Here is a 55,094-nt window from a genome sequence, read left to right as displayed (position 1 = left end):
GCGGCAGGGTGAGCTTGCCGCCCTGCTGCAGGTCCTTCGGGTCCTTGGCGTTGATGCTGATGAGCTTGGACAGGTCGCTGCCCGAGTCCTGGCCCTTGGCGGCTTCCGGGCCCTTCGACCCGCCCCCGCCACCGCCGCAGGCGGTCAGCGCGAGAGCTGCCACGACGGCGGTGACGCCGCCGATCTTGGTGAGATTCTTCATTTTTCCCCTCATTTTTATCTGTTGCACTGCTGCGCCTGACGGGTAGGTCAGGTGGTTTCGTGGACTACGAGCATGTCCGCGTCCAGGTCGCCGTCCGGGTAGAAGCAGGCGAATTGCTGGTCTGTGGGGGCCGACGGCGGACCGCCGGCCGGGCGGCCCGGGGCCGCGTCGGGATGTGCCGCGTTTTCGAGCACGGGTTCGATGGTCAGGCACTTCTCCTGCTTGGCGGGAGGAAGCGCGGCGAAGACCGGGCAGCGGGTCGCGAAGTTGCAGCCCTGCGGCGCATCCAGCGGCGAGGGCAGGTCACCCTGCAGGATGATCCGTTCCCGGGTGCGTTCGAGCCGCGGGTCCGGTACCGGGATCGCGGAGAGCAGCGCCCGGGTGTAGGGGTGGCGGGGGCGGTCGAAGACCTCGTCGACGTCGCCGATTTCCACGATCTTGCCCAGGTACATGACGGCCACCCGGTTGGAGATGTGCCGCACCACGGACAGGTCGTGGGCCACCATCAGGTAGCTCAGGCCCAGTTCGGCGCGGAGCTGGTCCAGCAGGTTGATGACGCCGGCCTGGACCGAGACGTCCAGGGCGGAGACCGGCTCGTCCAGGACCACCAGTTTGGGATTGACCGCCAGCGCCCGGGCGATGCCGATGCGCTGCCGCTGGCCGCCGGAGAACTGGTTGGGGAAGCGGTTGACGTGGTCCGGCTGCAGGCCCACCAGCTCCATCAGCTCCATGATCCGCTTCCGGATCGCGGGCTTGGCCATGCCGGAGTTCTCCAGCGGTTCGGCCAGCACCTCGAAGACGGTGAAGCGCGGGTCCAGCGCGCCGGTGGGGTCCTGGAAGACCATCTGCAGTTCCCGGCGCATGGCGGCCTTGGTCTTCGCATCCGAGGCGGCCTTGTTGCTCAGGCCGCCGATGGTGACCTCGCCGTCCTGGTCCCGGTGGAACTCCATGATTTCCAGCAGCGTGGTGGTCTTGCCGCAGCCGGATTCGCCCACGATCGAGAAGCACTCGCCCTCGCGGATGTCGAAGCTGAGGCCGTCCACGGCCTTGACCGTGCCGATTTTGCGCTTGATCAGGGAGCCCTTGAGCAGCGGGAAGTGCTTGCGCACGTCGTTGAGTTCCAGCACGGCCTTGCGGTCGGCGCGCGGGACGGCGTCGAACCGGGAGACAGGTACCTCGGGGGCGGAGAAGATCCGGTGCACGTCCACCCCGGCGCCCAGCTCTTCGCTCTTGATGCAGGCGGCGCGGTGCTCGAGCGTGCCGTCCCCTGCGCCGCCGACGGCCAGCAGCGCGGGCTCGCCGTCGAGGCATTCCTCCGTGGCCAGCGGGCAGCGGGGCGCGAAGGAGCAGCCGGTGGGGGCGTTGATCAGGTTCGGCGGGATGCCCTCGATCGGCACCAGGGAGGTCTTCTCGGCGGTGTCCACGCGGGGCACGGCGCCGAGCAGGCCCATGGTGTAGGGCATCCGCGGGTTGTAGTAGATGTCGTCGACGCTGCCGGTTTCCACCGGCCGGCCCGCGTACATCACCATGATGTCGTCCGCCATGCCGGCCACGACGCCCAGGTCGTGGGTGATCATGACGACGGCGGCCCCGGTCTCCTCCTGCGCGGTGTGCAGCACCTCCAGCACCTGCGCCTGGATGGTGACGTCCAGCGCCGTCGTCGGCTCGTCCGCGATCAGCACCCGGGGGTTGTTGGCGATCGCGATGGCGATCATCACCCGCTGCCGCATGCCGCCGGAGAACTCGTGGGGGAAGGCCTTGAGCCGGTCCTTCGGGCTGGGGATGCCCACCATGGCGAGGAGTTCGACGGCGCGCGCCTCCTTGGCCTGCTTGCTCATCCCGGGGTTGTGCACGGTGAGCGCCTCGATGATCTGGGCGCCCACGGTGTAGACCGGGGTCAGCGAGGACAGCGGGTCCTGGAAGACCATGGCCATCTCGTTGCCCCGGTGGCGGCACATGGCCTTGTCGCTCAGGCCCAGCAGCTCGGTGCCGTGCAGTCGGACCGAGCCGGTGATGTCGGCGGTTTCCGGCAGCAGGCCCATGATGGCCATGGAGGTCACGGACTTGCCGGAGCCGGATTCGCCCACGATGCCGAGGGTCTTGCCGGGCATCAGGTCGAAGTCGATTCCGCGGACGGCGTGGACCACGCCGTTCTCGGTGTTGAACCGGACGTTCAGGTCCCGGACGGAGAGGACTGCGCCCGCGGGCGCGCTGTCGGCGCTATGCAGTCCGGCGGCGTGCAGGCGTTCGGCGGTATCGAGGCGTTCGGCGGTGCCGAGGCCGGTGGAGTCGCTGCTCATGCGGTGGCCTTCTTCCTTTTCTTGGCGCTGCCAATCGAGCTGGAGCTGGGGTCGAACGCGTCCCGGAGGCCGTCGTTCATCATTGCCAGGGACCCGGTGAGCAGGAACATCACGGTCAGCGGCACCCAGAACATCCACGGGAAGGTGGAGACCTGGGAGGTGGCCTGGCCGATCAGCACGCCCAGGCTCACGTCCGGGACCTTGATGCCGATGCCGATGAAGGAGAAGGCGACCTCGGAGAGGATGGCGCCGGTGACGCCGCGGGTGATGTCCAGCACCAGCAGCGATCCGATGTTCGGGACCAGGTGCCGCCAGACGATGCGCCGGGCGGGAACGCCCATGTACTGGGCGGCCTTGACGAAGTCGCGCTGCATCAGGGACATCGAGAGGGACCGGATGAGGCGGGCGGTGCCCATCCAGCTGAAGACCAGCAGCACGATGATCAGCAGCAGCCAGCTGGGGAGGCTCTTCTTGAGCCCGTCCCCGCCGCCGCTGGTGGCCACGGCCACCACCAGCAGCGCCGGCATCATGATCAGCGCTTCGAGGATGAAGAGCATGACCTTGTCGACCTTGCCGCCGAAGTAGGCCATGGTGCAGCCGTACACGGCCGCGATCAGGACCGAGACCAGGCCCACCACCAGGCCGATGAGGATGGAGACCCGGGTCCCCTCCACGGTGAGCGCATAGAGGTCGATGCCGGCCTGCGAGGTGCCCAGCAGGTGCTCGGAGGAGGGTTCGGTGCCGATGTTGAACGGGTCGATGGTCTCCTTGTCCCAGCTGGAGAGTGCCCCGCCGAAGAAGGAGAGCAGAGTCAGGAGGATGAAGATGACGAGGCCGGCGACGGCGGTCTTGTTGCGCAGGAAGCGGCGGAGGATGATCCGCGACTTGGCGATGACGACGTCGCCGTCCTCGATCTTTGCTTCCTCGGCGACCGCGGCCGGGTCGATGGCGTTGAGGTTAGTCATGGCTACTGCACCCGCACTCTCGGGTCGACAAGGGTGGTGGCGAAGTCGGCGAGGATCGCGCCGATCGCGAAGATCACGGAGCCGTAGGCCAGGGTGGCCGTCGCCGCGTTCACGTCCTGGAGGGCGATCGCGTCGATGCTCCACGAGCCCACGCCGTGCCAGGCGAAGATCTTCTCCGCGAAGAAGCCGCCGGCGAAGATCGCCGGGATGGTGAAGGCGATGCTCTGGGCCACCGGGATGAAGGAGACGCGCAGGGCGTGCCGGGTGATGGCTTGGTTGCGGGTCAGGCCCTTGGCGCGGGCGGTGCGGACGAAGTCGGCGTTGACGTTGTCCAGCAGGTACTGCCGCTGCGCGATCTGGTAGGCGCCCCAGCCCACAATCGTGATGGCGAAGGTGGGCACGGCGTAGTGGGCCAGCATGTCCAGGAACTGAACCCAGCCGTCGCCCTCCAGCCCGGGGGTGGAAATGCCGGTGACGAAGAGGATCCGGTCACCCACGGTCTCATTGATGTTGATGGCCCACAGCTGCACCAGGAAGTACGCGATCGGCGCGGGCACGATGTACACCAGGTAGCTGTAGGAAGTGATGGCGCGGTCGGAGAACTTGTACTGCCGGGCCGCGGTGTAGACACCGAGGGCGACGCCGATGATCAGGGTCAGGATGATCGAGGCGAGGAAGAGCCGGGTGGAGATCCAGACCCGGTCGCCGAACTCTGCGTTGATGTAGGCGCCGTTGGGGCTGCGGCCCCAGTCCCAGCGGGTCACGATGCCGGTGAGCCAGTCCACGTAGCGTTCCCAGGGGCTCAGCGCGGGGTCCAGGCCCTTAAGCCGGAAGGAGTTGGCGACCTGCTCGGGGGTGGGGCGCGGGATGCGTTCCTGTTCCAGCAGCGCCGGCTGGAGGCTGGTGACCGCCAGGAAGTATCCGGCACTGGTGGTCAGGAAGATCATGACGACGTAGGTGACGGCCCGTTTGGCCAGGTAGCGGAGCATGCGGCTACGTCAGGCTGGCCGTCGGCTGTGCTGCGGAAAAGGGCGCCGCCGGGCGGGGCAGGCGCGCCCGTCCTGGTGCCGGGTTAATGAGTTCGTTCACAGCGCGAATCCTTCCGTAGTCCCCGCGTGACGGGGGGTCTCCGCCGTCGGTCCGGGATCAAGGCCAGCAGGTGCGTGGCCACCCGCAGGCCCTTCGGCCAGCCTCGTAAGGCAGTATGTTGCGGGTCACATTCCAGAGGAAACTACCACATAGAAATCGCGCCGCCGGGCGGGAAATGCGCCAATCCGGGACCGTCACTACCAGATCGTTATGAATAATTCCCTTGAATTGATTTGACTTGGCGGACGGCCGGAACAGGGCGTACCCTACGCGGCGCCGACTACCCGGACGGCCAGCTCCCGCCAGGACTCCGCCAACCGTTCCGGGGACACCTGGTGCACCCGGACGGCGTAGAGGATGCGCTCCGGCTCGAGCGTCACGCTGAGCGATCCGGCCATCAGCCAGGGGTCAGCCGTGAAGCCCGCCTCACGCAGCAGCATCTCCAGGTGGCGCTGCCAGAGGACGGCGGCCGGGACGTCGAACCGGTTGTAGGGGGATTCATCCGCAGCTCGGGCCAGGTCGCCGAATTCCAGCACCCAGCGGATCCGGGCGGCGCCCACGGCCACCAGCCGGTCCAGGGGCGGGGCACCGGGGCCCAGGGGCGGCGGACCGAACATGAACCGGCCCTGAAACTCCGCCTCGGCGTCGCTGAGCAGGCTCATCATCAGCCCGGCGCGGCTGCCGAAGCGGCGGAACACCGTGCCCTTGCCCACGCCGGCCCGTGCGGCGAGGGAATCCATGGTGAGGGCCTCCGCACCGCCCTCGGCGATCAATTCCCGGGCGGCGGCCAGCAGGAGCTCGCGGTTGCGCGCGGCATCCCGGCGCTCGGACGGCCTGCCGGCGGCAGCGGGCAGGGCGGCGTTGGGCGCGGACCCCGGCATGCCGGGGCGGAGGGGGATGTGGCTCACGCTCCACATCCTAGCCGCCGGGAATAATAAACGGACCACAGTCCGTTTACCTTCGTGAAGGCCTCCGGGCCGGTTCCATCAGCCACGCGCCGCCCACGGCGCACACGAAGGAGACTCCATGTCCAGCACCACCGTCCTCACCCTCGTCGGCAGCCTCCGCGCCGGCTCCACCAACGCCCAGCTCGCCGAGGCGATCCAGCTCAACGCGCCGGAGCAGGTGGAGGTCGTGATCCACGACAGCCTGGGTGACATCCCGTTCTACAACGAGGACATCGACGTCGAGGGCCAGGTTCCCGCCGCCGCGGCCGCCCTGCGCGCCGCCGCCAGCGAGGCCGACACGCTGCTCCTGGTCACCCCCGAGTACAACGGCACCGTTCCCGCCCCGCTGAAGAACGCCATCGACTGGCTGTCCCGCCCGTTCGGCGCCGGCGCCCTTAACGGCAAGCCCACTGCCGTCGTCGGCACCGCCTTCGGCCAGTACGGCGGCGTCTGGGCCCAGGACGAGGCCCGCAAGGCCGCCGGGATCGCCGGCGCCCGCGTCCTCGAGGACGTCAAGCTCGCCGTCCCGGGCTCCATGGTCCGCTTCGCCGAGGTCCACCCGAAGGACGACGCCGAGGTCGTGGAGCAGATCAAGGTTGTCTTCCAGGCCATCGAAGAGGCCCGCACCGCCGACGCGGCGTAGTCCCCCGCACCGGAAGCCCCCGGCTGGCCCTTGGCCGCCGGGGGCTTTCGCCTGCGCACGTTCTTGTGAACAAAAGTTTTCCCTATAACAACAAGCGCTGTATCCTGAGGGTGTGACCCACGAAACACTTGATGCCGCCGGCGCTGTCCTGCCGGCCGAGGCCATTGACGCAATCGAACGCGCGGCTACGTCCGCCCACCGCCACGAGGAACTCTTCTCGGAGCGCGCAGCAAACATCAAGCAATCGGCCGTGCGGGACGTCTTCGACATCTCCCTGCGGCCCGGGCTGGTCTCCCTCGCCGGGGGCAGCCCGTACCTCCAGTCCCTCCCGCTGGACCGGCTCGCGGAATCGGCGGCCCGGATCATCGCCGAGGAGGGCCTGACCGCCCTCCAGTACGGCGGCGGCCAGGGCACCGAGGAACTCCGCCGCCAGATCTGCGAGGTGATGGCCGCCGAGGGAATCCTCGACGCCGCCCCGGAGAACATCGTCATCACGGCGGGCTCCCAATCCGCCCAGGACGTGGCCACCAAGGTCTTCTGCAACCCCGGCGACGTGGTCCTGGTGGAGGACCCCACCTACGTCGGCGCGCTGAACACCTTCGAGGCCTACCAGGTGGAGGTTGCCACCATTCCGATGGACGGCGACGGCATCGTCCCGGAGCAACTGGAGGCTCGGATCGCCGCCCTGCAGGCCGAGGGCAAGAACATCAAGTTCCTCTACACCATCCCCAGCTTCAACAACCCCTCCGGCATCACCCTGGCTGCCGGGCGCCGGCAGCGGGTCGTGGATATATGCCGTAACGCGAATATCATCATCCTGGAGGACAACCCTTATGGGCTGCTGCGCTTCGACGGCCACCCGCTGACGCCGCTGCGGGCCGGGAACCCGGACGACGTCATCTACATGGGGTCCTTCTCCAAGATCTTCGCCCCGGGCCTGCGGATCGGCTGGGCGCTGGTCCCAGCGCACCTGCAGCGCCGCTACTACCTGGCCTCCGAGGCGGTCACCCTGTGCCCGCCGACGCTGAACCAGATGCTGGTCTCGGCCTACCTCCGCGACTACGACTGGCAGGGCCAGATCGCCACCTACCGCGGCCTCTACCGGGAGCGGTGCGAGGCGATGCTGGCGGCACTGGAGGAGTACATGCCGGAGGGGCTCAGCTGGACCCGTCCCGAGGGCGGCTTCTTCGTCTGGGTCACCCTGCCGGAGGGCATCGACACGTACCCGCTGCTGCAGAAGGCAATCGACGCCGGGGTGGTTTTCATTCCGGGCGCCGCGTTCAGCCCCTCCGACGAGCCCTCGAACAAGCTGCGGCTCGCGTTCAGCGCTGTCCCGGCCGAGGCGATCGAGGAAGGCGTCCGCAGACTGGCGCCGGTCCTGCGGGAAGCCGTCGGGGCGTTGTAGCCTGAACTGATTGTCTGGCCCGCCTGAATTAGAGGAGACCTCATGTCCGGAATCATCGTCGTCGGCGTCGACGGCAGCGAAACTGCCCTGCGCGCCGCGCATACCGCGCGCGACCTGGCCGCCTCCCTCGGTGCCACCCTCCACGTCGTCAGCGCCTTCGACAGCGACCGGACGCAGGTGTTCGGCAGCGGCAGCGACCAGTGGATCGTCTCCGACGCCGGCGACGCCGAGACGGTCGCCAAGGGCGTGGCCGAGAAGCTGCAGTCCGAAGGCACCGCCGTGACCTACTCCGCGGCGCGCGGCAAGCCCGCCGAGGCCCTGATCCAGGAGGCCGAGCGCACCGGCGCCCGGATGATCGTGGTGGGCAACCGGCGGATGCGCGGCCTGGGCCGGGTGCTGGGGAGCGTTGCGAACAGCGTGGCCCACAACGCCCCCTGCGACGTCTACATCGCCAAGACCGACTCGCCGGAATAGCGGCCCCGGGCGCCGCCGAGGCGGCTCAGGGGCTCAGGCCTGCGGCGCCGGGTGCGGATTCTTCAGCACCCGGCGCAGGATCTTGCCCGAGGCCGATTTCGGCACGGCGTCGATGAACTGCACCCGGCGGATTTTCTTGAAGGGGGCAACCTTCGCGGCCACGAAGTCCTCGACGGCGACCTCGTCCAGCGCGTCGCCGTCGGGCCCGGGCTGGCGCACCACGAAGGCCATGGGCACCTCCTGGCCGTCCTCGTCCACGCTGCCGATCACGGCGGCGTCCGCGATGCCCGGGTGCGTCAGCAGCAGCGCCTCGAGCTCGGCCGGGGCGATCTGGTAGCCCTTGTACTTGATCAGTTCCTTGAGCCGGTCAACGATCGTGACCACCCCGTCGGCGCGGACCGTCGCGATGTCCCCGGTGTGCAGGAACCCGTCCGCGTCCATCGTGTCCGCTGTCTCCTCCGGCCGGTTCAGGTACCCGAGCATGACGTTCGGGCCGCGGCACAGCAGGTGTCCGGGTGCGCTGGTGCCTTCGGCGGGAACCTCGATCTCCTCCCCGGTGGCGGGATCCACCAGGCGGCACTCCATGTTGGGGACCGTGAAGCCCACCGAGCTGACCGGGACGTCGTCGGCGTCGACCGGGATCAGGTGCGAGACCGGGCTCATCTCGGTCATGCCGTAGCCCTGGAGCACCCTGCAGCCCAGCCGTTCACCGAGCCGGGTGCCGAGCTCGCCGTCCAGCGGCGCCGCGCCGGACATGGTGGTGCGCACGGATCCGAGGTCGTACTCGGCCACCATGGGGTGCTTGGCCAGGGCCACGGCGACGGGCGGGGCGATGAAGAGGAAGCTGCAGCGCTGCTCCTGGATCAGCCGGAGGAACTCGGCCAGATCCAACCTGGGCATGGTGACCAGCCGGGCGCCTTCGCGCAGGGCCAGGTTCAGTAGCACCGTCAGGCCGTAGATGTGGAAGAACGGCAGGACCGCCAGGACCCGGTCCTCGGCGGTGACCTTGAGCAGGTTCCGGGACTGTTCGACGTTGGCCACCAGGTTGCGGTGGCTGAGCATCACGCCCTTGGGCCGGCCGGTGGTCCCGGAGGAATAGGGCAGCACGGCGATGTGGGTGGCCGGGTCGAAGCTGACCTCGGGGGCGGGCTCCCCGGCGGCCAGCAGGTCCCGCAGCGAGGGGTGGCCCTCGGCGCCGTCGAGCACCACCAGCCGCTCGGCGGGAATGCCCGCCTCCTGTGCCGCGGCGCGTGCCGCCGGCAGCAGCACCGAGACGGTGAAGAGCCAGTCCGCTCCGGCGTCGTCGAGCTGCTTGGCGGTTTCCTCGGCCGTGTACAAGGAGTTGACCGTGGTGACGGTGGCCCCGGCCCGCAGCAGGCCGTGGAAGACGACGGCGAAGGCGGGGGTGTTCGGGCAGAGGATCGCCGCGACGCCGCCGACGCCGAGGCCCCGGGCCGCGACGGCCCCGGCGACGGCGTTGACCCGGTCGCGCAGTTCCCGGTAGCTGGTCTCCGCGCCGCTGCTGCCGTCCACCAGCGCCACCCGGTCCAGGGCGGCGTCGTCGAGGCCGGCAAAAAGGTAGTCGTAGAGGCTGACGTCGGGAATGTCTACGGCGGGGAACGGACTCCGGAACACCACTATCTCCTTTGATCGGTGAGGACCGCACCGCGGCGGCTGGTGCCACTCTAATGCCGCCGGGCGCCGGCGGACAGGAGGGCGGCACTTTGACGGCCGTCACGGTGGCCCGTGGGCAGTCTCACCCGGATCCGGGCCGGGCCGGCGGTGGGCGCGGCGGTAAAATGGGAGGTGCCCCCGACGGTGCGGACAGTCCTATCCGCCCACATTTCCGGGAGAATCTTTTGCCTACTCTGCCTACTTTGCAACGCCGCCAGCTCGTCGGGCACGACATCCTGCTGGCCCGCCACGGCAACCACATCAGCGCCATGCGGGTGGACCGCGCCGCCGGGCGCGTGGTGGCCTACCTCGACGACGGCAGCGTGGACTCGGCGCCGAACCTGATTTCCCCGTCGCTGCAGATGCCGGCGACGGTGCGCAGCGTGCTGCGGGAGGACTGGAAGTTCCTCTCCATCGTCACCGGCGCGAGCTTCGGCGTGGCCGGCACCATGTTTGCCGCGGCCATCGCCGTCGCGAACTGGGGCGGCAGCCGGGTCATCGGCCAGCTCCTCTCGGGTTACTCCGGAGCGTAGAGCCTCCCGAAAGTTCTCTCACTAACGGGAAGGGGCAGGCGCCCAGGCGCCCGCCCCTTCCCGTTGGTTAGACCCGCTTAGTCGCGTCTGATTAGTCGAGCCCCGTTAGTCAAGCAGCAGCGCCGGTTCCTCGAGGATCGAGGCGACGTCCGCCATGAACCGCGCCGAGAGGTCCCCGTCCACCACACGGTGGTCGAAGGAGCCGCCGAGCGTGGTGATCCAGCGCGGAATGACTTCCCCGTCCAGTACCCACGGCTTCTGCTTGATGGTGCCGAAGGCCACGATCGCCACCTCGCCCGGGTTGATGATCGGGGTGCCGGTGTCGATGCCGAGGGCGCCGATGTTGGTGATGGTCAGGCTGCCGCCCTGCATCTGGGCCGGCTGGGTCTTCCCGGCGCGGGCCGTGGTCGCCAGCTCGTTCAGCGCCAGCGCCAGTTCCTTCAGTGAGAGGTCCTGGGCGTTCTTGATGTTCGGCACCATGAGCCCGCGCGGCGTGGCCGCAGCGATGCCCAGGTTCATGAAGTGCTTGACGTGGATCTCCGCGGAGTCGCTGCCATCCTTGGCGTCCACCCAGCTGGCGTTCACGCTGGGGTTACGCGCCGCGGCCCAGATGACGGCCTTGGCCAGGATCAGCAGGGGCGAGACCTTGATGCCCTCGAAGTCGCGTGAGGCCTTCAGCCGTTTGACGAACTCCATGGTGCGGCTGGCGTCCACGTCGACGAAGATGCTCACGTGCGGGGCGGCGAAGGCCGACTCGACCATGGCCCGGGCGGTGGCCTTGCGGACACCCTTGACAGGGACCTTCTCGATCCGCTGTTCCTGCGGCCGGCCGGTCTTGCCCCAGAAGGTGTCCGCCTTGTCCACCTCGGCGTCGCGCTGGGCCTGGTAGCTGACCAGGTCCTCGCGGGTCACCTCGCCGCGGGCGCCGGTGGGGACCACGTCGGCCAGGTCGATGCCGAGGTCACGGGCGATCTTCCGGACCGGCGGCTTGGCCAGGACCTTGGAGACGAGGCCGGTGATGGCTCCTCCGAGGGTGGGGCGAGGGTCGGCCCCGGCAACGGGCGCCTGGGGCCCGCGTCCGGCCTGGGCGACGGAGGCCGGGTCGATCCAGATGTCGTGCGACTCGACCGGCTCGGCGGGAGCGGCTGCCGCGGGGGCTGCGGCCGGGCTGGGCGAGGCGGGGGCTGCGGGCACTGCCGGGGCGGAGGTCCGGCGACGGCGCTTCACGGCGTCGGCCTTGGGGCCGGAGCCGACCAGCGGGCCACCGGCGGGGCGGCCGTCGGGTTCGGCATCGGCGCTCGGGGTGAGCGTGCCGTACATCGGGGCCGGTTCCGGTGCCTCCGGCGCCTGTGTCCGGGCGGCGGCGGGCGCGGCGGAAGCCGCGGGGGCGCCGGCGTCGGCCACGCTGATGATGGGGGTGCCGACGTCGACCGTCACGCCCTCGGCGACCAGCAACTCCGCCACCGTCCCGGCGTACGGCGACGGGAGTTCGACGATCGACTTGGCGGTCTCGATCTCGCAGAGGATGTCGTTGACGGCCACCGTGTCGCCGGCCTTGACCTTCCAGGAGACGATTTCGGCCTCGGTCAGGCCCTCGCCGACGTCCGGGAGGTTGAACTTGTTTACGGTCATGGTGCTCCCCGTCAGTAGGCGAGGGCGCGTTCGAGCGCCTCAAGAATGCGGTCGATGTCCGGCAGGTAATCTTCCTCGACCTTGGCCACCGGGTAGGGCATGTGGAAGCCGCCGACGCGCAGCACCGGGGCCTCCAGGGAGAGGAAGGCCCGCTCGCTGACGCGCGCCGCGATCTCGCCGCCGATGCCGCCGAAGGTGGGGGCCTCGTGTGTGACGATCAGCCTGCCGGTCTTCTTCACGGATGCGGTGACGGTGTCGAAGTCGATCGGTGAGATGGAGCGCAGGTCGATCACCTCGACGCTGTGCCCGTCCTCGGCCGCGGCGTTGGCGGCGGCGAGGGCCACGGGCACCAGCGGGCCGTAGGCAACCACCGTGGCGTCCGTTCCCTCGCGCAGCACATGGGCGGCAAACGGGTCGGCGGAGCGGCCCGGGGCGGCGGTGTCGACGTCGCCCTTGAGCCAGTAGCGGCGCTTCGGCTCGAAGACGATCACCGGGTCCTGGCAGTCGACGGCCTGCTGGATCATCCAGTAGGCGTCGTGAGGGTTGGACGGGGTGATGATCCGGATGCCGGCGGTGTGCGCGAACAGTGCCTCGGGAGACTCGGAGTGGTGCTCGATCGAACCGATGCCGCCGCCGTAGGGGATGCGGATGACCACGGGGACCGTGAGGTTGCCGTTGCTGCGTGAGTGCATTTTGGCCAGCTGGGTGGTGATCTGGTTGAAGCCGGGGAAGACGAAGCCGTCGAACTGGATCTCGCAGACCGGCCGGAAGCCGCTGAGGGCCAGGCCAATCGCGGTGCCGATGATGCCGGATTCGGCCAGCGGGGTGTCGACGACGCGGTCGGCCCCGAATTCGCCGATCAGCCCGTCGGTGACGCGGTAGACGCCGCCCAGGGGTCCGATGTCCTCGCCCATCAGCAGGGTGCGCGGGTTGCCGGCCAGGGTGGCGCGCAGCCCCTCGTTGATGGCCTTGGCAATGGTCATGGTGGTCATCGGCTGGCTGCCCCGTCTGTCGCTGTGCCCTGTGTCCCGGTGTCCTCGGCCTCCGCCGCCTCATCGGCGAAGCCGGCGCTGTAGTCCTCGAACCACGCCAGTTCCTCGGCCACCAGCGGGTGGGCCTCGGCGTAGGTGTTCGCGAAGGCCTGCCGGATGTCCGGGGTCTCCAGGTCGTGGGTGGTCTTTCGGACGTAGGCGGCGAGCTCGTCGCCGTCGGCCTTGACCTGCTCGAAGAAGGCGTCGTCCGCGAGGCCCTCGGCCCGCAGGTACTTCTCGAGCCGCTCCAGCGGATCCTTGGCCCGCCACTGCGCCTCCTCCTCGGAGCCGCGGTACTTCGTGGGGTCATCCGCCGTGGTGTGGGCGCCCACCCGGTAGGTGAAGGCCTCGATCAGCACCGGGCTCTCGCCCCGCCGGGCCCGGTCCAGGGCCCATGCGGTCACGGCGTGCACCGCGATGACGTCGTTGCCGTCCACCCGGATGCCCGGGAAGCCGTAGCCCTTGGCGCGGTTGGAGAGCGGAATCCGGGTCTGCACCGTGGTGGGGACCGAGATGGCCCAGTGGTTGTTCTGGCAGAAGAAGACCACGGGGGCGTTGAACGAGGATGCGAAGACCATCGACTCGTGGACGTCGCCCTCGGAGCTGGCGCCGTCGCCGAAGTAGACCATGACGGCGGCCTTCTCCCCGGTGGGGGCCAGCTTCTGCTCGCGCTGGATGCCCATGGCGTAGCCGACGGCGTGCGGCGTCTGGGCCGCCAGGACCAGCGTGTAGAGGTGGAAGTTGGTGTCCTTCGGGTTCCAGCCGCCGTTGGACACCCCGCGGAACTGCCGCAGCAGCTCGGCCAGGTCCACGTTCCGCGTCAGGGCGACGCCGTGTTCCCGGTAGGTGGGGAAGATGTAGTCCTGCGGCTGGCTGGCCCGGCCCGAGCCGATCTGCGCGGCTTCCTGTCCGGTCAGCGGCACCCAGAGGGCCAGCTGGCCCTGGCGCTGCAGCGCGGTGGCCTCGACGTCGAACCGGCGGATCTTGGCCATGTCCGCGTAGAAACCCTTCAGCTTCCCGGCATCCAGGCGGGCGGCGTACTCGGAGAACACCGGGTCCGTCCCCAGCGTCCCGTCCGGGCGCAGGAGCTGGACCATGGGGACGTCGGGGTCACCCAGGACAGCCTCGGCCTGCGCCTCTTGGCGGTCATCCGTGTCGGTTCCGTCGAACTCGGTGGAGGGCAGTTGTGTACCCATACCGTCTCCTTGCCTGCCGCATCCGGGGCGCTGCACTCGGTGGTGAATATGCCGCTCCGGGAATACATCCTGGTTGTGGCATACATGATGGCTTACTCGTCCCCACAGTACCCTCCACGGGCAGCCGCCGGGGGTGATGCTTACCGCTAGGAACGCTGCGGGGGTTTTGTATAGTTCGCACACAGTTCGAGGAAGCGGGTGTTGGCTTCCGTTTCGCCGATGCTGACCCGCACCCCCTCGTCACCGAAGGCCCGGACGGAGAGCGCCTGCTCCCCCGCCAGTGCGGCGAATTCGCCACTGTTGGCCCCGAGGTTCAGCCAGACGAAGTTGCCCTGGGCCTCCGGAACGAACCAGCCGAGGTCTCGCAGGCCTGCGGTTACCCGGTCCCGTTCGTCGACCAGGCTTTGTACCCTTTCTACAACCTGGTCGTAGTGCTGGAGGGAGGCGACCGCGGCGTCCTCGCCCAGCTGGGAGACGGCGAAGGGTGTGGCGGTGACCCGGAGGTGCTGGGTCAGCTCGGGCTGGGAGACGCTGTAGCCCACCCGGAGGCCGGCCAGGCCGTGGGCCTTGGAGAAGGTCCGGAGCACCACCACGTTGGGGTATTTGCGGTACATCTCGATGCCGTCCACGGCGTCATCGGCCCGGACGAACTCCTGGTAGGCCTCGTCGATCACGACGACGACGTCCGCGGGCACGGCGTTGAGGAACCGTTCCGTCTCTTCGGTGGTGAGGATGGGCCCGGTGGGGTTGTTCGGGGTGCAGAGCAGGATCATCTTCGTCCGGACCGTGACGGCGGCGGCCATGGCGTCCAGGTCGTGGCGTCCGTCCGCGGTGAGCGGGATGCGGACGCTCTCGGCACCGGCGAGGCCGACGCTGATGGGGTAGGCCTCGAAGGAGCGCCAGGCGTAGATGACCTCGTCGGCCTTGCCGTCGTCGTTCTGGCCGGCGAAGGTGGCCAGCAGCTGGTTCAGGGCGCCGAGGCTGCCCGCGCCGGTGACGATGTCCTCGGCCGGGACGTCGAGGAAGTCGGCGAGCGCGCCGCGGAGTTTGCTGCTGAGCGGGTCCGGGTAACGGTTGAAGTCGGTCCGCGCCGCGATGGCCTGCTGCACTGCAGGGATCGGCGGGAGCGGGTTTTCGTTGGAGGAAAGCTTGTAGCTGACCAGCCCCTCGACGGGAGCCGGCGGCTTGCCGGCTGCGTATCGGGGAAGCAGGTCTACCACCGGCCGCGGGCGGATTCCGCCGGCCAGGCTGTCAGAAGAAGTCATGCCCCCTAGCCTACGACGCCACCCTGCCCATGCGTCCGGTGATGTGACAGCATGGGGCCATGCGGTCTCTCTTTGTCCGGGTCATCGTCAATGCCCTGGCCCTCTGGGTGGCCAGCTGGATCCTGCCGGGACTGAATATCTCCACCACGGCCACCACCGGCGCCGTCGCGGACCAAGGGGTCACGCAGGGCACGGAGACCATCGGCATCATCCTGGCCTACCTCTTCATCGGCCTGATCTTCGGCCTGGTCAACGCCTTCGTCAAGCCGCTGGTCAGCCTGCTGTCACTGCCGATCACCATCCTCACCCTCGGCCTGTTCACCGTCGTGATCAACGCGGCCATGCTGTATCTGACGGCCTGGCTGAGTTCTTACACGCCGGTGCACTTCACCATTGACTCCTTCTTCTGGACCGCCGTCCTGGCGGCCATCATCGTGACCCTGGTGTCGCTGGTGGCCGGCCGGCTTCCCGGCGGCCGCCGCTGACCGTACCGCCAACGTCGGCCCCGACGCTCCCTCCTCCCGCTGGTACGGGACGCGACTCGCGGCGGAGCGCGAACCGGGTGACGGCCGCCGTTCCACCCGTACCCACCACGGCCGCGAGCGCAGCGGTGGACGCCTGCAGCGACGGATCACGGGAGACTTCGACGGCGGCGGCGCCGGCCTCGTAGTTCTCCAACCGGTGTCCCGGCCCCAGGCCGAAGTCCTTTGGCGCCGGGACGCTCAGGCTGTTGGTCAGGGTGGCCGTGACCCGGTCGCGGGTGTCCGCGTTCGGGGCGCCGTCCGCGCCGGGCACCCAATCGTCCCGGTGTTCCAAGTGCAAGCTGCTGATCCCCGGGGCGGGGCTGATTCCGCCGACCGGCGACCCGGCCGTCAGCACGTACTTGAGGTCGAATTCGGCGAGGAATGCCTTGTCCCGGCTGAGGTTCATGGCGTGAATGCCGCCCTGGCTGTAGCCGACGGCCACCAGCTGATCCCCCGCCTCCGCGCCGGCCTCGCGCAGCGCCGACCTGATGGCGGCTGTTGTTTCGACGGAGTCATAGCCCAGCGCCTCCGCGATGCCGGCCGTGTCGAAGGGATTGGTTCCGGCGGGGAGCCCGCCCAGCTGCGTCCCCGGGAGCAGCACCACCCAGGCCGGGCCGCCCGCGGCGTCAACCCTGATGACCTCGATCTCACCCGGCGTCCTGTCCACGTCCTCGGTACGGCGCAGCAGTCCGGCCGGCGTCAGGTCCACGGTTTCGGTGCTGGTCGCCCCGGCGGTGGCCGAGACCGGACGGGGCTTGAGGAAGCCGAGCCCGGGCTCGTCCGTCAGCGCCCTGACCAGGCCACCGATCGAGGCCGAGCCGGGGACCCCGGCGAGCGCTCCGGCCAGCGGGAGCGGCAGGCCCAGCAGCAGCGCCAGGCTTCCCGGTGAGGCCAGCCCGGTTTCGAACCGGTCGCGCACCCCGGGGAGGCCCAGGACCCCGCCGGTGGATCCATACTCGGGTCCGGTAAGGCCCATCCTCAGCAGCAAGGCGTTACGCGCCTCGGTGAACTCGTAATCCCGGTGGCTGGCCCTGACCTGGGAAGCGATGTGTTCCAGCTCGGCCCGGACCCTGCCGATCCCCCGGCCCGCCTCCCCCACCGCGGTGATGGCTTCACTGCCGCTGCGATAGGCATCCTCCTGATAGGGAAACAGGGACCGGCGGATCCCGTCCGCCTCCGCTTCCACGGCGTAGAGGTCCCGCACCGAGGTGTCCAGGGCTGCCGCGCCGGCCAGCAATTCCTCGAACTGGAAGGCCACGCCGCCCACCCCGCCGCGGATGCGGAGCATGCCGTCCGGGGGCGGAGCCACCGGACGGGGCACCTCGCCGGAACCGGCCGGGCTGAATTCCGTCATCAGTACCCCGTCCGCCCGGGGGCGAGGGCCACCAACCGGGCGTGGGCCAGCACCGCCGACGAGGCCTCGAGCAGGCCGTCCCGGGCCCGTCTGAGCGAGGCCGCCTGCAGCGAGAGCGTCAGCCGGTAGGCCCGCCCGGCCGGCGACTGCCAGGTCTGCAGCTCCAGCCGGGCCAGCGCCGCCAGAACGGCGTCCGCCTGCCCGGCGCACCCGGCCACCCGGGCCGCAAGCCGCTGCACCTCGGCGCTGCGGGAGGCACAGGCCGCCGCATCCCCGGCCAGCACGGTTGTGGACGTCATCGCACTTCCTCCCTTCCCCGGCTTACGCCGGCCTTACCTGCGTTCTTGCCGTGAGTTCTCTTCCGGCTGGTTAACCCCTACACATCCCGGATACACAACGACGCTAGGGCCAGGGCACCGGGGCGGACACGGCACGGTGCCGCTATGTGGACAACCTGCCGCACCCCGCCCGGGCGGCTGTCATACCACCGCCCGGCTTCGGCCCCGGCGGCACTTCGTGAAAGAATCGGACCATGCCTGAAACTGCTGCCACAGCTGAGACCCGCACGCCGTCCGGACGCCTGGCCCTGGCCGCCTCCGGCACTCCCATCGCCCTGGGACCGCTGGACGGCCGCTACCAGTCCGCCGTCGCGCCTTTGGTGGATTACCTCTCTGAAGCCGCGCTCAACCGCGACCGCGTCGCCGTCGAGGTCGAATGGCTGATCCACCTGACCGGCAACAACGTCCTTCCCGGCGCCGGCCCGCTGTCCGCGGAGCAGCAGCAGCAACTGCGGGACATCGTCACCGAGTTCGACGCCGCCTCGGTGGCCGAACTCGCCGAGATCGAAACCGTCACCGTCCACGACGTGAAGGCCGTCGAGTACTACATCGGCCGCCGCCTGCCCGGCATCGGGATCGAGCACCTGACCGCGATGGTCCACTTCGGCTGCACCTCGGAGGACATCAACAACCTCTCCTACGCGCTCGGCATCAAGGGCGCCGTCCAGGATGTCTGGCTGCCCGCCGCCCGCACGCTCGTGGCCCAGATCAGCGCCATGGCCGAGGCCAACCGCGCCGTCCCGATGCTCTCCCGCACCCACGGCCAGCCCGCCACCCCCACCACCCTGGGCAAGGAACTGGCCGTCATCGCGCACCGCCTGACCCGCCAGCTGGACCGGATCGCGCGCACCGAATACCTGGGCAAGATCAACGGCGCCACCGGCACCTACGCCGCGCACGTCGCGTCCGTCCCGGGAGCCGACTGGGAAGCCGTCGCGAAGGGCTTCGTCGAGGGTCTCGGACTTACCTGGAACCCGCTGACCACCCAGATCGAAAGCCACGACTGGCAGGCCGAGCTGTACGCCGACGTCGCCCGCTTCAACCGGATCCTGCACAACGTCTGCACCGACATCTGGAGCTACATTTCGATCGGCTACTTCGCCCAGGTCCCCGTGGCCGGCGCGACCGGCTCCTCGACCATGCCGCACAAGGTCAACCCGATCCGCTTCGAGAACGCCGAGGCGAACCTGGAGATTTCCTCCGGCCTGCTGGACGTGCTCGGTTCCACCCTGGTGACCTCCCGCTGGCAGCGCGACCTCACCGACTCGTCCTCGCAGCGGAACATCGGCGTCGCCTTCGGCCACTCGCTGCTGGCGATTTCCAACGTCGCCAAGGGCCTGGACCGCCTGGACGTGGCCGAGAACGTGCTCGCCGCGGACCTGGACACCAACTGGGAAGTCCTCGGCGAGGCCATCCAGATGGTCATGCGCGCCGAGGCAATCGCCGGCGTGCCGGGCATGGAAAACCCCTACGAGCGGCTCAAGGACCTGACCCGCGGTCAGCGGGTGGACGCCGCCCGGATGCAGGAGTTCGTCCAGGGCCTGGGCCTCTCCGCCGAGGCGGAATCACGCCTGCTGGCGCTCACGCCGGGCCGGTACACCGGCATCGCGGACAAGCTGGTCGATCACCTGATTGACGGCCGCTAGGTCATTCACGTCGAATTAACCTTCCGGCACATCCGCGTTTACGCCGCCGTCGAGGACCGGCCAGTCGTATCGTGGATTCTGGGACTGTAACCGACACGAGGAGACTCCCTTGCCGAGCGACATAGCGTCGACCGCACGGACCGTTCTGACCGACCCGGACCCTTTGGCGCCGGACGCCCCCGAATCTCCAGGGGCGGACGACGCGGCGTTGAGCCTGATGAGCTTCAACATCCGCTGCGACACCAACCACACCCTCCCCGGCCAGGCCGACTACTGGCCGGAGCGGGCACCGGCCCTGCAGGCCGTGCTCGCCGAGGAACTCCCGGACGTCCTGGGTATCCAGGAGGGTCTCGGGCACCAGCTGGCGGTGATCGAAGAGGCGCTCCCGGACCACTACCGGATGATTGGACAAGGGCGCGACGGCGGCAGCCGCGGCGAGTACTCCTGTATCTTCTACAACTCACGGCGCCTGCTGCTCCGGGCCTGGGACCAGTTCTGGCTCTCGGACACCCCGGACGTCGCGGGATCCGCCACCTGGGGCAACGACACCACCCGGATCGCCACCTGGGGCCGGTTCGAGGACAGCAGCACCGGCCGGGAGCTGATGGTCCTCAACACGCACTTCGACCACGAGTCGGAAAACGCCCAGCTGCGCAGCGCCGAGGCCATCATCGACCACACGGCCCGCTTCGAACCCGGCCTGCCCACCGTGGTGATGGGCGACTTCAACGCCCGGGCCGGCGCCTCCGGAGCGTACTCCACCCTGGTGGACAGCGGTCCGTTCCGGGACTCCTGGCTGGTCGCCAAGCGGCACCTCACCCCGGCGTACGGGACCTTCCCGAACTACAAGGACCCGGTGGTGGGCGAGAGCCGGATCGACTGGATCGCCGTCACCCCAGGCATCCAGGTGGCCGACGCGGCGGTCAACACCTTCCGCCTCGACGACCGCTACCCGAGCGACCACGCCCCGATCCAGGCCACCGTCCTCATCCCCTGACGCCCCGCTCCCTCGCAGGGTGCGGCGGTAAAATCGGGCTATGAGGCTCCTCCTGATCAGGCACGGCCAGACACCGGGCAACGTGCTCGGCCAGCTCGACACGGCCCATCCCGGCCCCGGCCTGACCGAGCTGGGCGAACGGCAGGCGGAGGCGTTGGCCCGGTCGCTGGAGCGGCTGGAGATCAGCCGCCTCTATGCCTCCACGCTGATCCGGACCCAGCTGACCGCTGCCCCGCTGGCCGGCCGCCGCGGACTGGACGTCACGGTCCTGGACGGGCTGCACGAGATCGAGGCGGGCGCGCTGGAGAAGCTCACCGACCGGGAGTCCCACCTGCGGTACCTCGGTACGGTGTTCGGTTGGGCCGCGGGCGAGCTGGACCGGCGGATGCCAACGGGTCCCAGCGGCCACGACTTCCTCGCCCGGTTCGACGACGCCGTCGCCCGGATCGCGGCGGCAGCTGCCGGGACCGCCGGCGGGGCGTCCCCCGGCGGCACGGACGACGGCGGCACGGTCGCCGTCGTCAGCCACGGGGCGGCGATCCGGGTCTGGACCGCCCTGCGCGCGGAAAACGTCGACGCAGAGTTCGCGGCCCGGCACGTCCTTGCCAACACCGGCATCGTGGCCCTGGAGGGCGGCTCCGCGGAAGGCTGGCGGATGGTGCACTGGGACGGCAGCCCCGTGGGCGGCCTGGCCCTGGCCGACCCGACGGCGGAGGACCCGGCCGGCGGCCCCGCCTGAGGTCCGTTCGGCATCCATGCACTCTGCGCCGGTGCCGCCCCGAGTTCTCCCATCCCTTACCTGCGGGAAACACCGTGGAAACCACCGCTTCCTAGCCTTGGACTGCATAACCCTTCGGTGAAACGAGGCAACGATGCAGACCAACCCGCGGCTTCACATCCGGCAGGTGCCCTGGGCGAACCCCGTGGGCGCAGACCTCCGGGCCGCCCAGCAGGCCGAGCTGGATGCCCGCTTCGGCCGCCCGGACCACGAGCCCGGCCCCGTGCCCTCCGAATCGGACTCGGCGGTCTTCCTCGTCGCCTATGACAAGGGCTCGGGCCAGCCGGTGGGCTGCGGCGGGCTGCGCCTCCTGGACTCCCGGACCGCCGAGATCAAGCGCCTCTACGTCCTGCCCTACACCCGCGGTTCGGGGGTGGCGAGCTCCATCCTGGCGGCGCTGGAGGGCCACGCCCACGCCCTGGGCATCACCCGGCTGACGGCGGAGGCGGGCTCAGTTCAGACCGACGGCCGGCAGTTCTACGCCAACTCCGGGTTCGCCCCGGTGCCGAATTTTGGGCCGTACATCGGTGTGGAGCACTCCTTCTGCTACGAGAAGACCATCGATTCCCATAGCGCGGCGCACACTGCGATGGCCTGATCCTGCTGAGCCGTGTCACGGCAGCCGTCCTACCGCGCCGACGGCCAACCGGTGTAGGCCTCGGCGAGGTAGGCGCGGCCGTGCCGGGAGGACACCACGGAGTTCAGCTCCCCCAGCTGCCGGGCGCGGGCGAAGTCGTCCGCGCCCTCGGGGGTGTGCAGCATGGAGGTCATCCAGTAGGAGAAGTGCTGGGCCTTCCACACCCGGTCCAGGGCGCGGCTGCTGTAGCGGTCCAGGAGCGCCTCCGATCCGGTCTTGTAGTAGCTGTCCAGCCCCTCGAAGAGCACCCGGACGTCCGCGATGGCGAGGTTCAGGCCCTTCGCCCCGGTGGGGGGCACCGTGTGGGCGGCATCCCCGGCCAGGAAGAGCCTGCCGTGGCGCATCGGCGCGTGCACGAAGCTGCGGAACTTCAGCACCGTCTTATCCAGCACCGGGCCTTCCTTGAGCTCAAAGCCGTTGCCGTTCACCCGGCTGCGGAACGTCTCCCAGATCCGCTCGTCGCTCCAGTTGGTGACGTCCTCGCCCGGGTCGCACTGGAAGTACATCCGCTGCACCGTCTCAGTGCGCTGGCTGATCAGCGCGAAACCGTTCTCCGAGTTGGCGTAGATCAGCTCCTCGGAGCTGCGCGGCGCCTCGGCCAGGATGCCGAACCAGGCGAACGGGTATTCGTGGAAGTACCACTTCCGGTGCGCCTCCGGGATCTGCCCGCGGCAGTGGCTGCGGGAGCCGTCGGCGCCGACAATGAACTCCGCCCGGAGCTCCACCTCGGTGCCGTCGGCGTCGGTGAAGCAGACCCGGGGGTCGCCGTCGACGTCGTGGATGGCCGTGTCCGCGGCGCCGTAGCGCACGTCCCCGCCGTCGGCCTCCCGGCGGGCGGCAAGGTCCTTGAAGACATCGGTCTGGGGGTAGAGCCACACCGATTCGCCCACCAGGTCCTGGAAGTCGATGCGGTGGCTCTCTCCGTTGAAGCGCAGCTCGATCCCGTCATGCCGGTCCCCGTCGGTGAGCACCCGGTCCGAGACGCCGCTGTCCACCAGCAGGTTCACGGTGCCGTGCTCCAGGATCCCGGCGCGGACGGTTTCGGCGATCTCCTGCCTGCTGCGCAGCTCCACCACGGTGGACTCGATCCCTTCCCTGGCAAGAAGGTGGGAGAGCATCAGGCCGGCGGGGCCACCGCCGACGATGGCCACCTGCGTGCGGACGACGTGCCGTGCCATGGGTTCCTCGCTTCGTTGCGGGGTCCGGGCGGCCCGGGGCGGGCGCGGCGCACGGACCGGATGATCACTGTTTCCCAGTCTGCCGCACGGGCGTGACCGGCGTTACACGTGTTCCGTTGAATGGATCGAGGATGCGCGGGTCTCCCCCAGCCGCCGGCCGATGCCCCGCGCGGCGGTCTGCAGCGCGGGCACCAGCGCCTGGAGCCGGACCTCGCGCACGGGAACCACGACGCCGAGCGCGGCCACCGCGCGCTTGCGGGCGTCCCGGACCGGAACCGCGATGCCCCACGTGTCCGGGTCCACCACGCCGGAGAGTTCGGCGTAACCCTGGGCGGCGGCCTGGGCCAGCAGAGCGCGGAGCTCGGCCACGCCCACCTTCCCGGCGGGATCGGCGAAGTCGCGCAGGTACGCCGCCTGGCGGGCGGGTGGCTGGTGGGCCATCAGCACCAGCCCGGCCGAGGAGAGGTGCACGGGCATCCGGCCGGCCACCTTGGCCCGGTTCGCCACCGAGCCGCGCCGGGAGAGGCGTTCGACGAAGAGGGCCTCTGCCCCGTCCAGCACTGCCAGGTTCACGTTCTGGTTGAGCACCTGCTGGAAGTCCTCCATGAACGGCATCGCCGCCTGCCGCAGGGCCAGGGTGGGCGAGTTCCGGTTCACGAGTTCCCAGAGCCGCAGCCCCAGCCGGACGGACCCGCCGGCACCGAGTTCCAGCAGCCCGTGGCCGGCCAGCTGACGGACCAGGCGGTGCGCGGTGCTCAGCGGCAGCCCGGCGCGGGCGGCGAGCTCGGAGAGCTGCAGCGCATCCGAACCCTCCGGGATGGCCTCCAGCAGGCGCACCACGCGGTCCACCACCGAATCACCCGATTCGGAATTGGCCATGCCCCACGCTCCCGCCGTCGACGTTTCCTGCTAGCGACCAGTCTTCCACTGCCGCCACAGGGCGGGCGCCAGCACCACGGCGACGCCCACCACGGCGCCGATCACGGTCTCGAAGAGCCGGTCCCGGAGCAGCACACCGGCCGGGACGGGCGCCACCAGGAGGGTGGAAATCAGGGCCAGCGGCGTGACGAAAAGCTGGGCCACCAGGTACTGGCGGGCGATGAACATCTCCGCGCCGAACTGGCAGGCGGCGATCACCAGCACCGTCAGCCAGGGTTCGGGCTGCAGCAGCAGGATGGCGGCGAGCAGCGCCAGGCCCAGGGCGGTGCCGAGGATGCGCTGCAGGCCGCGGCTGATCCGGTGCCGGGTGGTGTGGCCCACCAGGGGGACGACCGCGGCCACCATGGCCCAGTAGTTGTGTCCGATGCCGAGGCGCTGGCCGATCACGGTCGCCAGGATTCCGGCCAGGCCCGCGGCCACGAGGTAGCCGACGGCCTCCAGCCAGGCCGCGCGCCGCTCCGGCCCGGTCAGGCGGACGGGGGCGGACCAGCTCCACGGCCGGCGCCGGCCGGGGACCACGCGGGAGGACATGCCCACCAGGAGCGAGAACGCTACCGTCAGCACCGCCACCAGCATTCCCTGCCAGAGCGGCGGCTGGTGCGGGACGGAGGCGATCGCCGCGAAGGCGAAGATGTGGAACAGGGATCCCGCCGGGCGGAGCCGCCACAGGGAGACGATGAGCGAGCAGGCGCCGGCCACCAGGGTGGTCGCCGCGACCTGCAGCCAGATCCGCCCGGCCGGCGTGAACGCGGTCAGCGCGCCGGCGTGCGCGGTCAGGGCGGCCAGCAGGATCACGGCGAGCATCAGGGTTCCGGCGCGCAGCTGCAGCACCAGCCGCCGGCCGTGCGGCTCGTTGCGGCCGTAGATTCCGGCGAAGGCACCGAAGGAGGCGAAGATGGCCAGGTCCAGCCGCTGCAGCAGCACCAGGGTGATCAGCGGGACGAAGACGCCGACGGCGCAGCGGAGCGCGGGGTGGTGGTCCTTGTTGGCCGGGCCCATGGTGAAGAACATGGAGAAGAAGTCGGCGAACGGTGCGCGGCGGTCCGCGGCGGATGAGGGATGCACGGGGTGTGAGGGGCCTTCCTTTGCCATTCGGTGAAACGACGGCGGCACTGGCATCCCTGACGAGCTTACGCCCGGAAGGTCCCCGCCGCCGCCCTAAATTCCGATCAACGGAAGGCCCGTGGGGTGCTTGCGGTGGTAGCGTCGAGCGGTTGAAACACCCGTACGGCAGCATTCCCGGAGGACCCCATGCTCAAAGGATTCAAGGACTTCATCCTGCGCGGCAACGTGATCGAACTGTCGATCGCCGTCGTCGTCGGTACCGCGTTCACCGCCCTGGTGACCGCCTTCACCACCAACATCATCAACCCGATCATCGCGGCCGCCGGCGGCGTGGAGGCTCAGGGGCTGGGCTTCCACATCTGGCCGGGCAACGAGAAGACGTTCGTCAATGTGGGCGCGGCGCTGACCGCCTTCGTCACATTCCTGATCACCGCGGCGGTGGTGTACTTCATCTTCGTGGCGCCGATGAACCGGATCAACAGGATGGTCAAGAACCGGCTCGCGACGGCGGAGCCGGAGGAGAAGCCGCTCCCGGCGGACACGGCACTGCTGGCCGAGATCCGGGACCTGCTGACGGTGGTGGCCGGGACGTCCAGGGAAGAGTCACGGGACGTCCCGGCCGAACACCGCTAGCGGTCAGGCGCCAATCGCTAGGCCTGCGCGGCCTTCGTCATCCGGATGGTCAGCGCCTCGTGCTCGACGGCCACGCTCAGGTGCTTGGCCTTGCCGATGTGGTCGCCGTCGAGCTGGAATTCCTGCTCGTGGTCGAGGCTGATCTCCGCGGTGCGGCCGGCGAAGTACTCCACGGACTTGTTGTTCTTGTTCTTGCGGCCGAACATGCCGGCCAGCACGCTGAACCAGCCGAGCCGGCCCTGCGGGGCGAGCAGCAGCACGTCCAGGATGCCGTCGTCGATCTTGGCGTCCGGGAACACCTCGATGCCGCCGGTGATCTTGCCGCAGTTGCCCACCATGACGCTGCGGATGCGGCGGCGGACCGGCTGCTGGCCGTCGACGCTGATCCGGGCGCGCACCGGCTTGCCGGGCAGGTGCCGGATGCCGGCCTCCACGTAGGCCAGCCAGCCCACCCGGTCCTTGAGCTCGTCGACGGTGTTGGCCATGATGGCCGCGTCGTATCCCAGGCCGGCCATGACGAGGAACAGCTGCTCGTCCTCGCCGTGGTCCAGCCGGGCCTTGACGACGTCGACCTTGATGTTGGAGCCGGCCAAGACGTCGTGGCTGGCGGCGACCGGGTCGGTGATGTCGACGCCGACGTTGCGGGCCAGCAGGTTGCCCGTGCCCATGGGCACCAGGCCCATCGGGGTGCCGGTCCCGGCGAGGACCTCCGCGACGCACCGGACGGTGCCGTCTCCGCCCGCGGCGATGACGACGTCGACGCCGGCCTCCAGGGCCTCCCGCGCCTGGCCCAGGCCGGTGTCCTCGGCGGTGGTCTCAAGCCACAGCGGCTCGGCCCAGCCCTGCGTCTCACAGAGGTGGTAGAAGGAGGCCTTGAAGTCCTCACCGGAGGACTTCATCGGGTTGATGACGACGGCGGCGCGGCGGGCCGCTGCGGCGTCCCCTGCCGTACTGGTCTGTGCGGAACGCTCCGGGGCCGGGGTGGCCTGGGTTGCGGCATTGTTCTGTGGCATGTCGTCCTTCGGGCAGCGTGGCGGGATGGCTCCCGCAGTGAAATCTTATCCGCGGCGGCGCGCTATCCCGCGCAGCGGGGACGCCGGGAACGTGGACTCACCCCTCGGATGGTCAGTACACTGACCGTGTTCAAGGACTGAAGCGTGCCGGCCTGGCCGGAAGCCGCCCCGGAACCGCCGGGGCGTGTGCGCTTCGGACGCGGAAGGCGGCCACATGACCGAACACCAGGACCATCACACGGCGGAAGCCGAAGCCTCCAGCAGGGATCCCCACGACTGGGGCCGGGCCATGGCTCTGGCGCTGACCCGGCTGGCCGAACAACTCGATCCCGAGGGCGGCGAGGATATGCACACAACCCTGGTGAACCGGCCGCTGCAACTGCAGATCCGTGACGACGGCGAGGGCGTCACCATCACCGTCTCCACCGCGTAACCGGGTCCCGACCCGGCGGCGGGGAAACAATCCGCCGGGAATCCGTATTTTGTCCAAAGAATGTGCCAGACTGGGCGGGATTTGGCGGCCCGATGTGGCCGGAAGACTCATCTCATTTGGGGGAATGATGAACGAGCGCGCGGATTCCGACGCACACGAACACTCACTGACGAACCTCGGGGCGGAGCCCCGCTACGGCCAGCGGTGGCCCGACGGCGCGCCGTGGCCGGATTCGGCGGACCGGCGGCACACGCTGCTGCCGGCCCTGCCGTTGCCCCGCCCGCGGACCGAGACGCTCGAGAACGCCGTGCGCGGCACCGTCTTCGCCCTGGCGGTGGTCCCCGCCGGCGTCGTGCTGTGGCTGGCGCTCTGGAAGCTGGGCTGGATGGCCTCGCTGGTGTCCTTCGTGACCGCGGCCGGAGCGGCACGGTTGTACCTGGCCGGCAGCACCGGAGGCAGGGGCGGCGCAGTGACCCGGCGCGGGGCGTGGGTGGTTCTTGGCGTGACCGCGCTGACCATGCTGCTGGCGTTCTTCGGCAGCATCTGGCTGGATGTGGCCGAATACATCGGCGACCAGCCCTTCGGACTGCTCTTCGAACCGGGAGCCTGGGACCTGCTGGGCTACAACCTCACGAGCAATGCGCCCCTGGTGCAGGACCTCAAGAGCGAATTTCTGATGATGCTGCTCTTCAGCGCGCTGGGCTCGTTCTTCACGCTGCGGCAGCTCTTCGCCCGGTCCCGCCGGGTCTAGGACCCCTCACCCGCAGGATTCCTCACCCGGCGGCTCAGACGGCTGCTCAGCTCTTCGCGGAGAGGTCCGCCGAGATGAGTCCGGCGGTGGCGACGGCGGCCTCGCGGACCGAGTCGAGGTACGCCTCGGGGTCGGGGCGGGCCGCGACGGCCTGGGCCTGCAGTGAGACGTTGATCGCCGCCACCACCTTCGGCCCGTCGTGGATCGGCGCCGCCACGGACATCAGCCCGAGTTCCAGCTCCTGGTCCAGCAGGCACCAGCCCTGGGCACGGACGGTGGCCAGTTCGGCCTCGAGGCCGGCGCGGTCGGCGATGGTGCGCGGTGTCAGCGGCCGCAGTTCCGCGGTGTCCAGGTAGCGTGCCAGCTCCTCCGGCGGGAGGGCGGCCAGCAGCACCCGGCCCATGGAGGTGGCGTAGGCGGGAAAGCGGGTGCCGACGGTGATGCCGACGGTCATGATCCGCCGCGTCGCCACACGGGCGACGTAACTGATGTCCTGGCCCTCCAGCACCGCGGCGGAGGTTGATTCGCCGAGCGCCAGGGAGAGTTCCTCCAGGTGCGGCTGGGCGATCTGCGGCAGGGACAGGCCGGAGAGGTACGCGTAGCCGAGCTGCAGTACCTTGGCCGTGAGCGCGAAGTCCTTGCCGTCGGTGCGGACGTAGCCGAGCTCCACCAGGGTGTGCAGGAAGCGCCGGGCCGTGGCGCGGGTCAGGTCCGTCCGCGCGGCCACCTCGCTGAGCGTCATCTGCGGGTGCTCGGCGTCGAAGGAGCGGATGACGGCCAGGCCGCGGGCCAGCGACTGGACGTACTGGTCGCTCGCGGCGGGCGCCTCAGCGGCGCCGGCCGGGGACGGGTTCGGCTTTTCAGTCACCGCCCTACCCTATCTGCGCGGCCCGTCATTCGGGCCCGGCCGCGGTCAGCGGCACGGGGACCACGGCCTGCAGGTCCGCCAGGGTGCAGCCGAACGTCTCCCGCACCGTGACGCCATCGGGCCCGATGAGGAAGACGGCCTTGTCCGTGTAGACGCGGGTGACGCAGCCGATCCCGGTGAGCGGGTAGGTGCAGGTTTCCACAAGCTTGGAGACGCCGTCGCGGGTGAGCAGGGTCATCATCACGAAGACGTCCTTGGCGCCGGTGGCCAGGTCCATGGCCCCGCCCACGGCCGGGATGGCGTCCGGGGCGCCCGTGTGCCAGTTCGCTAGGTCCCCGGTCCCGGAGACCTGGAAAGCGCCGAGGACGCAGATGTCCAGGTGGCCGCCGCGCATGATCGCGAAGGAATCCGCGTGGTGGAAGTAGGAGGCGCCGGGCAGCTCGGTGACGGGGATCTTGCCGGCGTTGATCAGGTCGCCGTCGATCTGGTCCCCGGTGGCCTCGGGGCCCATGCCGAGCATGCCGTTCTCCGTGTGCAGGGTGACGTTCTGCTCCGGCTCGAGGTAGTTGGAGACCAGGGTGGGCTGGCCGATGCCGAGGTTGACGAAGGAGCCGGGGGCGATGTCCCGGGCCACCAGCCGGGCCAGCTCGTCCCGGCCCAGGGGCTGTTCGGAGCGCAGGAGGCTCTCCTGCCGCTCGGACTGCGTGCTCATCTCAGGCCACCTTCACAATGCTGTTGACGTAGATTCCGGGCGTGATGACGTTTTCCGGGTCGAGGCTGCCGGTGGGGACGACGTCGGAGACCTGGACGATGGTGTGCTTCGCCGCCGCGGCCATGATGGGGCCGAAGTTCCGGGCGGTCTTGCGGTAGACCAGGTTGCCCTTGCCGTCGGCGGTGAGGGCCTTGATCAGGGCGACGTCGGCGTGGATGGGCGTCTCGAAGACCTGCCACTTGCCGTCCAGGAACCGGGTTTCCTTGCCCTCGGCGAGCATGGTGCCGTAGCCGGTGGGGGTGAAGAAGCCGCCGATCCCGGCCCCGGCGGCCCGGATCCTTTCGGCCAGGTTGCCCTGCGGGACCAGCTCCAGTTCGATTTCCCCGGCCCGGTACTTCCCGTCGAAGTGCCAGGAGTCGGACTGGCGGGGGAAGGAGCAGATCATCTTCCGCACCCGGCCCTCCTTGATCAGCAGCGCCAGGCCCTGGTCGGCCTGGCCGGCGTTGTTGTTCACCACCGTGAGGCCGGTGGCGCCGCCGTCCAGCAGGGCGTCGATGAGTTCGAAGGGCTGGCCTGCGTTGCCGAAGCCGCCGATCATCACCGTGGACCCGTCCCGGATACCGGCGACGGCCTCGGCCACCGTGTCTACGAAGTTCAGCATGGCTCAGGCCTTTCCGTTGCTGGTGCCGGCGGTGACGTTTTCGAGGACGACGGCGAGGCCCTGCCCGACGCCGATGCAGATCGCGGCGACGCCCCATCGTTCGCCGGATGCCTGCAGGGAGCGGGCCAGGGTGCCCAGCAGCCGGCCGCCGGAGGCGCCCAGCGGGTGGCCCATGGCGATCGCCCCGCCGTGGCGGTTCACGATCGCGGGATCGATGCCCCAGCCGTTGATGCAAGCCAGGGACTGCGCGGCGAAGGCCTCGTTGAGTTCGACGGCGCCCACCTGGTCCCAGCCGATCCCGGCCTTCGCGAGGGCTTTGTTGGCCGCCTCGACGGGGGCGTAGCCGAAGTACTGCGGGTCGTTGGCGTGGGCGCCGCGGCCGGCGATCCTGGCCAGCGGATCGAGGCCCAGCAGCCCGGCGGCTGCCTCGCTGCCCAGCCACGCCGCGGAGGCGCCGTCGGAGAGCGGGGAGGCGTTCCCGGCGGTGATGGTGCCGCCGTCGGGCCCGTCCGTCTCGACGCGGAAGACCGTCTTCAGCCCGGCGAGTTTCTCCGCGCTGGAACCGGGGCGGATGCCCTCGTCCCGCGTCAGGTCCGTGCCCGGCACCGCGGCGACCAAAGAGTCGTAGAAACCCTCGTCCCAGGCGGCGGCGGCCAGGTTGTGCGAGGCGGCCGAAAATTCGTCCTGGGCCTCCCGCGTGACGCCGTACTTCTCGCGGAGCCGCTCGGTGGCCTCGCCGAGGGAGATGGACCAGTCCGGGCGCATCCGCTTGTTCACCAGGCGCCAGCCCAGGGTGGTGGACACCAGGGCCATGTCCCCGGCCGGGTAGGGCTTTTCGGTCTTGGGCAGCACCCACGGCGCCCGGGACATCGACTCGACGCCGCCGGTGAGCACCAGGTCCGCGTCGCCGGTGGCGATCTGCCGGGAGGCGATGATCGCCGCGTCCAGCGAGGACCCGCAGAGCCGGTTGACGGTGGTCCCCGGGACGCCGACCGGAAGCCCGGCCAGCAGGGTGCCCATCCGGGCGACGTTGCGGTTTTCCTCGCCGGCGCCGTTGGCGTTGCCGAAGACCACCTCGTCGATCCGCTCCGGGTCCAGGCCGGGGGCCCGCCGGACGGCCTCGCCGATCACGTGCGCGGCCAGGTCGTCCGGGCGTACGCCGGCCAGGCCGCCGCCGAATTTGCCGAACGGCGTCCGTACGGCGTCGTACAGAAAAGCCTCAGTCATGGTTCTTGTCCACTTCGGTCTCGTCGATGGTGCGGAACACCTGCTGGGCGGTCTTGAAGGCGGTGTTGGCCGACGGGACCCCGCAGTAGATGGCCGTCTGCAGCAGGATTTCCTTGATCTCGTCCCGGGTCAGGCCGTTGGTCAGGGCGGCCCGGATGTGCATGGCCAGCTCGTCCCAGTGCCCGTGCGCCACCATCGCGGTGATGGTGACGGCGGAGCGCATCTGCCGGCTGAGTCCGGGCCGGGTCCAGATGCCGCCCCAGGCGATCCGGGTGATCATGTCCTGGAAGTCTTCGGTGAAGTCGTCCTTGGCGGCGTTGGCCCGGTCCACATGGGCGTCGCCGAGCACCTCCCGGCGGACCTTCATGCCGCCGTCGTAGATCTCGCGGCTGGTGGCCTCCGGCTGGACTACCCCGTGCCGCTCCGGGCCGTTCCGTTCTTTATCGCTCACTGTCCGGTCGTTCACTGTCCGGTCCCGTTCGACTCGGCCCAGGTGATGAGGGTGCGCAGCAGTTCGGCGACGTGGCCGGGGGCCTCGAAGGGGGCCAGGTGCGCGACGCCGCCCAGGGTGGCGGCGTTCGCGGTGCCGCCGCCGGCGGTGATCCCGGCGACGATCTCCTGCGCGAGCGACGGCGGCGCCACCGCATCCAACTCCCCGGCGAGGGCCTGGGTGGGCACGCTGATTTGGCCGAGATCACCGCGGACGTCGTACCCGGCCAACGCCTCGCAGCAGTACGCGTAGCTGAACCGGTCCGCGTCGCGGAGGGTGTGCAGCAGGCGGCTGCTGCGCTCGGGTTCGTGCTCCATGAAGCCCGGGGCGAACCAGCGCTGGGCGGACCCCTCGATCATGACGGGGGTGCCCTGGTTCCGGACGGTCTCCGCGCGCTCCAGCCAGCCCTCGGGGGTGCCGATCTTGGCGCCACTGCACTGCACGGAGACGCTCTTGAGCCGGGCACCGTGCGCGATGGCCAGCTGCAGGCCGGTGGCCCCGCCGAGGGAGACGCCGGCGTAGTGGAACCTGGTGCCGGGGGCGATCGAGTCCACCAGGTCGACGACGGCGTCGGCCAGGTCCGCCACCGTGAACGGTTCCGTGGCGGCCGGGGAGACCCCGTGGCCGGGGAGGTCCCAGGCGACGACGTCGAACGCGTCGCCGAGGAGGCCGCCGGCCTGGCTCCAGAGCAGGGTGGAGGTCCCCAGCGAGGGCCCCACCACCAGCAGGGGCCGGTCGCCGAGCTCGCGCTGCGGGGAGAGCAGGACGGCCTTGAGGCTGGGTCTAGTCATCGGAAACACCTTTCTGGGGAGCCGGGTCCGTGAAACCGGGACGGGCGTCGAGCAGCCGGCGGATGATTTCGCCGGACTGGCCGAGGTAGTTTGCGGGGTCGAGCAGCTCCGCGAACCGTTCGTCGGTGAGGGCGTCGGCGGGGACTGCCTCCCGCAGCAGCGAGCGGTAGGTGGCACCCCGCTCGGCGGCGGGCGCCTGAAGGGTGCGGTCCACCACCTCCTGCAACCGGGCACGCCCGCCGTCCCCCAGCAGGGGTGCGACGGCGGCGCCGACGGCTTCGGAGAGCAGCAGCGGCCCGAAGAGGTCCAGGTTGCGGCGCATGGCGTCCGGGTGGGCCTGCAGTCCGGCGGTGAGCTCGCGCAGCTGGCCGGCGGCGCCGAGGGCGAGCCGGAGCAGGGAGCGCAGCGCGGGCCATTCGGCGTGCCAGGCGCCGTCGGCCCGTTCGTCGTTGAAGCTGGCCGCGGCCAGGTGCAGCTGGGCGGCCAGCGCGGGCGCCTGCAGCGCGGCGCTGCGGACCAGGACCGAGAGGACGGGGTTCTGCTTGTGTGGCATCGCCGAGGAGCCACCGCGTCCGGGGGCCACGGGTTCGGACAGCTCGGCGACCTCCGGACGGCTGAGGAACAGCACGTCCCCGGCGATCTTGCCCGCGGCGTCCGTGACCGCGGTGAGGGCGTCGCCCAGCGCCGTGACCGCGAGCCGGTTGGTGTGCCAGGGGGCCGCTACCGGGGCCAGGCCGAGGCTGGCGGCGAGCCGGTCGGAGAGCTCGAACGGGGTGACGGCGGGACCGGCTGTACCGGCGTCTGCCGAACCGGCCAGCGCGGTGCCAGCCGCCAGGGTGCCGGCGGCGCCCCCGGTCTGCACCGGAAACGTGAGGTTCTTCAGGCGCGCGGCGGCGTCGGCGAGGCCGGCGAACCACTGCGCTGCCCGGAGCCCGAAGCTGAACGGCAGGGAGTGCTGGGTCAGGCTGCGGCCCACGCAGACGGTGTCCCGGTGGCGTTCGGCGAGCCCGGCCAGCGCGGCCGTCGATTCCCGCACCTCGGCCAGGAGTTCGGCCACGGCGTCGGAAGCCAGCAGCATCAGGGCCGAGTCCAGCACGTCCTGGCTTGTTAGCGAGGCGTGCACCGCGGCGGACGCCCCGAGGCCTTCCGTGTCCAGGGTGGCGACCTGGGCCCGGAGGTCGGCCAGCAGCGGGATGACCGGGTTCGCCCCGCCCTGGGCGCGGACCGCGATCCCGGCGAGGTCGTAGCGGTCCACGTCCGCGGCCGCCGCCACCACGGCGGCGGACCCGGCGGGTTCCAGGGAGGCCTCCTCGAGAACCCCGGCCCAGGCGGCCTCGACCCGCAGGATGGCGGCGAGGACGGCGCGGTCGCCGGTCAGCGCCGTGACCCGCGGGGCGGCCGAGACCGGGCTGAGCAGGCCGAAGTCGCCGTCGGGAAGGGCGGCCGTCACGGTGCGGTGCCCTCACCCTCGGAGCCGGCTTCGAAGTCGAGGAACACCGTCTCGTCCCCGCCCTGCAGCCGGATGTCCCAGCTCAGGCCGCCATCGGCCTCGCGCCGGGCGATCAGGGTGCGGCGGCGATCCGGGTCCAGGGCGGACAGCAGCGGGTCGTTGGCCAGGGCTTCCTCGTTCTCCGGTAGGTACACGCGGGTGAAGAGCCGGTTCATCAGGCCGCGGGCGAAGACCACCACCGAGATGAACGGCGCCGCGCCCGGGGCGGTGGGGCCGGGGTTGACGGTGGTGAACGTGAAGACGCCCGTGTTGCCGACGGCGCAGCGGCCGAAGCCGGTGAAGGTGTACCCGTCGCGGACCAGGGAGCCGGGGTGCTGCGGGACGTTGCCCTCGGCGTCGGCCTGCCAGATCTCCAGGATGGCGTCCGGGACCGGGTGGCCGGCGCCGTCGTACACCGTGCCCTGCAGCCGGATGCTGCCGGGGGCGGCCGGGGGCAGCAGTTCGCGGTCCTTGGCGTAGGGCAGCGCGTAGCCGTAGAACGGGCCGACCGTCTGGCCGGGCGTGGGGGTCAACTTATTCATGCTGGTCGCCTTCCGCGCCGAGGGCCTCGTTTTCGGTCCAGGTCCGCTTGGACCCGGTCAGGACTATGTCCCAGTTGTAGGCCAGCGCCCACTCGGGCTTGGTCTGGTCGTGGTTGTAGGTGGCCACCAGGCGGTCCCGGGCGTCCTGGTCCACGATCGACTGGTAGATCGGGTCCAGGGCGAAGAGCGGGTCGCCGGGGAAGTACATCTGCGTGACGATGCGCTGGGTGAACTCGTGGCCGAAGAGCGAGAAGTGGATGTGCGCGGGGCGCCAGGCGTTCAGGTGGTTCTTCCACGGGTAGGCGCCGGGCTTGATGGTGGTGAAGCTGTAGGAGCCGTCCGCGCCGGTGATGCAGCGGCCGACGCCGGTGAAGTTCGGGTCCAGCGGTGCGGGGTGCTGGTCCCGCTTGTGGATGTAGCGGCCGGAGGAGTTGGCCTGCCAGATCTCCACCAGCTGGCCGGCCACCGGGCGGCCGTCGCCGTCGAGGACCCGGCCGGAGACGATGATCCGTTCGCCCAGGGGTTCGCCGTTGTGCTGGATGGTCAGGTCGGACTCCAGCGCGTGCACGTCCATGTGCCCGAACGCCGGTGAGTACAGCTCGATGGTCTCCGGGTCCGCGTGGTGCAGGCTCTTCGTCGGGTGCCGGAGGATGCTGCTGCGGTAGGGCGGGTAGTCCAGCCGCGGCTGGATTTCCGCGGCGGCGCCGTTGGCGCGGGCCTGGGCGTACGCGGCGCCAAGGGCCTGCATCTCGTCGCTGAGGATCTGCTGGGATTCGGCGGCGGTGTCCAGAGCGGGTACGGCCGGCTGGGCCGGGGTCTGGGGCGCTGCGTCGGACACGTCTTCGGTGAGCGGGTCCGCGTTGAACGTCTCGCGGTTGATCTCTTCAGGCACTGCAGCCTCCTTTCGTGGTGCTGGATCGGTGATGCTCGGATGATGGTCGGTCAGGCTGTTGAGTTCAGGAGGTGCGGGTCAGGAGGTGCGGGTCAGCTGGTGCCGGTGGTCGTACTGGACGGCGTGGCGGACCGGCGCGTTGGGGGCACCATACCCGTCGTAGCGGCCGCGGCGTTCGACCATTTCGAAGAACACGCTGCCCACGGTGGCGGTGTAGAAGTGCAGGAACTCGCCGTCGGCGTCGCTGTCGTAGAGCAGGTTCAGCTCGCGCAGGGTGGCGAGGAACTCCGGGTCCAGGTCGAAACGGGCGTCCAGGTCCTCGTAGTAGTTGGCCGGGATGCGCAGGAAGTCCAGGCCCCGGTCCCGGGCGGCGCGGGCGGTGGCCACCAGGTCATCGACGGCCACCGCGATGTGCTCCTGGTAGGTCCGGCGCGGCGTGTGGGCCCCGCCGGCCGGCTCCGTGGCGCCCTCCTGCTGGTGCAGCGGCGCGAGGTTGAGCACCAGCCGGACGCCCCGGTCGCCCGTGGCCATGACCTGCGAGCGGACCAGCCCGGTGGGGCTGGCCACCTCGGCGTAGGGCTGGGGCTGGAGTGCCAGCGCGCTGGTGTAGAAGAGGACGGCCTCATCGAAGTGCTGCCAGGGCTGGGCCAGGTTGACGTGGTCAATAATGGCCCTCGCGCCGTCGGCCTCCCCGCCCGTGGATGGCTCCGCGTGGCCGGGGCCGAACTCATCCACCCACGCGGCCGTGCCGTCCGGGCTGCCCTGGCAGAGGAAGATCTCGGTTGAGTCCGGCGCGGCGAAGCCCTGGAAGACCTCCTCGTCCGCGCGGCTGGTGCGCGGCACGGCGGGTGCCTTCAGCTGCCGGGCGCGGGCCGCGGCGAGCACGGGCGAGTCGACGTCGAAGCCGACGGCGGCAATGGCGGTTTCCGCCGGGGCCGGGGCGTCCTCGTTGATGATGATCCGGGCCTGGCCGAGGGTCCAGAGCTGGACGTTCTTGCTGCGGTGCCGGCCGTTGAAGCCGAAGCCGAGCTGGCCCAGCAGGCTCTCCAGGGCGGCGGTGTCCGTGGCGCGCACCTCGGCGAAGTTGAACCCGGCGGGTTCGGCCACCCGCGGCAGCGTGGCCAGCTCCATCGGGTGCCGGCGCGGGGCGGGCCGGCCGGCGGCGGCGGCCGCGTTCCCGGTGAGCCACTTGGCGCTTTGTTCCTCGAGCCAGATCAGGGAACGCATCGCGTCCACGGCGGTGCGTTCGACGTCGGACTGGCGGAAGACGTCGTTGAAGACCTCGAGCGAGACCGGTCCCGCGTACCCGGCGCGGACCACGTGGCCCATGAACTTGGCCAGCTCGAACTGCCCCTCGCCCGGAAAGACCCGGTGGTGCCGGCTCCAGGAGAGGACGTCCATGGACAGCTTGGGGGCGTCAGCAACCTGGACGAAGAAGATCTTCTCCGGGTCGAACGCCTCGATCGGTGCGGTGTCCCAGTCGCGGGAGAGGATGTGGAAGGAATCCAGGCAGGTGCCCAGGTTCGGGTGGTCCACGCGGGCCACCAGGCGGTGGGCGTGCTCGTAGTCGTTGACGTAGCGGCCCCAGGCGAGGGCCTCGTACGCCACCCGCACCCCATGCTCCCCGGCCAGCTCCGCGAGCCGGGCCAGCTGTTCGGCGCGGAGATCGTCGTCGTCGATAGAGGCGGTGGCCACGTTGGAGCAGACCAGCATGGTGTCCATGCCCAGGCGGGACATCAGCCGAAACTTGGCCTCGGCGCGGCGGAGGTTGCCGGCCAGCAGCTCCTCCGGGACGCTGTCGAAGTCGCGGAACGGCTGATACAGGTCCAGGGTCAGGCCAAGGTCCGCGGCCATGGCGCGGATGTCCTCCGGGCTCAGCGGCGAGGTGACCAGGTCCTGCTCGAAGATCTCGATCCCGTCGAAGCCGGCGATGGCGCAGGCCTGCATCTTCTCCCGCAGGGTGCCGGAGAGGCAGACGGTGGCGATTCCGGTGCGCATCAGGCGGCCACCTCCTCGGCGGCGACAAGTTCCAGGAAGTGGCCGCGCATCCGGGCCGCGTCCGGTTCCCGGCCGGTGAAGATGCGGAACGCGTCGGCGGCCTGGCCCACGGCCATCCGGCCGCCGTCGAGGACCTCGCAGCCGCGTTCCCGCGCCACCCGGACCAGCTCGGTCTCGATCGGCCGGTAGACGATGTCCGCCACCCAGTGCCGGGACTCCAGCAGTTCGGCGTCCAGCGGCAGCCCGGGGTGGGCGGCCATGCCCACCGGGGTGCAGTGGACCAGCCCGTCGGCGCGCGGCATCAGGGCCGGCAGCTCCGCCGTCGTCCGTGCCGTGACCGTGGCGCCGGGGAAGAGGACGGCCAGCTCGGCGGCGCGGGCCGCGCAGCGGGCGGGGTCGGTGTCCACCAGGTCCAGTTCACGGACGCCGGCGGTTAGCAGGGCGTAGGCGACGGCGGAGCCCGCGCCGCCGGCGCCGAGCTGGACCACGCGGTCCAGGGTGGCGTCGGGGAGCCCGTCGGCCAGAGCCGCGGCAAAGCCGGAGCAGTCGGTGTTGTGGCCGGTCAGCCGGCCGTCCCGGATGGTGACGGTGTTGACCGCGCCGAGCCGGCGGGCGTCCGGGGTGAGGTCGTCGAGGTGCTCGATGACCAGCTGCTTGCAGGGGTGGGTGATGTTCAGGCCGTTGAAGCCCAGCCGCGCGGCGCCGGTGAGGAGATCACCGACGGCGGTGCCGGGCAGGCCGAGTTCGATCAGGTCGATGGGCCGGTACAGGTAGCGCAGGCCCTGCTCATCGCCCTCCCGTTCGTGCATGGGCGGCGTGAGCGAGGGCGTCACGCCATCACCCACGAGGCCTATGAGGAAGGACTCCGCTCGGTTGCTCATCCGTGTAGCTCCTTTGACAACGGCACCCTCTCCGCCGCACCGCTCGGGGCGGCGGGGAAAGTGATAGGGGTAACAGTACTGCAAGTGTTCACATAATGCACTTGTGTTCTTATGGCGAACTTATTTATTGCTGCGGCAGCCTGGCGGAGAGTTCCGCGGCCGCCGCCTGCAGCAGGGGCACCAACGCCACGAGGGCCTCCATGCTCATCCGGAAGACGGGTACGGCGGTGGCCAGGGAGGCGAAGGCGTGGCCCTGGGAGTTGAAGACGGGGACGGCGACGGCGCGCATGCCCAGCTCGTTCTCCTCGTCCATGGTGGCGTAGCCGCGGGCCCGAACCTGCTCGATCTCGGCGCGGAAATCCCCGCGGTCCGTGATGGAGCGCTCCGTCAGGGGATCGAGCGGGAGTTCCTCCAGCAGCCGGCTCCGGGTGGCGTCATCGGCGAAGGCAACCAGCGCCTTCCCCACGGAGGTGGTGTGCAGCGCTCCCAGATGGCCGGGGTCCGAGGTGACGCGGAAGGTCTGCGGGCCGTCCACCTTGTTCACGGTGAGGTGGTGATTGCCGTCCCGCACGGAGAGGATGGTGGCCTCCCCGGTCTCCTCGGTCACCCGGCGCAGGATGGGCAGCGAGGTACCGGCGAAGCCGTGGTGGTTCGAGACCCGCTGGCCCAGCTGGAACACCCGCAGGCCCAGGTGGTAGCGGCGGCCGTCCGGCTCGTAATCGACGAAGCCGTCCCGGGTGAGCGAGCCCAGCAGCCGGTAGGTGGTGCTGAACGGCAGCTCCGCGCGGCGGGAAAGCTCGGCGGCACTGGCGCCGCGGGGTTCATCGCCGAGCAGGACCAGCAGCCCGAGGGCCTTGCCGACCATGTCGGTGCGGGAGCCGGTACCGGATTCGGCGGCCTCCGGGGCGGATCCATCCTTGGGTCCGGCGCCGGACTGATCGGCGGCCGGCATTGTGTCCTGGTTCACACTCATGGCTCGATGTTCTCACATTGTGAGAGCTATTGCTAGATGGTGAATATTTTCCTTGACAAGTGATCTGCCCCACAGCCATGCTTGCTACATCACGCAAGTAGCTCCCACCATGCGGCTACTTCACAGGGTCCACTCCAGGTCAATCGGCTGCCGCATCCGGGAAGCCAGCGGCCGGCACGGCCCCCGAGATCCATCCCCGACAATGCCGTCACCCCGAAGGAACACCATGAGCCAGACTCTCCCGACTACGACGCCGGGCACCACCGCTCCGGCGGGCACGCCGAAGAAGGCGGCCCTCGCCAGCTTCCTCGGCAGCGCCGTCGAGTACTACGACTTCTTCATCTTCGGTTCCGCCGCCGCCCTGATCTTCCCGAAGGTCTTCTTCCCGGACGCGGACACCAACGCCGCCATCATGTCCTTCGCGACCTTCGGCTTCGCATACATCGCCCGCCCGGTGGGCGCCATCATCCTGGGCCACTTCGGCGACAGGGTGGGCCGCCGCAAGGTCCTCATGTTCACGCTGGTGCTGATGGGCGCCTCCACCTTCGTCATCGGCTGCCTGCCGGACTTCAAGACGGTCGGCTGGTGGGCGCCGGTGCTGCTGGTGATCGCCCGGCTCTGCCAGGGCCTCTCCGCCGCCGGCGAGCAGGCCGGCGCCTCCTCCATGACGCTGGAGCACGCCCCGGACAACCGCCGCTCCTTCTTCACCTCCTGGACCCTCACCGGCACCCAGGGCGGCCAGATCCTCGCGGCCCTCGTCTTCATCCCCGTCCTCGCCCTGCCGGACGAGGTCAAGTACGGCATCGGCTGGCGCATCCCGTTCTGGCTCAGCGCCGTCGTCGTGGTGGTCGCGTTCTTCATCCGCCGCACCCTGCACGAGCCGCCCGCCTTCGAGGAAGCCCAGAAGAGCGCCCAGATTTCCAAGATCCCGGTGGCCGACCTGCTCAAGCACCACTGGCGTGACGTGCTGCGCGTCGTGGCCTGCGCCTTCATCGCCGCCGTCTCCACCGTCTTCGGCACCCTGGCCATCAGCTACGCCAAGACCGTCGCCAACGTGGACGGCACCGTGACCCTCTGGCTGGTGGTCGGCGCGAACCTGGTGGCCCTGGGCACCCAGCCGCTGTTCGGCAAGCTCGCTGACCGGATCGGCCGGAAGCCCGTCTTCATCTACGGCGCGCTCTCCAGCGCAGTGCTGACCCCGGTGTTCCTGCTCAGCCTCGAATCCGGCTCCATCCCGCTGATGTTCCTGGCCGCGATCGGCTTCTTCTCCTTCGGCTACGCCGCCTCGAACGCCGTCTGGCCCTCCTTCTACGCCGAGATGTTCAGCACCAAGGTCCGTTTCTCCGGCCTGGCGATCGGCACCCAGCTGGGCTTCCTGATGGCCGGCTTCGCCCCGGCGATCGTGGCCGCGATGGGCGGCATCAAGGCCGGTGGCTGGGTCCAGATCACCATCTTCACCGCCATCATCTGCGTCATCGCCGCGGCCTCCGCGCTGACCGCCAAGGAAACCTTCAAGGTCCCCACCAAGGAGCTCGGCCTCCGCTGAGCCCCCTCTGTTTGAAAGGCCAGGGCGGACGTTCCCGCCCGGTTACAACCCGAAAGGCCCGGTGTGTTCACGGAACACGCCGGGCCTTCCGGCGTGCCGGGACCTGAAGGCGGCAGTAACCGGGAAGGAGCGTACGCCTAGCGGCCGGCGCCCAGCACGTCGGCCAAGTCGTAGCTGACCGGCTCCTCCAGCTGCGCGTAGGTGCAGGACCGAGGGTCCCGGTCCGGCCGCCACCGCACGAACTGGGTGGTGTGCCGGAACCTGGGCCCTTCCATGTGGTCGTATTTGACCTCCAGCACCCGCTCCGGCCGCAGCGGCACGAAGCTGAGGTCCTTGCTGCCGCTCCACCGGCTGCCCTCGGCGTTGCGCGGGGTGCGGGTGCCATCCTCCTGCCGGTCCCAGGCCCAGGGGTGGTCGGCGAAGTCCGTGACCAGGGGCTGGAGTTCCTCGAAGAGTTCCTTCCGGCGCTGCATCGGGAAGGCACCCACGACGCCGACACTGGCCAGCACGCCGTCGCCGTCGTAGAGGCCCAACAGCAGCGAGCCCACCCGGTCCGGCCCCGAGGTGTGCACCCGGTAGCCGGCCAGGACGCAGTCCGCGGTGCGCTGGTGCTTGACCTTGAACATGGTCCGCTTGTCCGGCTGGTAGACCGAGTCCAGGGCCTTGGCCACGATCCCGTCCAGGCCGGCGCCCTCGAACTGGTTGAACCAGCGCTCCGCGGTGTCCCGGTCCCGGGTCGCGGCCGTGACGTGCACCGGCGCGCTGCTGGCGGCCAGCGCGCTTTCCAGGGCCTCGCGGCGTTCCGCGAACGGCCGGCCGGTGAAGTCCTCGCCGTCCAGGGCCAGCAGGTCGAAGGCGACGAAGCTGGCGGGCGTCTGCCCGGCCAGCAACGTGACCCGGCTGGCAGCGGGGTGGATCCGTTGCTGCAGCGCGTCGAAATCCAGCCGGTCCCCCGCCACCAGGACCACCTCCCCGTCCAGCACGCAGCGCGGCGGCAGGTTTCGCTTCAGGGCCTCGACCAGCTCCGGGAAGTACCGGGTCAACGGTTTGCCGTTGCGGCTGCCGATCTCCACCTCGTCCCCGTCGCGGAAAATGATGGAGCGGAAACCGTCCCACTTGGGTTCGAAGCTCAGCTCCCCCTCGGGGAGGGCGGGGACGGCCTTGGCCAGCATCGGCGCGACCGGAGGCATCAGGGGCAGGTCCATGCGCCCATTCTTGCCTGCGCCCGGCCCGGCGTCGAGAACTAACCCGTTCCTTACCGCACCGAAACGCGGCGGCAACAATGGCCGCCCACACTGGAAGTGCCCGCAGGTCCAGGCATCAGCTCCAGTCCGGGAGGCCCGCCATGTTGAAGGAAGCAGCAGCGCACGTTGTCCGTATCCGCAGCCTCGAGCAGGTGCGGCGGGGGGACGAGATCGAGGCCCGCCTGCGGGTGGGACCGAACTACGACGACGTCGTCATCCGCCGCGGGTGCGTGCAGGAGACGGCCCCGGGGATCGGCGTCGTCTGGATCCTGGACCGGCAGAGCGGCATGCGCAAGGCCGTCAACGCCGACGAATGCACCCTGTGGCGCGTCGCCTGAGCCTGATACTCAACCGTCGCCTCAGCAGGAGATCCACCCCCGGCCGGCGGGCGTAGTCAGTCAGGACTGTCCCCGGCCAGCAGGTGCAGCCATTCGATGGTGCCGTCGGTGACCGGGTGCGGCACGCCGAGGCTGTCGAGGAAGGCCCGCGCCTCGCGCATCTCCGCCTCGCGCCGCACCGCGTGGACCGGCGTCCCCGCCAGCAGCCGCGACACCAGCGCAGGGCCGGCGGGACCCAACTCTGCGGCGATCTGGCCGGTCAACCACTCCTCGGCACCCACGGCCCGGGCCGCCGTCACCGCCTCGATCAGTCCGGCCGCGAGGCCCTTCATGAACACGCTGCGCAACAGCTTCAATCCGGCGGCCACCCCCGCCTCGCCGCCCGCGCCGGCCGCCGGGATGCCCCAGCCCGCCAGTACCGGCAGCAGCGCCTCCGTGCCGGGGCCGCTCAGCAGCAGCGGGGTGGCCAGCCGGGCGCGGGCCACGGGGGCCAGGACGGCGACGTCGACGAAGGCGGCCCCGCCGTCCCGGGCGGACAGGGCCTGACGCCGCTTGGCCTCCGGGCCTGCGGTGTTCAGGTCCGCGTAGAGGGCATCCGGGCCCAGGGCCGGCAACGCCTGGCCCAGCACCTCCGCCGCGGCCGCCCCGCCCACCAGGCTGAGGACCACGGACGCACCGCGCACAGCCTCCGTCACGGACGCGGCCCGGAGCACGCCTGGCGGTGTGGCAGCCACCCGGGGGTCGACGCCGGTGACGGCCACGCCCAGCCCGGCGAGGTCCCCGGCATAGATGCTTCCGGCTTCCCCCAGGCCGAGTACGGCGACGCGCATGCGGACCCACCCCTTCGATGCTTCTAAGATTGTAGACAATATGGTCCCGGATCCGGGGTCTGCCGCAGTCCGATTCCGGGGGTTGAGTTCATATGGCACCAGCAGCTGAGAGTCCCGCCCTGGCGGTCCGGACCGCCGAGGCCGTGACGGCCGCGGACACCCGGGTGACGGACCTGATCCGCGGGGCGATTATCCGCGGCGAGTACGCCCCCAACCAGCGGCTGATCGAGGCCGACCTGAGCGGGGCCTTCGCCGCCAGCCGGGCCACGGTCCGGACCGCGCTGCTGGAGCTGGCCGGCGAGGGACTGGTGGAACGGCTGCCCAACCGCGGCTCCCGGGTGCGTGCCATCTCGGTGGAGGAGGCGATCGAGATCCTGGAGGTGCGGATCGGCGTCGAGGGCCTGTGCGCCGCGAAGACCGCCGCCGCGCTCAGCGACCGGGACGCCGCCGAACTGCTGGACCTCCGGGCCAGGATGATCGAGTCCGTCGCCGAGGGTGACCTGGTGGAGTACTCCCGGCTGAACCTCTCGCTGGACAACCGGATCCGGGAACTGAGCCACCACACGATCGCCGCCGAGGTCCTGGCCCGGCTGCACGCCCAGAGCGTCCGGCACCAGTTCAAGCTCTCCTCCAGGCCGCAGCGGGCCAAGGTCTCCGTGCTGGAGCACGCCGCGATCATCGACGCCGTCGTCGCCCGGGATCCGGACGCCGCCGAGCAGGCGGTGCGCAGCCACCTGCTCAGCGTCATCGCGGCCCTCCGCGAGCTCCCGGCGGCCTGACCCCTAGCGGGCGGCGCCGGCGGTCCGCCAGCCGCCGTGGTACTCGGTCCGGGCCGTCACGGCGTAGGGCACCGGGCTGACGACGGCGCGCACGCTGAGCTGCTCGTGCGGTTCCACGGTGGTCTTGCGGGAGCCGCCGTCGGGTTCACCCCAGATCACCCTGACCTCGGTGCCGGCCTCGACGTTGGCGTCCACGGTGGCCAGGGACAGTCCCCGGCGTTCGTTGGCCGAGACACCGGTGAAGAGCGAGAGCCCCACCGGGGTGCCGTCCGCGTCCACCACGGAGTCGTAGTTGGAGGAGCCGTAGTTGGCGTTGGGGAGGTCGAAGAACTGGTAGCCGGGGGTGTCCCGGTCCAGGAACGAGGCCCAGATCTTCGCCAGGTCCTCGTCGTTCCAGGCCAGGGTGACCTTGCGCCGCTGGGACGCCGGGTCGATCCGTTCCAGAGCCTCGCGGCCGATGAAGTCGTGGTCGAACTTCACGAAGGAGCCGTAACCGAGCTCCCAGGGCGTCAGGTAATAGTCCTCGATGCTCTCCGAGACGAACGATCCGGCCAAGGCGTTGGTGGCCTCGTAGCTGGCGGCCGGCAGCCACTGCCGGTAGGCACGTTCGGCGTCACTGCTGTAGATGGCCGGTAGCGGCGAGGGGATCCAGCCGGACTCCAGGGTGTTGGAGGAGTAGGCCCGGGATCCGCAGGGTTCGATGCCGAACTCCGCGCCGGCCTCCAGCACCGCGTCGCGGATCCTGCCGTGCTGAGCGTAAGGTCCCCAGATTTCCAGGCCCGGGGCGCCGGCCATGCCGTGGCGCAGGGTGCGGACGTGCTGCCCGGCAATCTCCAGCTGCCCCATGTGGAAGAACCTGACCTGTTCCAGCGTGCCGCCGTTGAGCTTTTCGATGATCTGCCAGGCGTTCGGGCCCTGGATCTGGAAACGGTAGTACTCGCGCTGGACGGCCTGGCCGTAGGGCCGCGACGGGGACCGGTCGTCGTAGCGGCATTCGACGTCGTAGCCGCCTGTTTCGGCGTGGAACTGCAGCCAGTTCGCCGCAGGCGCACGGCCGACATAGACGAATTCGTTCTCCGCCTGGTGGAAGAGGATGCCGTCGCCGATCACGCCGCCGTTGGAGGCGGTGGGGACGAACTGTTTGGCGGTGTTGACCGGGAAGTTGGCGAAGCTGTTGACGCCGGTGTCCGAGAGGAGCCTCAGTGCATCCGGGCCGGTGATGAAGAAGTTCACCATGTGGTGCGACTGGTCGTAGAGGACGGCGGTCTCCCGCCAGGCCCGTTGCTCGCGCCGCCAGTTGGTGAACTCCGCCGGCACCACCGGATAGATGTAGGTGCCGAGCTGGGAGTTCCGGAGGTGCTCCACGGTGTTGCCGGCCGCGTCGAGGACATCCTGCAGGGACTTCTGGGCCATCGGTTATCTCCTTTGATAGCGGGCCGCAACCGTGGCCGCGATCGCCGTACGGATCTGGAATCAGGATTGCTAACAAAATTGTATGGGATGTATTGACCGGTCTGCCAGAGCGTGGTTGTCTGGCACTGTCCGCGGGGCGAACCGGAGAGGACCGAGACATGGGCATGCCAGGAACGGTGCTGGTGGTCAGCGCGCACGCCGGAGATTTCGTCTGGCGGGCCGGGGGCGCGATCGCCGCCGCCACCGGCCGGGGGGACCGCGCCGTCGTCGTCTGCCTCTCCTACGGTGAGCGCGGCGAGTCCGCCAGCCAGTGGCTCGCCGGCAAGTCGCTCGTGGAGATCAAGGAGCTGCGCCGGTCCGAGGCGGAGGCCGCGGCGGCCGCACTCGGCGCCGAGATCGAGTTCCTGGACGCCGGCGACTACCCGCTGCAGCCCAGCCGCGAACTGCTGGACACGCTGGTCCGGATCTACCGCCGGATCCAGCCCACGGTGGTGCTGACCCACCCGCTGCTGGACCCCTACAACGGGGACCATCCGGCGGCGGCCCGCCTGGCGATCGAGGCCCGGATCCTGGCCCAGGCGATCGGTTACGACGCCCCCGGCGAGGTGCTCGGGGCTCCCCCGGTGTTCTTCTTCGAGCCGCACCAGCCGGAGCAGTGCGACTTCAAGCCCGACGTCCTGCTGGACATCACCGCGGCGTTTCCGGCCAAGGAGCGGGCCATGAAATGCCTTCCGGCCCAGCAGCACATGTGGGAGTACTACAGCTCGCTGGCCGTCCGCCGCGGCGTCCAGGTCAAGCGCAACGCCGGGCCGAACCTCGGGCTGCCGGTGGACACCCGCGGTGAGGCCTACATGCGCTACTACCCCCAGGTCACCGATGTCCTGGCCTGAAGCACCGCGGGAATGAGAGGGGTGGCGGCATGAGGACCGTCGTGGTCACCGGGATCGAACGGGCCGACGCCGGCGTGGCGGACCGGCTCGGCGCGCACGGGGTCGCCACCGTGCACGAGGCCATGGGCCGCACGGGGCTCCTCGGCCCCGGCCTTCGCCCCATCCAGGACGGCGAACGGATCGCGGGCACGGCCGTGACCGTGCTGTGCTGGCCCGGCGACAACCTGATGATCCACGCCGCCGTCGAACAGTGCCGCGAGGGCGACATCCTGGTGGTGACCACCACCTCCCCCTCCCTGGACGGGTCCTTCGGCGAACTCTTCGCCACGGCGCTGCGGCACCGCGGGGTCCGCGGGCTGGTGACCACCGGCGGAGTCAGGGACGTGGCCGAGCTGCGGGCCCTGGGCTTCCCGGCCTGGGCCGCGGCCGTCAACGCCCAGGGCACGGTGAAGGCCACGGCCGGTTCGGTGAACGTCCCGGTCGCCATCGGCGGCACCGTGGTGCGCCCGGGTGACGTGATCATCGCCGACGACGACGGCGTGCTGTGCGTTCCGCGGGCGGAGGCTGCGGAGGCGCTGCGGGCCGCCGACGCACGGGCGGCCAAGGAGGCCGACTCACGCGCCGACTACTCCACCGGCGGGCTGAGCCTGGACCGCAATAAGCTGCGCGGCCTCCTCGACGGGCTCGGCGTCCGGTATATAACCGCTGCGGAATATGAGTCCGGGGATGGCTGAGACCGAGGGCATTCCGTGCCTGCTGATGCGCGGCGGCACCTCGAAGGGCGCCTACTTCCTGGCCTCCGACCTGCCCGCCGGCCCGAAGGAGCGGGACGCCCTGCTGCTGCGGATCATGGGCAGTCCCGACCCCCGGCAGATTGACGGCCTGGGCGGGGCGCACCCGCTGACCAGCAAGGTGGCCGTGGTGTCCCCCTCCCCGGACGGGGACGCGGACGTGGATTACCTGTTCCTGCAGGTGGGCGTGGACGAGGCGGTGGTCAGCAGCCGGCAGAACTGCGGCAACCTGCTGGCGGGCGTGGGCCCCTTCGCCGTGGAACGCGGCCTGGTGCGCGCCGGCGAAGGGAATACCGAGGTCCGGATCCGGATGCTCAACACCGGCAGCTTCGCCACCGCCGGCTTCCCCACCCCGGGCGGGCGGCCGGAGTACGACGGCGGCCTCGCGATCGACGGCGTCCCCGGCACCGCGGCGCCGGTCCGGCTGAACTTCGAGGGCACCGCCGGTTCCTCCACCGGGGCGCTGTTCCCCACCGGGCGGGTGCTGGACACCGTGGACGGCATGGCGGTGACCTGCGTGGACAACGGGATGCCGAGCGTGCTGCTGCGCGCCGCGGACCTGGGCCTGGCCGGCGACGAATCCCCCGCGGAGCTCGAGGCGGACACCGCGCTGGCGGACCGGCTGGCCGGACTGCGAAAGAACGCCGCCGCGCTGATGGGAATGGGTGATGTCAGTACGGCGACGGTGCCAAAAATGGTGCTGCTCTCCCCGGCCCGGAACGGCGGCGCAGTCACCACCCGCAGTTTCCTGCCGGTGCGGGTGCACACCTCCATCGGGGTGCTCGGCGCGCTGACCGTGGCGGTCGGGATCCTGGCGGAGGGGGCCGTGGGCCACAGCCTGGCCGCCCTGCCCGGTCCCGGCGAGCCATGCCGGATCGAGCACCCGACCGGGCATTTCGACGTCGAGGTGGGCCTGGCCGAGGGCCTGGACGGGGTCACCGTGACCCGCTCGGCTGCGCTGCGCACCGCCCGCAAGATCTTCGACGGGCGCGTCTTCCCGCGCCCCCGGCCCTGACCACCACCGCTACGAGAGGACTGCCCCCGTGACCGAGTACACCTCGTTCGACGTCGCCCACCTGGGGAATGTGGAGCTGCTGACCCCCACCTTCGAGAAGAGCCTGTGGTTCTTCCGCGACCTGCTGGCCATGCGCGTCGTCGCCGAGGCTTCAGGGGACGCCGGCGGCGGCCGGTCCGTTTACCTGCGCACCTGGGACGAATACCAGCTCTACACAATCAAGCTCACCGAATCCGCCGACGCGGGCGTGGGCCGCACCTCCTTCCGGGCCAGCAGCCAGGCCGCGCTGGAACGCCGGGTCGCCGCGATCGAGGCCATGGGCCTGGGGACCGGCTGGGTGGACGGGGAGGTGGGGACCGGACCGACCTACATGTTCCGGGACCCCGACGGGCACAGCATGGCCCTCTACTACGAGACCGAGCGCTACGTCGCTACCGACGACAGGCCGGCCCTGAAGAACCAGGCCTCGGCCTTCCCCGGCCGCGGCGTCAACGCGCGGCGGCTGGACCACATCAACTACCTGGCCAAGGACGTGGCGGCCAACGGCGAGTTCGTGGCGCACGCCCTCTGCGGCCGGGAAAGCGAGCGGATCAAGCTCGACGACGGCGGCTACGCGGCCTGGTGGTTCCACTTCAACAACAAGTCCTACGACGTGGTCTACTCCGACGACTGGCTCAAGCACGGCAACCGGCTGCACCACGTCGCGTTCGCCCCGGACACCCGCGAGGACATCCTCAAGGCCGCGGACATCTTCCTGGAGAACGGCATCCACATCGAGTCCGGCCCGCACAAGCACGCCATCAACCAGACCTTCTTCCTCTACGTCTGGGAGCCCGGCGGAAACCGGATCGAATTCGCGAATGCCGGCGCCCGGCTCCTGTTGGATCCCGACTCCCCGGTGGTGGAATGGACCCAGGAGGAGCGCAAGAAGGGCCAGGCCTGGGGCATGAAGACCATCGAAACCTTCCACACCCACGGCACCCCGAACGTGTCCGCCGACGCCTGACCCACACCCGGAACCCACGCAATCCAGACCAACACCCCCCTAACAACAGCCCCCAGCAAGACAGCACAGCAAGACAGCACAGAGAGGTGCGCCGCCATGACCAGTACCACCGACACCGCCGCCCCGGTCACCACCGGCCTCTACATCGGGGGCCGGGAACGCCAGGCCGGGCAGACCCTGGAGATCGCCGACCCCGGCAGGCCGGGCGCCGTTGTCGGGCACGCCGCCGCGGCCTCCGCCGCCGACGTCGACGACGCCGTGGCCGCCGCGAAGGCCGCCTTCCCGGCCTGGGCGGCACTGACCGCGGAGCAGCGCGCCGACGCGATGCGCGCCGCCCTCGAGGGGATCGCCGAACACCGCGACGAGGACGCCGCCGTGCTCTCCCGGGAGAACGGCAAGATCCGGATGGAGGCCTGGGTGGACTCGCTGGTCTTCGAGATCCGCTGGAACCTGGCCCTGGCCCTCGCGGCGGAGGTGGACGCCACCAAGGTCCTGCCGCCGGCGCCGGGCATCCCCGTCTCCACCACCGTCGCCTACCAGCCGCTCGGCGTGGTGACCGTGATCGTGCCGTTCAACTGGCCCATCGCCATCCTCGCGGCCTCACTGCCGCACGCACTGCTGGCCGGGAACACCGCCATCGTGAAGCCGCCGCCCACGGCGCCGCTGGCCACCACCCGGGTGGTGCAGCGGATCGCAGAGAAGCTGCCGCCGGGCGTGCTCAACGTCGTCACCGGCAAGGACGCGGAGATGTCCGCCCTGATCAGCAGCCCGGACGTCGCCAAGGTCTGCTTCACCGGCAGCGTCGGCGGCGGCAAGCGGATCATGGAGATGGCCTCCAAGGCGCTGACCCGGGTGACGCTGGAACTGGGCGGCAACGATGCCGCCGTCATCCTCGCCGACGCCGTCCTGGACGACACTCACCTGGACCGGCTGTACGCCGCCATCTTCGACACCACCGGCCAGATCTGCATGAACGCCAAGCGCATCTACGTCCACCGCTCACGGCTGGACGAGGTGGTCGACGGGCTCGCCGCCCGGCTGGAGCGGGCCGTGATCGGCTACGGCCTGGACGAGGGCACCACCATGGGGCCGCTGCACTCCCCCGCGCAGAAGGAGTTCGTTGCCGGGCTGATCGAGGAGGCCAGGGCCGCCGGGGCGGAGGTCCGCGAATACGGCACCCTGCCGGAGGACCCGGAGCTGCGCGGCGGGAACTTCCTCCGCCCGGCGCTGGTGATCGACCCGGATCCGTCCCTGCGGGTGGTGACCGAGGAGCAGTTCGGCCCGGTCATCCCGATACTGCTCTTCGACACCGAAGACGAGGCGGTGGTAGCCGCCAATGCCACCTGGGCCGGCCTCTGCGGCTCCGTCTGGACCGCCGACACCGCAACCGCCAACCGGGTGGGTGCCCGGCTGGTCTGCGGCTACGTCTGGGTCAACGACCACGGCGCCACCCGGCTGGACCTGCGCGCCCCGTTCGGCGGCATGAAACAGTCCGGGATGGGCCGCGAGCAGGGCATCGAGGGAGTCCGGGCATTCCAGGACACCCGGTCCATCGCACACCTGCAGCCGGAGGACGCTGCCGGGAGTTAATTACCTATAGACAGTCCCTATGCACATAGGTAAAGTCGGCCGTGGGTGCACCGTCGCACCCACGGAAAGGACTTCCTGATGGCGAATCGAATCACGCCCGTGGTCAACCGGGCGGCTTCCCTGGAACTGATCCGCGATTTCTCGCTTGAGATGACCGGCAAGGACGTGCCGGCCCTGCACGAGGCGAAGGACCACATCCCGCCGGGCACCCGCATCAACGTCACCTTCCTCGGCAACGAGGACCTGGAGATGCGGGTGGCCGCGGCGAAGGCCGTCCGGGAGCTCGGGTTCGTTCCCGTCCCGCACATCTCCGCCCGCCGGCTCCGCTCCCTGGAACAGCTTGAGGAATTCCTGGCCCGGCTCCAGGACGTCGGCGCCAGCGAGCACATCTTCGCCGTCGGCGGCGACCCGGCCACCCCCGAGGGGCCCTTCGAGGACTCCCTCGCCGTGATCCGGAGCGGCGTGCTGCAGCAGTACGGGGTGCGCCAGGTGGGGATCGGCGGCTACCCCGAGGGCCACCCGGACATCGCCAAGGACGTGCTCGCCCGGGCGCTGGCGGACAAGACCGCCGCCCTCGCGGAGCAGGAGCTCGACGCCGTCATCCTCACCCAGTTCGCCTTCGACACCGACCCGGTCGCCGACTGGATCACCGCCCTGCGCGCCGGCGGCGTCAACGCCGAGATCCGGGTGGGAACCCCCGGACCGGCCGGCATCAAGCGGCTCCTCGGCTTCGCCCGCCGGTTCGGCGTCGGCGCGAACGCCATGATCGTCAAGAAGTACGGCTTCTCCCTGACCAACCTGATGGGCGACGCGGGGCCGGACCGGTTCGTCAACGACCTGGCCGCCGAGCTCGCCGAGCGCACCTCGGGGCCGCAGGATCCCGCCGTCGGCCGCGTGGGCCTGCACTTCTACACCTTCGGCGGCCTGCTGGCCACGGCCGACTGGGTCCGGCAGTTCACCGCCGGGCGCCCCTGATGGCACCCCACACGGAGTCGCTCCGGGACCAGGCCTGCCTGATTGTCCACGGCCCCGACCAGCCCGGCATCGTCGCCGCCGTGGCCGCCCTGGTGACCCGCAGCCGGGGAAACATCGTCTCCCTGGACCAGTACTCCTCCGATCCCAGTTCCGGCGACTTCTTCCAGCGGGTGGTGTTCAACCGCCCCGACCTGGCCGCCGCCCTGCCGGAAATCGAGGCGGACCTGGCGAAGACCCTGGGACCGCTCGGCCTGCAGTGGACCCTGACGGACCGGTCCGTGCCCAAGCGGATGGCCATCCTGGTCTCCACCTCGGACCACTGCCTGCTGGAGCTGCTCTGGCGGCACCGCCGCGGCGAGCTGCCCGTCTCCATCCCGATGGTGATCTCCAACCACACCAACACCGCCGAGGATGTCCGCTCCTTCGGGGTGCCGTTCTTCCACGTTCCCTCCGCCGGGCCGGACAAGTCCGCGGCCGAAGACGAGATCCTGAAGCTGCTGGCCGGGAACGTCGACTTCGTGGTGCTGGCCCGCTACATGCAGATCCTCTCCCCGGAATTCCTGGACCGGGCCGGCGTCCCGCTGATCAACATCCACCACTCCTTCCTGCCCGCCTTCGTCGGCGCCGCGCCGTACCGCAAGGCCAAGGAGCGTGGCGTGAAGCTGATCGGCGCGACCTCGCACTACGTCACCAAGGACCTGGACGAGGGCCCGATCATCGAACAGGATGTCGCCCGCGTGACGCACGCCCACTCCGCGGCGGACCTGCAGGCCCGCGGCGCCTACGTCGAACGGGCCGTGCTCTCCCGCGCGGTGCAGTGGCACGCCGAGGACCGGATCATCCGGCACGGCAACCAGACCATCGTGTTCTGACCCACTCAAACCCTCGAACTACCCCCAGACCCCGAAATCCCGACAGAAAAAGAGGTTCATTGTGGCACCGAAGAATCTGCAGGAAGTCCTCGACGCGTCCCGCGGCGCCGTCGACCTGCTCCGCAACTCGCAGATCGGCTCCTACATCTATCCGGTGGTCCCCGCCGACTTCCAGAACTGGATCAAGGAACAGACCGCCTGGCGCCAGACGGCCGTGCTGTACGACCAGTCCCACCACATGGACAACCTGTTCATGTCCGGCTCGGACGCGATCAAGCTGATCTCCGCCACCGCCATCAACTCCACCGCCGTCTTCCCGGTCAACAAGGCCAAGCAGTACGTCCCGACGACCGAATCCGGCCACGTGATCGGCGACGGCATCCTGTTCCGCGAGGGTGAGGACGAATACGTCTACGTGGGCCGCGCCCCGGCCGCGAACTGGCTGCTCTATCACGGCGAAACCGGCGGCTACAGCAACCTGGACATCCGGGTGGACCGCCGGTCGCCGTCGCGGCCCTACGGCCACGGGGTGTCCCGGCAGTACTACCGCTTCCAGATCCAGGGCCCCAACGCCTGGCAGGTGATCGAGAAGCTCAACGGCGGACCGCTGGAGCAGCTGAAGTTCTTCAACATGTCCACCATGACGATCGACGGAACCACCGTCCGGACCCTGCGCCACGGCATGGCCGGCGCCCCGGGCCTCGAGGTGTGGGGACCGTACGAGGACCACGACCGGATCCGCGACGCGATCGTCGCCGCCGGCGCCGAGTTCGGGCTGGTCCCGGTGGGCTCCCGAGCTTACCCCTCCAACACGCTCGAATCCGGCTGGATCCCCTCCCCGTTGCCGGCCATCTACACCGGCGAGGCCGAGCGCGGCTACCGCGAGTGGCTGCCGGCGGACGGCTACGAGGCCACCGGCACCCTGGCGGGCTCCTTCGTCTCGGACCGGATCGAGGACTACTACCTGACCCCGTGGGAGCTGGGCTACGGCTCCTTCGTGAAGTTCGACCACGACTTCATCGGCAGGGACGCCCTGGAGAAGATGGACCCCGCCGCGCAGCGCCGCAAGGTCACGCTGGCCTGGGACGCGGAGGACATCACGAAGATCTACGCCTCGCTCTTCAACGTGGAGGGCCCCAGCTACAAGTTCTTCGACCTGCCGCTGGCGAACTACGGCTCGGCCAACTACGACTCCGTGGTCGACGCCGACGGCACCGTGGTGGGCTACTCGATGTTCACCGGCTACAGCGCGAACGAGCGCCGAGCACTGTCCCTGGCCACGATCGACCCGAACGTCCCGGAGGGCACCGAACTGAAGGTGGTCTGGGGCGAGCCGAACGGCGGCACCGCAAAGGCCGCCGTCGAGCCGCACGAGCAGACCGAGGTCCGCGCCGTGGTCAGCCCGGTCCCCTACTCCACCGTGGCGCGCGCAACGTACCAGGGCGGTTGGCGCACCAACTACCAGCCCGCCTAGGCTGGGAGCCTCGGGTCGAGGGGGCGGCACACGCCCCCTCGACCCCCGCCACGCCCGGAAGGAGCACCGTATGAGCCTGCGCTATGCGCTGCTCGCGCTGCTGCGCGTCGGCCCGCTTTCCGGGTACGAACTGCAGAAGCAGTTTTCCGCGTCCGTGGGCCACGTCTGGCACGCGCCGGACTCACAGATCTACCCCGAGCTGCGCAAGATGGAGGCCGAGGGCCTGATCGAGGGCGAGGAACAGCCCCGCGGCCAGCGCGCCACCCGGCGGCTCTACCACGTGACCGCCGACGGCGAGGCGGCGTTCCTGGCCTGGATGCAGACCCCGCTGGAATACGCCCGGGTCCGCGACCCCGCCCACCTGCGCGCCGCCTACCTCGAGGCCGCCTCCCCCGGCGACGCCCGCGCCTTCTTCCGCCGGCACCAGGCCCAGTGGGAGGCCGAACTCGCCCAGTGGGAGGGTGAGCTGCAGCGGATCGCCGAGGTGGCCAACCCGATGCTGGTCCGCCGCCTCGCCGTCACCGACCCCGGCGACCGGGAACGCACCGTGGCCTTCAAGCGCTTCACCTACGAGGGCCTGGTGGACCGGGCCCGCACCGAGATCGAGTGGGCCCGGCGCGGGCTCCGGCTGGTCGACGAACTGGAGGCCGCCGGCGGCGCCTGGCCCGGGCCGGGAATCCCGGCCCGGTAGGCACCGCCCTGTAGGCACCGCCCGCGCCTAGCCGAAGTTCTGCACCGTCGCGTAGCCCTTGCCGTCATACTTCTGCACCAGCACCGAGGACACCGCGGGCTGGCCGTCCGTCGTCGTATCCACCGAGGTGCCGGAGAGCATCAGCGGCGCCTGCAGGCCCTTGACGTTGCGCAGCGCGGTCATGAAGCTGTCCCGCGTGGGCTCGGTCATGGTCTTGAACGCCTGCTCCAGCGTCGCCCCCACCATGTAGCTCCACATGCAGTGCGGGAAGGCCGGCATGTCCGGGTACTTCGCGTACTGCTTGAGGTCGGCGAGGAACTTCACGACGTCGGGATCCTTGGCGAACGCCGGGCTCTGCGGGGCCTTGGCGAAGGACACCGAGTAGATGCCCGGGTACGCGGCGGCACCGCCCGGGCCCAGGATCGCGGCAGGGCTGGAGGTGTTCGAGGGCAGGAACCAGCTGGGCTTCCAGCC

At 70.2% G+C, this 55,094-nt stretch carries 56 protein-coding genes (2 of these 56 cut by a window edge); 24 read left to right on the top strand and 32 right to left on the bottom strand.

Annotated features, from left to right (window positions below; translation table 11 throughout):
• The 5 genes from ABC337_RS08510 to ABC337_RS08490 form a co-directional block, all read right to left on the bottom strand.
• Nucleotides 1–202: the 5' end (the start) of an ABC transporter family substrate-binding protein gene (locus tag ABC337_RS08510; protein ID WP_412884339.1), read on the bottom strand. 1,511 nt of this gene lie to the left of the window's left edge; 202 of the gene's 1,713 nt are visible here — the first part of the coding sequence; its start codon is at nt 200–202; its stop codon lies beyond the left edge, outside the window.
• Between the two features lie 47 nt (nt 203–249).
• Nucleotides 250–2,502, bottom strand: coding sequence for a dipeptide ABC transporter ATP-binding protein (locus ABC337_RS08505; RefSeq protein ID WP_412884340.1), 2,253 nt, complete (start codon nt 2,500–2,502; stop codon nt 250–252).
• The gene (locus tag ABC337_RS08500; RefSeq protein WP_412884341.1) at nt 2,499–3,467 is read right to left on the bottom strand and encodes an ABC transporter permease; all 969 of its coding nucleotides are present in this window, start codon (nt 3,465–3,467) and stop codon (nt 2,499–2,501) included. The genes ABC337_RS08505 and ABC337_RS08500 overlap by 4 nt, the downstream gene beginning before the upstream one ends.
• A 2-nt stretch (nt 3,468–3,469) precedes the next feature.
• A complete protein-coding gene (locus tag ABC337_RS08495) occupies nt 3,470–4,456 on the bottom strand; it encodes an ABC transporter permease (protein WP_364138303.1) in 987 nt (328 codons plus the stop codon).
• 366 nt (nt 4,457–4,822) lie between these two features.
• Nucleotides 4,823–5,464 (bottom strand): TetR/AcrR family transcriptional regulator, encoded by a 642-nt coding sequence (locus ABC337_RS08490; RefSeq protein WP_412884342.1) that lies wholly within the window; start codon nt 5,462–5,464, stop codon nt 4,823–4,825.
• 118 nt (nt 5,465–5,582) lie between these two features.
• Here ABC337_RS08490 and ABC337_RS08485 point away from each other — a divergent pair, with 118 nt between their 5' ends.
• From ABC337_RS08485 to ABC337_RS08475, 3 genes are all read left to right on the top strand, one after another.
• On the top strand, nt 5,583–6,146 hold the full coding sequence (locus ABC337_RS08485; protein ID WP_412884343.1) for an NAD(P)H-dependent oxidoreductase: 564 nt from the start codon (nt 5,583–5,585) through the stop codon (nt 6,144–6,146).
• Between the two features lie 112 nt (nt 6,147–6,258).
• The gene (locus tag ABC337_RS08480; protein WP_412884344.1) at nt 6,259–7,551 is read left to right on the top strand and encodes an aminotransferase-like domain-containing protein; all 1,293 of its coding nucleotides are present in this window, start codon (nt 6,259–6,261) and stop codon (nt 7,549–7,551) included.
• 42 nt (nt 7,552–7,593) lie between these two features.
• Complete coding sequence (locus ABC337_RS08475; protein WP_412884345.1) at nt 7,594–8,025, top strand: universal stress protein; 432 nt, start codon at nt 7,594–7,596, stop codon at nt 8,023–8,025.
• A 33-nt stretch (nt 8,026–8,058) separates the two neighbouring features.
• On the opposite strand, the gene ABC337_RS08470 is transcribed toward ABC337_RS08475, so the two are convergent.
• Nucleotides 8,059–9,660, bottom strand: a complete 1,602-nt coding sequence (locus ABC337_RS08470; protein WP_412884346.1) for an AMP-binding protein — start codon at nt 9,658–9,660, stop codon at nt 8,059–8,061.
• Between the two features lie 233 nt (nt 9,661–9,893).
• Here ABC337_RS08470 and ABC337_RS08465 point away from each other — a divergent pair, with 233 nt between their 5' ends.
• Nucleotides 9,894–10,232 (top strand): hypothetical protein, encoded by a 339-nt coding sequence (locus ABC337_RS08465; protein WP_400159663.1) that lies wholly within the window; start codon nt 9,894–9,896, stop codon nt 10,230–10,232.
• A 105-nt stretch (nt 10,233–10,337) separates the two neighbouring features.
• Here the strand turns inward: ABC337_RS08465 and ABC337_RS08460 are convergent, their stop codons facing one another.
• From ABC337_RS08460 to ABC337_RS08445, 4 genes are all read right to left on the bottom strand, one after another.
• Nucleotides 10,338–11,864 (bottom strand): dihydrolipoamide acetyltransferase family protein, encoded by a 1,527-nt coding sequence (locus ABC337_RS08460; RefSeq protein WP_412884347.1) that lies wholly within the window; start codon nt 11,862–11,864, stop codon nt 10,338–10,340.
• 11 nt (nt 11,865–11,875) lie between these two features.
• Nucleotides 11,876–12,856, bottom strand: a complete 981-nt coding sequence (locus ABC337_RS08455; protein WP_412884348.1) for an alpha-ketoacid dehydrogenase subunit beta — start codon at nt 12,854–12,856, stop codon at nt 11,876–11,878.
• The gene (gene pdhA / locus ABC337_RS08450; RefSeq protein WP_412884349.1) at nt 12,853–14,091 is read right to left on the bottom strand and encodes a pyruvate dehydrogenase (acetyl-transferring) E1 component subunit alpha; all 1,239 of its coding nucleotides are present in this window, start codon (nt 14,089–14,091) and stop codon (nt 12,853–12,855) included. Before pdhA ends, ABC337_RS08455 begins: the two co-directional genes overlap by 4 nt.
• Nucleotides 14,092–14,237: 146 nt before the next feature.
• Nucleotides 14,238–15,356 carry a histidinol-phosphate transaminase gene (locus tag ABC337_RS08445; RefSeq protein ID WP_412884350.1) on the bottom strand — a complete coding sequence of 373 codons (1,119 nt, stop codon included), beginning with the start codon at nt 15,354–15,356 and terminating at the stop codon, nt 14,238–14,240.
• 59 nt (nt 15,357–15,415) lie between these two features.
• Here ABC337_RS08445 and ABC337_RS08440 point away from each other — a divergent pair, with 59 nt between their 5' ends.
• A complete protein-coding gene (locus ABC337_RS08440) occupies nt 15,416–15,841 on the top strand; it encodes a phage holin family protein (RefSeq protein ID WP_290257213.1) in 426 nt (141 codons plus the stop codon).
• Here the strand turns inward: ABC337_RS08440 and ABC337_RS08435 are convergent.
• Together ABC337_RS08435 and ABC337_RS08430 are read right to left on the bottom strand one after the other, a co-directional pair.
• The gene (locus tag ABC337_RS08435) at nt 15,786–17,234 is read right to left on the bottom strand and encodes an alpha/beta hydrolase family protein (RefSeq protein ID WP_412884351.1); all 1,449 of its coding nucleotides are present in this window, start codon (nt 17,232–17,234) and stop codon (nt 15,786–15,788) included. The genes ABC337_RS08440 and ABC337_RS08435 overlap by 56 nt on opposite strands.
• Nucleotides 17,234–17,533, bottom strand: a complete 300-nt coding sequence (locus ABC337_RS08430) for a hypothetical protein (protein ID WP_412884352.1) — start codon at nt 17,531–17,533, stop codon at nt 17,234–17,236. The genes ABC337_RS08435 and ABC337_RS08430 overlap by 1 nt, the downstream gene beginning before the upstream one ends.
• A gap of 233 nt (nt 17,534–17,766) precedes the next feature.
• Between ABC337_RS08430 and purB the strand changes: the two genes are divergently transcribed.
• From purB to ABC337_RS08410, 4 genes are all read left to right on the top strand, one after another.
• Nucleotides 17,767–19,218 (top strand): adenylosuccinate lyase, encoded by a 1,452-nt coding sequence (gene purB / locus ABC337_RS08425; protein ID WP_412884353.1) that lies wholly within the window; start codon nt 17,767–17,769, stop codon nt 19,216–19,218.
• Nucleotides 19,219–19,327: 109 nt separating this feature from the next.
• Complete coding sequence (locus ABC337_RS08420) at nt 19,328–20,215, top strand: endonuclease/exonuclease/phosphatase family protein (RefSeq protein ID WP_412884354.1); 888 nt, start codon at nt 19,328–19,330, stop codon at nt 20,213–20,215.
• A gap of 40 nt (nt 20,216–20,255) precedes the next feature.
• The gene (locus ABC337_RS08415; RefSeq protein WP_412884355.1) at nt 20,256–20,954 is read left to right on the top strand and encodes a histidine phosphatase family protein; all 699 of its coding nucleotides are present in this window, start codon (nt 20,256–20,258) and stop codon (nt 20,952–20,954) included.
• A gap of 133 nt (nt 20,955–21,087) precedes the next feature.
• Complete coding sequence (locus tag ABC337_RS08410; RefSeq protein WP_412884356.1) at nt 21,088–21,591, top strand: GNAT family N-acetyltransferase; 504 nt, start codon at nt 21,088–21,090, stop codon at nt 21,589–21,591.
• 29 nt (nt 21,592–21,620) lie between these two features.
• Here ABC337_RS08410 and ABC337_RS08405 read toward each other — a convergent pair whose 3' ends face one another.
• From ABC337_RS08405 to ABC337_RS08395, 3 genes are all read right to left on the bottom strand, one after another.
• The gene (locus ABC337_RS08405; RefSeq protein WP_412884357.1) at nt 21,621–22,808 is read right to left on the bottom strand and encodes a 4-hydroxybenzoate 3-monooxygenase; all 1,188 of its coding nucleotides are present in this window, start codon (nt 22,806–22,808) and stop codon (nt 21,621–21,623) included.
• A gap of 102 nt (nt 22,809–22,910) precedes the next feature.
• Nucleotides 22,911–23,687: an IclR family transcriptional regulator gene (locus tag ABC337_RS08400; protein ID WP_412884358.1), complete on the bottom strand. Its 777-nt coding sequence runs from the start codon at nt 23,685–23,687 to the stop codon at nt 22,911–22,913.
• A gap of 30 nt (nt 23,688–23,717) precedes the next feature.
• Nucleotides 23,718–24,758 carry an FUSC family protein gene (locus ABC337_RS08395; RefSeq protein WP_412884963.1) on the bottom strand — a complete coding sequence of 347 codons (1,041 nt, stop codon included), beginning with the start codon at nt 24,756–24,758 and terminating at the stop codon, nt 23,718–23,720.
• 240 nt (nt 24,759–24,998) lie between these two features.
• Between ABC337_RS08395 and mscL the strand changes: the two genes are divergently transcribed.
• On the top strand, nt 24,999–25,445 hold the full coding sequence (mscL, locus tag ABC337_RS08390) for a large conductance mechanosensitive channel protein MscL (RefSeq protein WP_412884359.1): 447 nt from the start codon (nt 24,999–25,001) through the stop codon (nt 25,443–25,445).
• 17 nt (nt 25,446–25,462) lie between these two features.
• On the opposite strand, the gene ABC337_RS08385 is transcribed toward mscL, so the two are convergent.
• On the bottom strand, nt 25,463–26,458 hold the full coding sequence (locus ABC337_RS08385) for a diacylglycerol/lipid kinase family protein (protein ID WP_412884360.1): 996 nt from the start codon (nt 26,456–26,458) through the stop codon (nt 25,463–25,465).
• Between the two features lie 214 nt (nt 26,459–26,672).
• On the opposite strand from ABC337_RS08385, the gene ABC337_RS08380 reads away from it, so the two are divergent.
• Both ABC337_RS08380 and ABC337_RS08375 read left to right on the top strand, forming a co-directional pair.
• Complete coding sequence (locus tag ABC337_RS08380) at nt 26,673–26,891, top strand: hypothetical protein (RefSeq protein ID WP_412884361.1); 219 nt, start codon at nt 26,673–26,675, stop codon at nt 26,889–26,891.
• Nucleotides 26,892–27,015: 124 nt separating this feature from the next.
• Nucleotides 27,016–27,642 (top strand): hypothetical protein, encoded by a 627-nt coding sequence (locus tag ABC337_RS08375; RefSeq protein ID WP_412884362.1) that lies wholly within the window; start codon nt 27,016–27,018, stop codon nt 27,640–27,642.
• Between the two features lie 46 nt (nt 27,643–27,688).
• On the opposite strand, the gene ABC337_RS08370 is transcribed toward ABC337_RS08375, so the two are convergent.
• The 12 genes from ABC337_RS08370 to ABC337_RS08315 all read right to left on the bottom strand — a co-directional run bounded on the left by ABC337_RS08370 (nt 27,689) and on the right by ABC337_RS08315 (nt 39,166).
• Nucleotides 27,689–28,510: an IclR family transcriptional regulator domain-containing protein gene (locus tag ABC337_RS08370; protein ID WP_412884363.1), complete on the bottom strand. Its 822-nt coding sequence runs from the start codon at nt 28,508–28,510 to the stop codon at nt 27,689–27,691.
• A gap of 25 nt (nt 28,511–28,535) precedes the next feature.
• Entirely contained in the window at nt 28,536–29,222 is a 687-nt protein-coding gene (locus ABC337_RS08365; protein ID WP_412884364.1) for a 3-oxoacid CoA-transferase subunit B, read from the bottom strand.
• Nucleotide 29,223: 1 nt separating this feature from the next.
• The gene (locus ABC337_RS08360) at nt 29,224–29,883 is read right to left on the bottom strand and encodes a 3-oxoacid CoA-transferase subunit A (protein WP_412884365.1); all 660 of its coding nucleotides are present in this window, start codon (nt 29,881–29,883) and stop codon (nt 29,224–29,226) included.
• Nucleotides 29,884–29,886: 3 nt separating this feature from the next.
• Complete coding sequence (locus tag ABC337_RS08355; protein WP_412884366.1) at nt 29,887–31,110, bottom strand: thiolase family protein; 1,224 nt, start codon at nt 31,108–31,110, stop codon at nt 29,887–29,889.
• A complete protein-coding gene (gene pcaC / locus ABC337_RS08350; protein WP_412884367.1) occupies nt 31,103–31,561 on the bottom strand; it encodes a 4-carboxymuconolactone decarboxylase in 459 nt (152 codons plus the stop codon). Before pcaC ends, ABC337_RS08355 begins: the two co-directional genes overlap by 8 nt.
• An 11-nt stretch (nt 31,562–31,572) precedes the next feature.
• Complete coding sequence (locus ABC337_RS08345; protein ID WP_412884368.1) at nt 31,573–32,391, bottom strand: alpha/beta fold hydrolase; 819 nt, start codon at nt 32,389–32,391, stop codon at nt 31,573–31,575.
• Nucleotides 32,384–33,841 (bottom strand): lyase family protein, encoded by a 1,458-nt coding sequence (locus ABC337_RS08340; RefSeq protein WP_412884369.1) that lies wholly within the window; start codon nt 33,839–33,841, stop codon nt 32,384–32,386. Before ABC337_RS08340 ends, ABC337_RS08345 begins: the two co-directional genes overlap by 8 nt.
• Nucleotides 33,838–34,422: a protocatechuate 3,4-dioxygenase subunit alpha gene (pcaG, locus tag ABC337_RS08335; RefSeq protein ID WP_412884370.1), complete on the bottom strand. Its 585-nt coding sequence runs from the start codon at nt 34,420–34,422 to the stop codon at nt 33,838–33,840. The genes ABC337_RS08340 and pcaG overlap by 4 nt, the downstream gene beginning before the upstream one ends.
• Nucleotides 34,415–35,314: a protocatechuate 3,4-dioxygenase subunit beta gene (pcaH, locus tag ABC337_RS08330; protein WP_412884371.1), complete on the bottom strand. Its 900-nt coding sequence runs from the start codon at nt 35,312–35,314 to the stop codon at nt 34,415–34,417. The genes pcaG and pcaH overlap by 8 nt, the downstream gene beginning before the upstream one ends.
• 78 nt (nt 35,315–35,392) lie before the next feature.
• Entirely contained in the window at nt 35,393–37,312 is a 1,920-nt protein-coding gene (locus tag ABC337_RS08325; protein ID WP_412884372.1) for a bifunctional sugar phosphate isomerase/epimerase/4-hydroxyphenylpyruvate dioxygenase family protein, read from the bottom strand.
• The gene (locus ABC337_RS08320; protein ID WP_412884373.1) at nt 37,312–38,193 is read right to left on the bottom strand and encodes a shikimate dehydrogenase; all 882 of its coding nucleotides are present in this window, start codon (nt 38,191–38,193) and stop codon (nt 37,312–37,314) included. The genes ABC337_RS08325 and ABC337_RS08320 overlap by 1 nt, the downstream gene beginning before the upstream one ends.
• Before the next feature lie 124 nt (nt 38,194–38,317).
• Nucleotides 38,318–39,166: an IclR family transcriptional regulator gene (locus ABC337_RS08315; RefSeq protein ID WP_412884374.1), complete on the bottom strand. Its 849-nt coding sequence runs from the start codon at nt 39,164–39,166 to the stop codon at nt 38,318–38,320.
• 226 nt (nt 39,167–39,392) lie between these two features.
• Between ABC337_RS08315 and ABC337_RS08310 the strand changes: the two genes are divergently transcribed.
• The gene (locus ABC337_RS08310) at nt 39,393–40,712 is read left to right on the top strand and encodes an MFS transporter (protein ID WP_412884375.1); all 1,320 of its coding nucleotides are present in this window, start codon (nt 39,393–39,395) and stop codon (nt 40,710–40,712) included.
• 137 nt (nt 40,713–40,849) lie between these two features.
• Here ABC337_RS08310 and ABC337_RS08305 read toward each other — a convergent pair whose 3' ends face one another.
• Entirely contained in the window at nt 40,850–41,917 is a 1,068-nt protein-coding gene (locus ABC337_RS08305; RefSeq protein ID WP_412884376.1) for an ATP-dependent DNA ligase, read from the bottom strand.
• A 140-nt stretch (nt 41,918–42,057) separates the two neighbouring features.
• On the opposite strand from ABC337_RS08305, the gene ABC337_RS08300 reads away from it, so the two are divergent.
• Complete coding sequence (locus ABC337_RS08300) at nt 42,058–42,294, top strand: hypothetical protein (RefSeq protein ID WP_412884377.1); 237 nt, start codon at nt 42,058–42,060, stop codon at nt 42,292–42,294.
• A gap of 56 nt (nt 42,295–42,350) precedes the next feature.
• Here ABC337_RS08300 and ABC337_RS08295 read toward each other — a convergent pair whose 3' ends face one another.
• A complete protein-coding gene (locus ABC337_RS08295; protein ID WP_412884378.1) occupies nt 42,351–43,124 on the bottom strand; it encodes an NAD(P)-dependent oxidoreductase in 774 nt (257 codons plus the stop codon).
• Between the two features lie 92 nt (nt 43,125–43,216).
• Here ABC337_RS08295 and ABC337_RS08290 point away from each other — a divergent pair, with 92 nt between their 5' ends.
• Nucleotides 43,217–43,903 (top strand): GntR family transcriptional regulator, encoded by a 687-nt coding sequence (locus tag ABC337_RS08290; protein ID WP_412884379.1) that lies wholly within the window; start codon nt 43,217–43,219, stop codon nt 43,901–43,903.
• A gap of 3 nt (nt 43,904–43,906) precedes the next feature.
• Here ABC337_RS08290 and ligM (ABC337_RS08285) read toward each other — a convergent pair whose 3' ends face one another.
• Entirely contained in the window at nt 43,907–45,316 is a 1,410-nt protein-coding gene (gene ligM / locus ABC337_RS08285; RefSeq protein WP_412884380.1) for a vanillate/3-O-methylgallate O-demethylase, read from the bottom strand.
• A gap of 158 nt (nt 45,317–45,474) precedes the next feature.
• Between ligM (ABC337_RS08285) and ABC337_RS08280 the strand changes: the two genes are divergently transcribed.
• From ABC337_RS08280 to ABC337_RS08240, 9 genes are all read left to right on the top strand, one after another.
• Entirely contained in the window at nt 45,475–46,206 is a 732-nt protein-coding gene (locus ABC337_RS08280) for a PIG-L deacetylase family protein (protein ID WP_412884381.1), read from the top strand.
• Between the two features lie 29 nt (nt 46,207–46,235).
• On the top strand, nt 46,236–46,940 hold the full coding sequence (locus tag ABC337_RS08275; protein ID WP_412884382.1) for a 4-carboxy-4-hydroxy-2-oxoadipate aldolase/oxaloacetate decarboxylase: 705 nt from the start codon (nt 46,236–46,238) through the stop codon (nt 46,938–46,940).
• Complete coding sequence (locus tag ABC337_RS08270) at nt 46,933–48,012, top strand: 4-oxalomesaconate tautomerase (protein ID WP_412884383.1); 1,080 nt, start codon at nt 46,933–46,935, stop codon at nt 48,010–48,012. The genes ABC337_RS08275 and ABC337_RS08270 overlap by 8 nt, the downstream gene beginning before the upstream one ends.
• Before the next feature lie 28 nt (nt 48,013–48,040).
• Nucleotides 48,041–49,018 (top strand): VOC family protein, encoded by a 978-nt coding sequence (locus tag ABC337_RS08265; protein ID WP_412884384.1) that lies wholly within the window; start codon nt 48,041–48,043, stop codon nt 49,016–49,018.
• Nucleotides 49,019–49,114: 96 nt separating this feature from the next.
• Nucleotides 49,115–50,608: an aldehyde dehydrogenase family protein gene (locus tag ABC337_RS08260; RefSeq protein ID WP_412884385.1), complete on the top strand. Its 1,494-nt coding sequence runs from the start codon at nt 49,115–49,117 to the stop codon at nt 50,606–50,608.
• A 78-nt stretch (nt 50,609–50,686) separates the two neighbouring features.
• A complete protein-coding gene (locus tag ABC337_RS08255; RefSeq protein WP_412884386.1) occupies nt 50,687–51,583 on the top strand; it encodes a methylenetetrahydrofolate reductase in 897 nt (298 codons plus the stop codon).
• Entirely contained in the window at nt 51,583–52,455 is an 873-nt protein-coding gene (gene purU / locus ABC337_RS08250) for a formyltetrahydrofolate deformylase (RefSeq protein ID WP_412884387.1), read from the top strand. Before ABC337_RS08255 ends, purU begins: the two co-directional genes overlap by 1 nt.
• Nucleotides 52,456–52,516: 61 nt before the next feature.
• Nucleotides 52,517–53,929: a vanillate/3-O-methylgallate O-demethylase gene (gene ligM, locus ABC337_RS08245; RefSeq protein WP_412884388.1), complete on the top strand. Its 1,413-nt coding sequence runs from the start codon at nt 52,517–52,519 to the stop codon at nt 53,927–53,929.
• 70 nt (nt 53,930–53,999) lie between these two features.
• Nucleotides 54,000–54,620 (top strand): PadR family transcriptional regulator, encoded by a 621-nt coding sequence (locus tag ABC337_RS08240; protein WP_412884389.1) that lies wholly within the window; start codon nt 54,000–54,002, stop codon nt 54,618–54,620.
• 27 nt (nt 54,621–54,647) lie between these two features.
• On the opposite strand, the gene ABC337_RS08235 is transcribed toward ABC337_RS08240, so the two are convergent.
• A protein-coding gene (locus ABC337_RS08235; RefSeq protein WP_377970958.1) for an ABC transporter substrate-binding protein crosses the window boundary here: on the bottom strand, nt 54,648–55,094 show its 3' portion. It continues 813 nt past the right edge of the window; 447 of the gene's 1,260 nt are visible here — the last part of the coding sequence; its start codon lies beyond the right edge, outside the window; its stop codon occupies nt 54,648–54,650.

The organism is Arthrobacter phoenicis, assembly GCF_047238215.1.
Classification (GTDB): domain Bacteria; phylum Actinomycetota; class Actinomycetes; order Actinomycetales; family Micrococcaceae; genus Arthrobacter.
The sequence above is the reverse complement of the archived record's forward strand: the minus strand, read 5'-3'. Positions and strand labels throughout refer to the sequence as shown.

Excerpts from the sequence above, each read along its gene's own strand:
- ABC337_RS08505 (WP_412884340.1), bottom strand. The coding sequence starts at position 2,502 with ATGAGCAGCGACTCCACCGGCCTCGGCACCGCCGAACGCCTCGATACC.
- ABC337_RS08500 (WP_412884341.1), bottom strand. The coding sequence starts at position 3,467 with ATGACTAACCTCAACGCCATCGACCCGGCCGCGGTCGCCGAGGAAGCA.
- ABC337_RS08495 (WP_364138303.1), bottom strand. The coding sequence starts at position 4,456 with ATGCTCCGCTACCTGGCCAAACGGGCCGTCACCTACGTCGTCATGATC.
- ABC337_RS08485 (WP_412884343.1), top strand. The coding sequence starts at position 5,583 with ATGTCCAGCACCACCGTCCTCACCCTCGTCGGCAGCCTCCGCGCCGGC.
- ABC337_RS08475 (WP_412884345.1), top strand. The coding sequence starts at position 7,594 with ATGTCCGGAATCATCGTCGTCGGCGTCGACGGCAGCGAAACTGCCCTG.
- ABC337_RS08460 (WP_412884347.1), bottom strand. The coding sequence starts at position 11,864 with ATGACCGTAAACAAGTTCAACCTCCCGGACGTCGGCGAGGGCCTGACC.
- ABC337_RS08455 (WP_412884348.1), bottom strand. The coding sequence starts at position 12,856 with ATGACCACCATGACCATTGCCAAGGCCATCAACGAGGGGCTGCGCGCC.
- pdhA (WP_412884349.1), bottom strand. The coding sequence starts at position 14,091 with ATGGGTACACAACTGCCCTCCACCGAGTTCGACGGAACCGACACGGAT.
- ABC337_RS08445 (WP_412884350.1), bottom strand. The coding sequence starts at position 15,356 with ATGACTTCTTCTGACAGCCTGGCCGGCGGAATCCGCCCGCGGCCGGTG.
- ABC337_RS08440 (WP_290257213.1), top strand. The coding sequence starts at position 15,416 with ATGCGGTCTCTCTTTGTCCGGGTCATCGTCAATGCCCTGGCCCTCTGG.
- ABC337_RS08435 (WP_412884351.1), bottom strand. The coding sequence starts at position 17,234 with ATGACGGAATTCAGCCCGGCCGGTTCCGGCGAGGTGCCCCGTCCGGTG.
- ABC337_RS08430 (WP_412884352.1), bottom strand. The coding sequence starts at position 17,533 with ATGACGTCCACAACCGTGCTGGCCGGGGATGCGGCGGCCTGTGCCTCC.
- purB (WP_412884353.1), top strand. The coding sequence starts at position 17,767 with ATGCCTGAAACTGCTGCCACAGCTGAGACCCGCACGCCGTCCGGACGC.
- ABC337_RS08415 (WP_412884355.1), top strand. The coding sequence starts at position 20,256 with ATGAGGCTCCTCCTGATCAGGCACGGCCAGACACCGGGCAACGTGCTC.
- ABC337_RS08410 (WP_412884356.1), top strand. The coding sequence starts at position 21,088 with ATGCAGACCAACCCGCGGCTTCACATCCGGCAGGTGCCCTGGGCGAAC.
- ABC337_RS08405 (WP_412884357.1), bottom strand. The coding sequence starts at position 22,808 with ATGGCACGGCACGTCGTCCGCACGCAGGTGGCCATCGTCGGCGGTGGC.
- ABC337_RS08400 (WP_412884358.1), bottom strand. The coding sequence starts at position 23,687 with ATGGCCAATTCCGAATCGGGTGATTCGGTGGTGGACCGCGTGGTGCGC.
- ABC337_RS08395 (WP_412884963.1), bottom strand. The coding sequence starts at position 24,758 with ATGTTCTTCACCATGGGCCCGGCCAACAAGGACCACCACCCCGCGCTC.
- mscL (WP_412884359.1), top strand. The coding sequence starts at position 24,999 with ATGCTCAAAGGATTCAAGGACTTCATCCTGCGCGGCAACGTGATCGAA.
- ABC337_RS08385 (WP_412884360.1), bottom strand. The coding sequence starts at position 26,458 with ATGCCACAGAACAATGCCGCAACCCAGGCCACCCCGGCCCCGGAGCGT.
- ABC337_RS08380 (WP_412884361.1), top strand. The coding sequence starts at position 26,673 with ATGACCGAACACCAGGACCATCACACGGCGGAAGCCGAAGCCTCCAGC.
- ABC337_RS08375 (WP_412884362.1), top strand. The coding sequence starts at position 27,016 with ATGATGAACGAGCGCGCGGATTCCGACGCACACGAACACTCACTGACG.
- ABC337_RS08365 (WP_412884364.1), bottom strand. The coding sequence starts at position 29,222 with ATGAGCACGCAGTCCGAGCGGCAGGAGAGCCTCCTGCGCTCCGAACAG.
- ABC337_RS08360 (WP_412884365.1), bottom strand. The coding sequence starts at position 29,883 with ATGCTGAACTTCGTAGACACGGTGGCCGAGGCCGTCGCCGGTATCCGG.
- ABC337_RS08355 (WP_412884366.1), bottom strand. The coding sequence starts at position 31,110 with ATGACTGAGGCTTTTCTGTACGACGCCGTACGGACGCCGTTCGGCAAA.
- ABC337_RS08345 (WP_412884368.1), bottom strand. The coding sequence starts at position 32,391 with ATGACTAGACCCAGCCTCAAGGCCGTCCTGCTCTCCCCGCAGCGCGAG.
- pcaG (WP_412884370.1), bottom strand. The coding sequence starts at position 34,422 with ATGAATAAGTTGACCCCCACGCCCGGCCAGACGGTCGGCCCGTTCTAC.
- ABC337_RS08325 (WP_412884372.1), bottom strand. The coding sequence starts at position 37,312 with ATGCGCACCGGAATCGCCACCGTCTGCCTCTCCGGCACCCTGCGGGAG.
- ABC337_RS08320 (WP_412884373.1), bottom strand. The coding sequence starts at position 38,193 with ATGAGCAACCGAGCGGAGTCCTTCCTCATAGGCCTCGTGGGTGATGGC.
- ABC337_RS08315 (WP_412884374.1), bottom strand. The coding sequence starts at position 39,166 with ATGAGTGTGAACCAGGACACAATGCCGGCCGCCGATCAGTCCGGCGCC.
- ABC337_RS08310 (WP_412884375.1), top strand. The coding sequence starts at position 39,393 with ATGAGCCAGACTCTCCCGACTACGACGCCGGGCACCACCGCTCCGGCG.
- ABC337_RS08305 (WP_412884376.1), bottom strand. The coding sequence starts at position 41,917 with ATGGACCTGCCCCTGATGCCTCCGGTCGCGCCGATGCTGGCCAAGGCC.
- ABC337_RS08300 (WP_412884377.1), top strand. The coding sequence starts at position 42,058 with ATGTTGAAGGAAGCAGCAGCGCACGTTGTCCGTATCCGCAGCCTCGAG.
- ABC337_RS08295 (WP_412884378.1), bottom strand. The coding sequence starts at position 43,124 with ATGCGCGTCGCCGTACTCGGCCTGGGGGAAGCCGGAAGCATCTATGCC.
- ABC337_RS08290 (WP_412884379.1), top strand. The coding sequence starts at position 43,217 with ATGGCACCAGCAGCTGAGAGTCCCGCCCTGGCGGTCCGGACCGCCGAG.
- ligM (WP_412884380.1), bottom strand. The coding sequence starts at position 45,316 with ATGGCCCAGAAGTCCCTGCAGGATGTCCTCGACGCGGCCGGCAACACC.
- ABC337_RS08280 (WP_412884381.1), top strand. The coding sequence starts at position 45,475 with ATGGGCATGCCAGGAACGGTGCTGGTGGTCAGCGCGCACGCCGGAGAT.
- ABC337_RS08275 (WP_412884382.1), top strand. The coding sequence starts at position 46,236 with ATGAGGACCGTCGTGGTCACCGGGATCGAACGGGCCGACGCCGGCGTG.
- ABC337_RS08270 (WP_412884383.1), top strand. The coding sequence starts at position 46,933 with ATGGCTGAGACCGAGGGCATTCCGTGCCTGCTGATGCGCGGCGGCACC.
- ABC337_RS08260 (WP_412884385.1), top strand. The coding sequence starts at position 49,115 with ATGACCAGTACCACCGACACCGCCGCCCCGGTCACCACCGGCCTCTAC.
- ABC337_RS08255 (WP_412884386.1), top strand. The coding sequence starts at position 50,687 with ATGGCGAATCGAATCACGCCCGTGGTCAACCGGGCGGCTTCCCTGGAA.
- purU (WP_412884387.1), top strand. The coding sequence starts at position 51,583 with ATGGCACCCCACACGGAGTCGCTCCGGGACCAGGCCTGCCTGATTGTC.
- ABC337_RS08240 (WP_412884389.1), top strand. The coding sequence starts at position 54,000 with ATGAGCCTGCGCTATGCGCTGCTCGCGCTGCTGCGCGTCGGCCCGCTT.